The organism is Massilia pseudoviolaceinigra, from assembly GCF_030846505.1.
GTDB classification, from domain to species: domain Bacteria; phylum Pseudomonadota; class Gammaproteobacteria; order Burkholderiales; family Burkholderiaceae_D; genus Telluria_A; species Telluria_A violaceinigra.
Window position 1 is genome coordinate 1 of the sequence record NZ_JAVCWL010000046.1, and the last position, 52729, is coordinate 52729.

Here is a 52729-nt window from a genome sequence, read left to right on the forward strand (position 1 = left end):
AGTGTGTGCTTGATAAAGAATCCGTCGGTTGAATAAGGACGCACGGGCGTGACGTCGCCTCCGGTCCGGAGCATCAGCAACTGATCGCCCTCACGCCAGAAAGTGCGTTGCTCCGAGGCGTTGACGGTGTATACGCCGACGTACGCGTCGAGCACACCCACATCCAGGTGGATCTCCTCGAAATCCACAAGCGGCTCACCGAGCGCAATCGCACCGATTTTATGAGCGATATATTACGGATCCACGATGCCGAAGTCCGCGTTGCTGAGAACGGCCACGAACAGCCGATCTTCCGGCAGGCGCAGCGCGAGCTCTGAAAGCCATTGATGCCGCCGCTGTGGGCCAGCAGCCGGCGTTGCTGTAGCGCGCCGATTTCCCATCCATAGCCGTACGCGCACGTGTTACCGTCCACCAGCCGGTAGGGCGTGAATGCGCGGGTCCAGTTCGCTGGGCTGATGAGCGTGCCGCTGGCGATCGCACGCTCCCAGCGCGCCAGGTCGTCCACGTTCGAGACCAGTGCCCCGGCCGCGTTGACCTGGCTGGCGTAAAGCTATTTCGACACTGACCGTCACTGAGCTGCAAATGAACCTGCATTTATAGGCGCCGACCTGCATTCCAGAGCCGCCAACCGGTAATAACTGCAACTGACACATTGGCGACGCTGGGATGGCTGTAGGGGTCTATGAGTCAAACATGCGCGTATGGACAAGATATGATTCGGCGAGTTCTGACATCCAATCAGCCTTTGATCCCAGGACGCTACATTTCCCACTGCAGTTTGAACGTCAGGGTCTTGTCGAGCACATCCGGATTGCGGGTGCGGTCGGCCGACCAGGCAAGTGACATGGAGCGGCCATGTTGCCACAGGTGACGGTATAACAACGAACGGTGCAGCTGGCGGTCTGCGTAGGCATCGATCCCCGCGCTGGCGTCGAGCCGGCGTGCGTAAGCCATGTTCTGCGCCAGGAGGCGCAGCGAGTCGCGCGGGCTGAAGTGAAGCATGGCCAGCCACCGCCATCCAGTGTCGGCAAAAGCGGCACGGCCGTCGCCAGCGTCAACCCAAGTGCGGCTGAGGCGATGATCAAGCTCAGTGGCCCAGCCAAAGGGCAAGGCGAAGCGAAGCTTGAGTATGCCCAGCAGTTCGCCGCCGTGGCCGACTCGGTCAGCCTCCACGTCGAGCCTGCGTCCCAGCACCATTTCGCCGCCCACTTGCGAGATCCAGGCGACCGGTTTGGTTTCGAAACCAGCGTGCAGAGCGGGGATATCGTGCACCTTACCGTCGCGCTTTCCGCGCAGGCGATCAAACCCGTACTCCGCCCACAGCCGGGTCTGGCGCGGCCCAAACATCCACACACCCGGATGGATCGCACTCGATATCGTCTCGCCACCGCGCTGGCCATTGACCGCGTGGGAAAGTGTGACGACCTTGTGCAGCCGCACATAGGCTTCCGATTCATACATTTTGATGCCGATGTCGTGTTCGCCCAGGCGCTTGGCCAGGTTGAGTTTGGCCTCGGCAATGCCGGCCTGCGGCACGAAGCCGTTATCGTTAACGAATCCCGGCGAGATGGCTTGCAATTCTAAATCGTTGATCCAGTCGTCGGAATTGTGCTTGAACTGGGTCCACAGATAACTGCCGCGCCGCGCAGGCGCCAATGTGGCGCCTGCGTCGCTAAAGCCGGCCGTGGTCCGCGAGTGCATGGCAACCCAGGCGGCCTGGTTACCACTGCCAAGGTCACGCTGGCCGTCCATCCCCGCCACCACATTGCTGCCGGCAGCGCCATAGTCGCGCATCGAGGCAAAAGCGCCGACCACGCCGCTGTCTTGGTGCCAGCGCATGCGCGTGAAACTGGCCAGTGTCTCGTGGCGCTGAACATGAGCGGCAGTTTCATAGGTGCCCCCTCGCAGAACGACGCCGCCTTCGCGGTCGCGCAGGCTCATCGCCGTGGCATCCGCGCCGGCCGAGCGCCAAGTCGCGCGCAGGCCCCAGGCCGGATCGGCCACCGTCCGCGAATAGAATGGCGCCAGCGGCAGCCCGAGCACATCGGCGCTCTCAAGGAAGAAGCCGCGCTTTTCCGGCAGACTCAATGCAATGCGGCTGGCACCGCTGACCGGTTCATCGATCTCGACCTGCGAAAAATCGGGATTGAGCGTGGCGTTGAGCACCCAGTCGGCGCGTGGCCGGGCGTTCACTTCCACACCCAGGCTGGGTCCCTTGCCGCTGCGCACAGTCAGCTCTGGGCGCACGTCCACAAAGCGGCGGTCACGCACCGCTGCAACAGTCCGGTCCATCCCCGCGATCGGCGCCATGTCGGCCATGTAGTTGCTGCCTCCAGTTTTCAAGGGCACGCTCAGCAGCAATCTGCTCCCGTCGTGCGGCACGCTGCGTTCGATCATTACGCGCCAGGGCTTGCCGTCACGGTAAGGAAAGCGCAGGCTCGACAGCGGCCAGCGTACTTCCATGCTGTAGCCGTCGGGCAGGACCTTGACTGCGGCATCGATCGGGTAATCGGGCCCCAAGTCGTCGTCGGCATTACGGCGGCTGATGCCGTCGGTGAGCACGCCGGCGATGTTGACCCGTACAAACTGCGCTGACTGTCCTTGTCCCGTTGGGTCGATCCAAATACCGATGAAGTCTTGATCGGTGCCCACCTTGTCGCGCCGCCCCAGTGAACCTTGCATACGCGCAGCCTGGTTGTCCCAGGCGCGGATGCCAAAAACGAGAGCGTGTTCATCAACCAGCAGCTTTACGCTGGTGCGCAGGTGGTCGGGCGCCTTGACGCCGTTGCTCGGTTCATACTCAAGAAAGTGCTCAAGGGCCGGCGCGTCAGTCCACTGCCATTCGCCAAGCGCGCCGTCGATAATGACGGCTGGCGTTGCGCCGTTGGGTGTCGCGGTGAGTGATTGCGCGTGGAGCGTCCCGCCGAAAAGCGCGGCGGCCGCGAAGGTAACAAAGGGTACGAACATGCTGGCGACTTATAGGGCGGAGCCACATTCTACATAAAACCTTGCAAAAGATGCAAGTGAACTTCGTTGGCGCGTAGAATGAATGTTATAGCCGGTATTTTGAGGCGGATAGGGAAAACGGAAAAAATCGGGCGCTAAGCTCAATTTGTTCGATCATATCCCAGCAAACCTACCCGCACGCCCAGTTGCACATACCCTGAGTCCATACTGTGAACAGCTTGCCGGGCTCGGCTCCGTACTTGGGGTTGATGTGGCCCGTGCTCTCGGCTCGGCCGCCCGCGCGCAAGCGCTGGCCGTCCGACGACGACGTTGTGCCGTCACCCCAGTGCGCGGCGAAGGCGTGCTTGAACTGGGCGTTGACCAGTTCAGCCAGGCCGGCCGAATAGGTTTCGTCCCGGATGTCCCAGGCCTGCAACCACGAGAGCTTCGCCTAAGTGGCGCCGGGACTCGATTCCGCCATCTTGGTCAGGCCGAGGTTGATGGCGTCGACCAGGATAGCGGACATGAGGAAAGTCCGGTCCTTGGCCTGCTCCCCGCTCTTGAGATGGACAAAGTGGCGCGTGAAACCGGTCCAGTCGTCCACGTCCATCAGCAGTTCGGTGATCTTGATCCGAGGAAGCATGCCGCCGGCGAAGTCAATCAGCGCCTGGGCCTCATCCGGCACCACGGCGTCCTGGGGGGCTGATCCTCAGTCCTGTCTCAGTAATGATCGCATCGGGCAGTTCGTTCGTCAGCGCGAGCCGGTTGACGATGGCCAGCTGCTGTTCGAGCAAGTGGAGGCGGTCGTGCAGGTACTGGTCGCAGTCCTAGTGACGGCGATCGGCAACTCGCGCGCCGTTTTCATGGCCCCGAATTTTTCCGTGGGTAGCAGGTATTCCTCGACGTCGCGGAATTGGCGCGAACCCTGCACCCGGATGTCGCCGGCTCTGGTGCACATCTGCGGCTGGGCTAAATGACGAGCTTTGTTCCGCATGCGTAACCGTCAGAGCAAGAGCGACCTGTTCAAGGGCCGACACTTCGAGCAAGAAATCATCGTCCTGTGCGTGCGCTGGTACCTGCGCTACAAACTTTCCTATCGCGACCTGGTCGAGATGATGGCTGAGCGAGGCCTGTCGGTTGCCCACTCGACCATTCTGCGCTGGGTACGACGTTACACGCCTGAATTTGACAAGCGCTGGGGCCGCTTTTCTACTCAAGCAGACACATCCTGGCGCGTTGACGAGACCTACGTCAAAATTCCCGGTCAGTGGGCTTATCTCTACAGGGCGGTCGACTCGGCAGGCAAGACGGTTGATCTCCGGCTTAGCCCTCGGCGCAACGTGGCCTCGGCAAAGGCATTCTTTCGTAAGGCCGTACGCTCTCAGGCTCGCTCGCCGTTATCGATCACACTCGACGGTTATGCTGCTTCCCATCGAGCCGTTCGTGAACTTCAACAGCAAGGAAGGCTTGCCGAGTCGACGAAACTTCGCTCGTCGAAATACCTTAACAATCTGATCGAGCGTAAGCGATCCACGAACCCCAGTTGAGCAGTCGGCTAGCGCGACGCTACGTTCAGGGACACGTGCCCGATGCGGTTGACGATATTCATGGCGGCTAGCATGACGTACTTGTCGCTCTCCTCGGGCCGCACCTTCGCTAGCCACTGCCTCATCTCGCTTGTCACATAGGCGAGCAGATGCGGTTCTGGGTGGCCGTGGGAGTACTGGGCCAGCGACTGACCGGCGAGTGTTGGTCCCAGGCCGTCAGCGAAGTTGACTGTCGCGCTAAAGCGCGCGGCTTGCTTATCCAGTTCGTCCTCGGTGATGCGCGGCCATTCGATGCCGGACTCTCGCATCGCCAAGAAGCAGACGAACAGGCGCTCGAGCAAGAATGCCATTTTTTCGAACGAGACGCCGAATCTCGTCAAGACGAGGAAGGAGTTTCTGCCTCGTCTTTCAGCAGCAGGAGCGACGCATCAGTCTGCTCGCCTCGCCAGGTGCCGCGCAGCCCCCAGTGCGGGTCGCCGATAGTGCGTGAGTAGAACGCAGGCAGGGTCAGGCCCAGCACATCGGCACTTTCCAGAAAGTAGCGCCGTTTTTCCGGAAGGGCTTGTGCCAGTGCCAGATTGCCGCTGGCTTGCGGGGCATCGACCTCGATCTGGGCAAAATCGGGGTTCAGCGTCGCATTGAAGATCCAGTCCGCCCGTGGCGGCCACCATCCTTCGGCACCAAGGTTGCCTTCGCGGCTCTGACTACCAAGTTGGTTTATGCTACGGCCAGTCCATTCGACGATGGCCTGGTACTCGCTCTGGCGGCGGTGCTTGTTCACCACTTCGGTCATTCCTTCGAGTGGTAAGCTAGCGTTGAGAAAATTGAATGCGTTGTCGTCGGCCTCGCCGCTGACCAGCAACAAGTCGTCAGCACCGGGAATGCCACGTGCCAGTGCAATCTGCCACGGCATGCTGCTGTCGAAGGAGTAGCGCAGGGCGGCAAGTGGCCAGCGGATTTCCATGCTGTAGCCGTCATCGAGCAGGGTGACGCCAATCTGTACCGGATAGTCCGGCCCTAGGTCTTCCTCGTCTTCCGCGCCGAAATAGATGCCATCGCGGACCACGCCAGCTAGGCTGGACTTCACGAACCTAGCCGATTCGCGGCGACCGTTCGGATCCACCCAGATGCCTATCATGTCTTGATCGCGCCGGACTGCATCTCGTCGCGACAACATGACCCGGGGAGGCTCCTTGTCCCAGGCTCGGATTCCGATTACCAGCGCGTGGCCATCGACAATCACCTGGGCTTCGGTCCGCAGATGGTCCGGCACCGCACCGCCGGCTTCGGGAGAGAGTGGCGAAAAGCGGCTGTGACGAGCGGCCATATGCCAAGCCGGCTCGTCGAGCCGACCGTCGACGGCGATGGGCTGATCAACCGCGGCAAGCGTGTATGCCTTGAACGCCACAGCGTGCGACGAAGCAGGAAGAAGGGCCGACAGAACAAGCCAGTATGGCTTGCGTAGGCTACTGCCTGCATGCATGAGTGAACGAACTGACAGAAATGGCTTCATAGCATAGTAGGAATAACAGACGCCTGCATTCTACCTGCCTCAATTTTTAAAACAGGAGCAGGAAGGCAGGTCCCGCCAGGCCAGGCAGCTTGCTTCGCTCACTGCCCCCGCCTTGTCGGATCAGTAGGCGTAAAAGCCCCTGCCGACCTTGCGCCCTAGATGGCCGGCGTCGACCATGTTCCGCATCAGCGGGCAGACGCGGTATTTTGAGTCCTGAAACAGCTGGTACAGTACGTCGAGGGAGTTGACCACGGTGTCAATACCGATCAGATCGGCGGTTTCGAGCGGGCCCATCTTGTGGCCGAAGCATTCCTTGAAAATCGTGTCGACGTCGGCAGGCTTGGCGATACTATCCTGGATGGTAAAAGCCGCTTCGTTCATGAACAAATGGGAAATGCGGTTGGAAACGAAGCCGGGGCCATCCTTTACCACCACCGACTTCTTGCCTAGTACCGTCAGCATCTCCAGACAGCGGTCGCGGGTCTGGTCGGAGGTATTGAGGCCGACGATCACCTCCACCGTATGTTTCATGTGAACGGGGTTCATGAAATGCACACCAATCACCTGCGCCGGCCGGCTATGGAAAGAGCCAAGCTTGGTAATGGGAATACAGGAGGTGTTGGCCGCCAGCACGGCGTCGGCCGCAACGAACTCGGCCATGCGCTGGTAGAGCGCCTGCTTGAGTTCGACATTCTCGGGGATGTTTTCGACCACGAAGTCGCAATCTCCGATCGACTCCAGATCGGTCGTCCAGACGATGCGGCGCAATATGTCTTGCGGCTGTTTACCCTTGGCCAGCGGGCTGAACAGGGGTGCGTAGCTAGCGGTTTCCTCGATGCGGGCCCTGCTTTGTGCACAGGATGGCTCATCCTTCTCGACCACGACTACATCTTGGTCGTGCAGAGCGCAGTCAAAGGCCAGACTTGAACCGATATTGCCGCCGCCAACTACGGCGATTTTTAGTTGTGACATGACGTTTCCTTATTCTTGGGGACAGCCGCGGCTGATTCGGCCGGATGTGGCCGTGAAGAGTTACTCGGCGGACTCAGACAGGACCGCATCCCACTTTCCAAACAGGGTCAGCCCTGCCCCCTTGGCGAGCGCGACGGATGCCGCATTGTCGAGTTGGCAGCGGTATTGCGGTTCATAGCCCTGTGCGTAGGCATGACGGCTAATCGCGCGGATGACGCGGCGCGCATGACCCTTGCTCCGGAACGGTGGCAGCGTCAGGACGCCGACATCGGCAATCTTCTGGTCATCCCAAGGATACATGCTCGCGGCACAAACCAGCCGATCCTGCTCGAACGAACCAAACACGACCCAGTGATCGAGCTCGACATAGGCATTGTCAAGATCCTGCTCCGACGCATTGGACTGGAACTCGGCAAACATCGCGTCGTCAGTCGCGCTGAGTTGCCGCAGGTCGTCCGGCAGAGGTTCCTGCAGCAGAGCCTGCCGCTCCGCCTCAGTGAAGTGGAAAACATAGTCGGCACCATGTAACCGAACATTGGTGTCTTGCAGCTTCTGGCGTAACATCGCCTCGGTCAAGTCCTGCTGGTGGTACAGTCCCAGCTTGTCTGCCAGCGCAGGGGTTAGCACCACCATCGCCTTGCCGTCCGTAGTTTCCAGCAGCATCAACTGCCGGCCGGCTTCCATATCTGGATTGGCCGCCACGATCAGCGTGTCGCTGCGGTAAAGGATGTCGCCAGCGAGGAAAGACTCCTGCCAGAACGATTCGATGGTTTTAGAAAATTGAGACATGTGTTTCTACTCGACTTGGTTGAGAAAACTTGGTTGAGAAAATGGACTGTAAAAAAGTGATGGCCGGTAAAATTTTAGGCCATCTATCCGGAAAAGACTGGCTCCTGCCGGGCAAGTTTGTGCGCCCGTTCCTCGAGCCAAGGGATGAATTCTGGGCTAGAGAACAGGTAAAAATGCCCGCCCGGAAAGAGCCTCTGCGTGACTAACGCGGCAAACACTCGCTCCCAGTCCGCCAGCCGCGAAACGGGAACCCGGCTGTCGCCGTCGCCGCCCACCACATGTGCGGCAAGCGGCAGGATGGGCTTGGGCAGGCGGCAAAGCGCCGCCAATAAGGCTAGGTCATTGCGCATGACGCCGATCACATACTGTCTGAGTTCGGCATCGGCCAGCACCTCGGCTGGCGTGCCTTCGTACTGTTGGAGCAGGTGCAGGATCTCAGCATTTGACATCGGCATGCTAGGCGCGCCGCCCTTAGCGTCAGGGCCGACAAACGACCGGGCCGACAGGATGAGGCCCAGCACCATCTGCGGCGATTCGCGTTGCAACCGGTCTGCGAGCTGGTAAGCCAGCTCGGCACCCAAACTATGGCCAAACAGCAGCAAGGGCTTGTCACGGCCCAGTCCAAGGTGACGGATAGCTGCCACAATGCCGGACAGCGTCAGCTCCGGGTCTGCCTGCAGCGGTTCTAGAAGGCGCGATCCGCGGCCCGCCAGCTCCAGACAAAAGGGCTCGATCGACGCCGACAGCTGGTTGCCGATCTGCAGATAGGGATAACTGGAACCGCCGGCATGGTGCAGAAAGAGTAGCTGGACGGCTGCGCCCGGCCTTCTCTGCGCAAGGGACAAAATTGGATCAGGCAAGGTGCACCTCCCTGTTGGCATCGGCCACAACCGAGTTCGGATCGGCACGGTAGATCTCGGCAAATTCCGAGACGGCGGAAATCGGCGCGCTGGCAATCCAGCCCGAACCACGCTCCGCCTTGTAGCGGAAATAGTCCTGAAACTCCAGATTGGTCACGAAATTGAAGGTCAGGGAAATGCTGGGTGACAAGGTGTGGACCTCATGAGCCAACCCACGTGGAATCAGGAGGATTTCCCCTGGCGCCAGATCGAACCGCCATATGCGGTCTGCCGAGTCCGCGCCACTGCCCGCGAAGTCCTCTGCATCGCTGCCTTCAGCCGCGCTTCTTGCCGCGCCTTCGAGCGAAGGCGAGAAGATCCACCCGGCCTTCTTGCCCGCAATCTGGCAAAGGACGGCATTGCTGCGCATGCCGTCGGCATGCAGACGGGTGCAGGCTCCCGGCGCGGAGAAATACAGCCCCCAGTCCTGGCACATTCGTTCGTTCGGACGCAGGCTGCCTAGTTGTACCCAAGGGATCCGGTAACCGCCTGCCGGCAGGAAGTACGGTCGGCCCCAGTGCTCGCGGATGCGCTGGAACGCCACAAAGCTGAATGACTGTGTTTTCACGTGATGGCCAAAGCCCCAGGTGAAAAGCAAATGCTTGAAATACGAGTCGTAGGTATAGCGCAAGTAATCCAGGTCTTTGTTCAACTGCCCCAGCTCCACCGGAGACCGCGCGGCGATCTCGGCCAAGTAGCTGTCCAGCCGGGCCTGCGCGCCCGGCCGAAACCCCGCGTCCTGCAGCTGCACGGTCATGCCGCCGAATTCGCGTCGGAAGTAGTCGAAACTCCAGAGCTGGCGTGCTGGCCAGTCGCGTAGGCCATCGGTAACGATCACGGGTCGTTGCTGCATCAGATAGCGCTCGAGAAAATCAGCACTCGACATATCCTTCACACGCTCGACAACGCCGTAATCGGCTGCCCGCAGGCGCGCCAGCGCCTCGGCCTTGCCTATCCGCGGGGCCGGCTTCCTTTTGCGCCGGTAGATGCTCACTTCCTCGAACGCCCATAGCCCAACATCTCCAAGGGCGTTCCAAGCCTTGCTCAAGAAACTCATGGCGTATTCTTTCTCATTAAAAATCGAATTCCTTATCCACATCTTCCAGGGCCATGACAGGCGGCGCCTGTGTGGTCTGCGGGTTCAAGCTCGGCAGCAGATGACCAAGCTCGATGTCGGGGTCGGCCAGCACTGCTTCGATCAGGATGAAGAAGTAATCGAATGTGGAGGCGATGACCGCCTTGCTGAACAGGTTTTCGCGGTACTGGATCAAGCAATCGAAGCTATCGCTCGTTTCGGATACTTCCATCAACAGATCGAACTTGGCGGTATCGGCAGCCAGCTCGAGTCGAGAGAAACCGTCGTCACGAGCGGCCTCGGCTGCGCCGTTCAGGCTGAACGGCAGGTAGCCGAATACCACGTCGAACAGCGGATGCCGTCCATGCCGGTTCTGGCAGTACGGGTCGCTGCGCAGCGTGTCCAGCAGATCGTTCAGCGCACAGCGCTGGTAAGGCATGCTCTCCTCCCACTGGGCCTGCAGGTCGAGCAAATAATCCGCCGTTGGGAAGTCGGGGTCCGGCTCCACCTTCATCGCCAGCATGTTGACCAGATAGCCCACCAGCGATAGCTCCTCGGGCTGGCTGCGACCGGTGACTGGAACGCCGAAGAGCACGGCATCGGTCCGGCCGATCTTGGTTATCAGCGCGCCAAATGCGCCGAGGAAGAAAATAAAGGGAGAAATGCCCTGCGAATCGCACAGACGCCGAATCGCCTCGCTCATGGCAGCCGGAACGGGTCGGACCACGGTAACGCCCCGATGGCTGCCAGCCTCGATGCTGCTGGCCGCGCCTTCCGTGATTGGCAGCTCCAGTGGCTTGGGCAGCGGCAGCAAGTTGGCCAACCAGTAGGCTTTGTCCTTGCGCGCCTGCTTCGCGCTTTCGGACACCTGCTGCCGGTGCCGGTAGGCGGCAAAGTTGTACTCCAACGGCGGCAGCTGAGCGCCTTCGAGCAGACGTTGAAAATCGTGCGCCAGGATGCTAAGCGACACGGCGTCGCAAACGATGTGGTGGACGACGATCAGCACTTGGTGGGGTTGCCCGGCCCCGGCCGACTCCAGCAGCATGGCGCGGATTGGCAGCGCCGTGCGCAGGTCGAACGGCATGGCAGCGAATTGCTCCAGGTGGGCAAGGTTTTCCGCCTGCGTCGATGCGGCAAACGCCACGCTAAGATCGATCTCGGCATCGGGCTGAGGCAACATCATGAGCTTCGCATCCTGGTGTTCGAACAGGCACTTCAGGACCAGATGCCGGTCAGCGACCTGCCGGATGGCGGCGGCAATGGCAGCCGCACTGTATCTGGTGGGACACTGGAAAGCCACCGGCATGTTATAGCTGGCATCCCGGAACGTGGTCTGGTGGATGTACAAGCGTTCCTGATCCGAACTGGCGACGATGGGCACGGCGGGATCGATATCGGGCAAAACCGAGCGCGAAGGCGCCTGTTCGGCCTGCAGGCATTGGCGCTCCACCTCACGAATAGTCGGTTGCGCGAAAAACTCCTGGATGGCGATGCGCTTGCCTAGTTTCTTGTAGATTTTCTCCGCCATGACGATGGTTTTCAGGCTGTCGCCGCCAAGCTCCATGTAATGGTCATCCACGCCGATGCCGTCCACACCCAGGATCGCACTCCAGATAGCGGCAAGCTCGCGTTGCATTGGGGTGCTAGGTTCCCGATAGGCAGCGCCCACGGCCGACGGTCGGGATTTCAGCTTGATGGCGGCTGCCGTTTGACTGCGTGCGCAAGCCGGCGCACGCCGGCCACCCCAGGCATACAGCCGGCCCGCGAATCCGCCCGCCGAGAAAATCTTTTGGCTCTCGCCATCGTATTCGCGCAGGCTCTTCTCGAACAAGGCGGGAAATGCAACACCGGTGAAGGCAACCTCGTTGGCCCCCCAGGCGTGGGAATCGCCCTGCGGCCGCTCTTCGAAATGCACGGTTTCCCAGTTCACCACCACCCAGCGCGTCCCGCCCGGACGCCGGTTCCTGCATTGGCCCCAACCATCCAAGAACAGGTTGGCCGCCGCGTACGGCGCATGGGCAATGCCACCGAAGAAGGTGGACATCGACGAGGTGACAAAGCAATACTCGACTGGAACTTCATCAAACACTTGGGCCAGGATCTGGGCAGCCAGTGCCTTGGGGCGGAGTTGGGCCTGATAATGACCGGCTTCGAGGCTGGCCAGTGGCGAGAACGAATCGCCATCGGTCACCCCGGCAGCGTGAATCACGGCGAAGATATCGCCCAGCCGCTCGCGGATCGCCGCGAACAGCGTCACCCCATCTGCTGCCGAAGTCAGCCCAAATGGGAAAACCTCGACTGCCGCGGCCCCCGCCGCCAGCAAGGTGTCGCGCAGTTCCTGCATTGCGGGCGAATCGGCCGGCTGGCGACTGACGAGCGCCAGCCGTGCCTGGAAGCGCCGTGCCAAGACCAGGGCCATTGCCTTGGCCATGCGGCCGCCGGCGCCGGTAATGACGAAGGTCTTGCCTACAAACCGGTCGGCGTCGAGCACTTCATTCTCCGCCGCATCAGGGCTGCGGAAGTCTTCGACGAACAGGCCTTCCTCGGTCAGTTTGAGCGGTCCCGGTAGTGGTGCGCGCAGCAGACCGGCAAGAGCTGCTTGCGTCATTGTCGAACCGGCGTCGTCGATACCAAGGAAGGCGCAGCGGATGCCGGGGATCTCCTGTGGGGCAACCAGGGCCAGCGCCTTGAGTGCCGCCACGGTGAAGACTGCACCGGCCTGGCTGCTTGCCTCTCCGGTCATGCGGCTTTGCGGCGCCAGGAGGTAGAGATGGGTCGACGCGAAACCGGAAAAATCGATCATCGCCAAGGTCTTGCCCAGCTCGGCCAGGAGGTGCAGCGAATCGTCTGCCAGCAGGAACGCCTCGGCCGGAAAGGCCAGCGCCACGACCAGCGGCCGGTCCGGCTGCGCATCGGCAGTGAGCATGCTCAAGGCGGAACGCAGCGCGGTCGGGCACCGCAGGTCCAGACTCCTCGTCTCGACTTGGCGCCCGGCCAGGCCATCGGCCAGCGTGGACAGGGATGAATCGGCCAGCAGCACGGCACGGACAGCCGATGCTGTGGCGGCAGCCGGAACCCGAACCGGCCGCCAGAACGGCAATAACAGCCCTGCCTCGTTCTTCGACCGGTTGCGCTCTTCCGGCGCTGCGAGAAGATTGGCGATCTGCACCCACGTCTTGTCGGAAATATGGCTGGCGCCATGCGCCTCCCGCTCGAACGGGTATGCCGGCACGTCCATCAGCGGCGGCCCGACATACTCTTCGAGCGCGCTGGCAGGCAGGTCGCGCTGCTTGCCACCCAGCCAGCCGGCAACGGCTTCCAGCTTGTCCGGCGAGCTCGATTCCAATGCCGGGCGCAAAAACGCCAACGCATTGCCCTCTTCGTCCTGTGCCAGATAGCGTTTGATTTCCTGCAGCAAGGCCGATCGCGAATCGGCCGCCAACAGCAGGCGGCAGGGAAGGCTACGCCGTCTGGCCAGCGTATGCGCCAAGGCTTGCAGGTCCAGCACGTCTTGCGTCACCAGCCACTGCGCCATCGTTTCTAACAGTCGGGTTAGCGCCGCCGGGTTGCGGGCGGAGAACGGGAACAGCCGCAGTGCCGGAGCGGCGCTGGTTGCTGCCGGCGCCTGTTCGTTGGCCGGCAGGTATTGCTGCAACACGACATGGGCATTGGTGCCACCGATGCCGAAGCTGCTGACGCCGCCTTGGCGTGGCTTGCCGGCGCGGCCAGTCCAGGGCTGGGCGCAAGTGTTGATGTAAAACGGCGATCGTTCGAATTCCAGCTGTGGATTGGGTCGCTGGAAATGAAGGGTCGGTGGAATCACGCCGTACCGCAGTGCCATCACCATCTTGATGAAGCCGGCCACCCCGGCAGCGGCATCCAGGTGGCCAATATTGCCCTTGACCGCGCCGAGCGCGCAGCGGTTAGGCCTTACGGCATCGGCAACGCCGTTGGCATTGAAGACTTCGTGCAGCGCCATGAACTCGATGCTGTCGCCTAGCGCAGTAGCGGTGCCGTGACATTCGATGACATCGAGGTCGGCCGCCTCGACTTCCGCCAGTCCCAGTGCGCTGCGAATCACATCGGCCTGGCCTTTCACGCTGGGTGCGGTGTAGCCGACCTTGCGGGCGCCGTCGTTGTTGATGGCCGAGCTCTTGAGAATGGCCCAGATCGAGTCGCCATCGGCAATCGCATCGCCGGCACGCCGCAACACCACGGCGCCCAGGCCGCTGCCGAACACGCTTCCGCTGGCTTCGGCGTCGAACGCACGGGTCTTGCCGTCGCGTGAGAACAGCATGCCGTCCTGGTAGGTATGACCGTTCTGCTGAGGCAGCAGCAGGCTGACTCCACCGGCAACGGCGAATTCGCATTCACCGTTCAAGAGGCTTTGCACCGCTTGGTGAATGCTCACGAGACTGGTCGAGCATGCTGTCTGCATCGTGAAGCTCGGCCCCTGTAATCCCAGCTTCCACGAGATCAGCGTGCTCATTGCATCCTTGTTCGACAGCTGGGATGCCAGAAAGCCACCCACATTGTCGACCTGCTCGGACAGCATGGCCTGCATTGTCCACTGCACCGTGCTGCGTGCTCCCAGGAAGAGCCCGATGTTGCGCCCCCGTCGGTCGGGATCCACTCCCGCGTTCTCGAGCGCATGCCATACGCACTCCAGCATCAGGCGGGTCTGTGGGTCCATCACCGCGGCTTCGGCCTGGCTGTAACCGAAGAACTCGGCGTCGAAATACTCGGCTCCCTGCAACACGCCGTTAACCGGTACGAAATTCTTGTTGCGGATCTTGTCGGGATCGTGGCCGGCCGCCAATAGTTCCTCTTCCGAAAAACGCGACACACTGTCCACGCCCGTCAGCAAATTGCGCCAGAATGCCTGACAGTTTTCGGCGCCAGGAAAGCGGCCAGCGAGGCCGATCACGGCGATGTCGAGATCTTCTCTGATTACTGCGCTCATAGTTGTGTTTCCCCTTGTTCAAGCAATTGGGTGGCGGCTCCTTGTCCCCACCCTGGTTCTATTTCTTAACCCGTTGTCGGGCGAATCAGCACATCGGGTTCGAGCAGGCGCAGGAAACCGACATGGCTGCCCGGTAACTGGCGCACGATGCCCTGCTCCCACAGTTCGTGCGGCAGGGCGGCGACGTCCTGCGCATCAGCGGACAGCAGAAGCGCCAACTCGGGTTCCAGCGATGCCAATGTCCGCGTCCTGGCCAGAAAACTGCGGCCGGACAGGAAGGCGTGCTGCAGCCGGTAATGGCGCCACTCACCGTACAGCGCCGGGAAACGCTCGCGCAGGTCGGCTTCATCGGCAACCTCCATCGCGGCAGCCAAACCGGCCTCTCGATTGAAATCGCGGAAGAAATCCATGAATTCGCGAAACAGCCCTGCTCCATCGAATACGCGGGTCTGCAAATTTGGATCGAGAAAAATGAGCCGGTCCACTCCTTTGGACAGCGAAGGATGCCGCTCCAGCAAGGCCGCCAGCATCTCTGCGCCAAGCGAATAGCCGCCAAGCCATAGAGGACGGTCGTCATCGGCAGTGAGCATGCGCTGCAAGGCCTCCAGCAGCGCCGCTTCCAGCTCCGGCACTGACAGCCCGGCCGCAGCTTCCGGCGCCACTGTCAGCGCCGATGTCGTTACCCTGCCCGACCAGCGCTCGGCCAGGGCTTGCAGCTCCTGCAAGCTCCCCATCGCCGGCGGTAGCAAGACCAGCTTCGGCGTGGCGGGCTGGTCAACACTCAGGAAGCGCTCCTCGAGCACTGGGCCAGGAGGGGTTCCGGACATGCCAAGGCGCGCCTCGATCAGAGTCCACTGTCCGCCGACGGTGGAGTTGCGGAACACATCGACCGGACTGAACGCAACGTCGAAGCGGATTTCAATGTGTCTGGCCAGCCGGACAGCGCTCAACGAGGAGCCGGAGACCAGGAAAAAGTCGGAATCTTCCGTCAGTGGTCCTTGATAATCCAGGCACTGCCGCCAACAGGCAATCAAGGTCCGCAGGTCCTCACCCAGCGATTCTTCCTCTACGGCCGGGCCGGCGCGTTCGCGCCAAGCGTGAAACAGCGCCACGACCCCTGGCCGGTCCAGCTTTCCGGTATCGGTACGCGGCAGCCGTTCCACCGGGAAGACCGCCGACGGCAGGTGTGAGCGGGTGTAATAGCGGGCCAGGTGCTGTTGCAACCCGGCCAGATTGCCTGCCTCGCCTTCTAGCGCCAATACAAGACAAGCTTCCGCCGTTCCGGCCCAGGCCACGGCAGCAGCGGCCGCCATCACGCCCGGATACTGCCCGGCCTTGCCTTCCAGCTCTCCCAGGCCGATAAAGTTGCCGCGTACCTTGCAGCTGTCGTCCATTCGGCCTTTGAGGTAGAACAGGCCGTCCCTGCCGGCCATTGCCATGTCGCCGGTGCGGAAAAATGGCCCGTTCTCGTCCTGACCAAACCTGGCAGCCGTCTGTCCGGGGTCATCCAGATAGTTGTGTTGGGCAAAGTCGCCGTAGATCAGCAGCTCGCCCCATTGCCCGGGACGGAGCCGGCGGCCTTCGGGGCTGACCACGGAGAAGGCCACATGCGCGAACGGCGAGCCGATCGGCAGGACCGTTCCGGCTGCGGCCTGGCTGCAGTCGACCATCGATGCCGCAATGCAGGTTTCGGTCGGGCCGTAGCTGTTCCAGATCTGCATGTGCTGGCGCAGTTGGCCGATGTCGCCGGGGGCCAGGAAGTCGCCGCCGCTGATGCAGACCTTGGGCAGGGGCTCCAGGTTCGGCATGCGGTTCCACGCTGCCAGCAGCGCCGGCGCCGCCGAGATGACGGCGGGACGGCGGCTCGTCAAGAACGCCCGGGCCTTGCGCTCGTCCAGCAGACTATAGCGATCGACCACCAGGCTGGTACCCTTTAGGGCCCAGGCCAGCAGGACTTCTTCAAGATAACCATCGAAGCTGGGCGAGAACTGCTGGGTGACCCGCAGCCCGGTTTGCAACTGCAGCCGCTCGGTCAGCGAGTTCACGTACTCGGCCACTGTTTTTGCGGCAACGCAAATGCCCTTGGGCTTGCCGGTAGTGCCTGAACTGTACAAGATCCAGGCGATCGGGTTGTCGTCGGAACGCTTGACGCTGGCGAAAGCCTGCCAGTCCAGTGGGTCGGGCGTGATGGTCTCGCGGCACGTATCGATCACGAGATCCGGTCCGGCATGGCGCAGCACTTCATCCACCCGGGCTTCGGGAGTGCCGCTTTCCAGGGCCAGATAGGTGGTCCTAGTCAAGAAGCAAGCCGCCAGGAAGGCCTGCATTTGCCGTCCCGTTGGCCCCATGATCAGGGCGCGACGGATGGCGTGGGTGTTCAGGCGTCGGGCATATGCCGCCGTCAGGGCGGCAAATTCATGCCAAGTCACTTCACCTGCGTCGTCGATCACGGCCGGCTGGTTGCCGAGGGTGAGGAAGTTCTGGCGCAAGATGGCGTCGATCTGGCTATAGGATGCCTGCCGCTGCGCTGGTTGCCATGCTTGACCCGCGCCCAGCCAGGTGTCGACACGCCAGTTTGCCGGAGGCTGGGCCAGCACATGCTGCAGCAGAGCGCGGTAACTGGCGGCGATCGCGTCGATCTGCGCCGCGGAGAAGGCGGCGCACTGGTATTCCAGAGCCAACCCACAAGCGTGCTTGCCCTGGCTGACCGCCAGGCTCAGCGGTCCCTGGGCCTCGACTCCACCCATAGGCTGGCCGGCTGTTTCTACATTGCGTGACTCCAGATAGGAGTAGGCGATATTGAGCAATGGATTGTTGCCGAAGCGCCGCGGATCGCGCTCCAGCAGGAGAAACACTTCCTCGACCGGGAAGAACAGCTTGTCCATCACCGCCCATTGGTCATCGGCCAGTTGTCGGACATACTCGTCGAAGGTTTGTCCATTCTGGCCCAGGCGGAAGGCGCAGGGCACAAGAGAAACAAACATGCCAATCGTATCGAGCCCCTGCCGGGCGCCGTAGGCGTTGGCGACCGAGACGGAGAATGCATCGCTGCTCCCTTCGCGCGCCACGACCAGGCCCCACAGCGCCAGGAAGAAGACCGCCGGAGACAGGTTCAGCATGGCACACAGCCGTGTAGCGCCGGCAAGTTCGTCGGACGTGAGCTGCCAATCGATACTGGCCATGGTGCCACCGGCTTCCACGGCGCCATGTCCGAAAGGATCGAACTCCAATCCTTCCAGATACGCCATCCAGAACGCCTGGGCCGAGGTCCACAGCGGCAGCCGGCGGGCTTCGGCCAAGGCAGCGGCATAGTGGCGGTAGCCGCGCTCGACGGGCGGCAAAGGCTCCTGGCGTAACAGCCGTTCGAACTCATCCCGCAGGGTAACCGTTGCCGGTTCGTCGACCAGGATGTGGTGGATCTGCAGTCGCAGGCAGCGGTCGGCCGGATCGCCCTCAAAATAGGCCCTGAGCAATGGGCCTTGCTCCAGCATGAAGGCGCGTGTCCGCAGCCGCTGCCAGTCATCACGGGCCAGCAGCACCTGCCCGACCGGCACGGATGGCAGCACTTCTGCATACGGGTCGCCGTCGTGATCAACCCGATAACGGGTGCGTAAAATGTCGTGGCGTGACAGCAGCGCTTCCAATGCCCGCGTCACCGATTCGTCCGTCACCCCGGGCGGCAACGGAATGTCCATCTCCAGCAGATACGCCAGCGATTCCGGGTATAGCCGGTACTGCGCATACAAGCGCGCCTCCTGCGCCGACAACGGGCCTCGGGCTGGCGAGCTTGCAGGCAGGGTTGTCAACAGGCTCTGAAAGCTGAGAATGTGGGCGCTGGCTGGATCAGCCAGTCTGGAATCGACCAGTTGCGCCAGGCCCGCGATGCTGTCATGGCGGAAAAATTCCAGTAAAGACACTTCCGCCCCCAATGCCTGCCGCAGGTCGGCCAGCATGCGCGCCGCGCGCAACGAGTGCCCGCCTAGCGCAAAGAAGCTTCTGTCCACCGATACGGTTGCAGCATCGAGTTCCAGGTGACGTGCCCAGCAAGCCGCCAGCCAATGTTGGGTGGCGCCTTGCGGCGGCACGACCTCACTGGCGACTGTGTCATCGAGCAGGGTCTTGAACTGGCGGCGATCGAGCTTGCCGTTGCGCGTCAGCGGCAGTGCAGCCACCAGCGCGATCCGGCCGGGCACCATATAGGTTGGCATCCGGCTGACCAAGGCATCCCGCACGGCCTGTTCGGTCAGGCTGGCGTCATCGGCGGCGACGAGCGCGCCGAGAATGGCATGGCCGCGCTGGTCGGTCAGACCGATCACCGCGGCCTGGGCGATGCCGGGCAGCTCCCGCAGGCACTTCTCGATAGTGTCGAGCTCGACTCGAAAGCCGTTCACTTTCAGCTGCCGGTCGCGTCGCCCCTGGATTTCCAGCTCGCTGTCGACATTCCAGGAGCAGATATCGCCGCTGCGATAAAAGCGGCCTTGCAAACTGCCGTTGTCGAGTTCGATGAACGCCTTCGCAGTAAGGTCTGGTCGGTTGAAATAACCCAGACCCACCCCTACTCCGCCGATCAGCAGTTCTCCAGCCACACCGATGGGGCAAAGCTCGACCGTGCCAGAAAATACCACTGCGCACTGATAGCCGCCGAAGGGCTTGCCGATGCTAATGCGCTGCCCGTTGTGGTAAATCGGCGCCCACGTGGTGAGCACGCCGGTCTCGCTGGGGCCATACACATGGAACAGTTCATAGTTGTGCTTCTGAAAGCTGCGTAAACTTTCGCCACCGAAAAACAGCTGCTTCAAGCTGGGAATGTCGCCTTGCGCCATGATGTCCTCGGCCAGCACCGTGGTGACAAACAACTGGTCGATCTGGTGTTCGCTCAAGAAATGGACACACTTGCGCGCATCGATGCGGGCTTCTTCCGGCACCAGGACCAGTGTAATGTCGAGCATCATAGCCTCGACACACTCCAGCACAAAGTAATCGAAAGCATGGTTCGCCATCGAGGCGACGCGTGATCTGGCGGAACCGTACAGTGCACGCTTTTCCTGTGCCAGGTTGAGCAGGGCACGATGACTGGCGATGCAACCCTTGGGCTTGCCTTCACTGCCCGATGTCATTACCACGCACAAGGTGTCATCGGGCTTGGACGCTTCGCCGCTTTCCAGCCAGGCTGCCGGCGCCGTCGGTACCTCGCTTGGCAGGCATGTGTCATACCTCGGCAACACGATTACCTGGCAATCGCGGGCCTGAAAGAAGCCAGCCATGTCACGGCAGTCCGCTTCCAGCAAGACCACCCTGGTCTGGTGCAAGGCCATCACACTGTCGAGTTGGGATTCGGGCTGGTTGTGCGGTTGCAGGCAGAATGGTTTGCCTATGCGCATGCAAGCAAGGGCCGCTAGCGTGGTTTCCACGCCCTTGAGGCCCACGATCAGCACGCAATGGCCCATGTCGGCCCATTGTGGCCAGGCAGAATCGTTGAGCAGGCGGTTAGTGTAGTGTGCGAGGTCGGCAAAGGTGACAGCGTGGTCACCACACTCCAGGAACGGCCTTGCGGGTCTGTCGCGCAACGACGCGGCAATGGCTTGCGCCACATTCTGGAACGGCAGAGGCCCGGCCGGCACTGGAGCGGACAAGGCTGCGATCCGCTGCTGCTCGAGCTCGGGTAACCACGGCATCGAACGCAGGGCAGCGCCGGGCTCGAACACCATGCTTTGCAGCAATAGCATGAACCGCTCGGCCAGCAGAGCAGCCAGTCCGTCATCGACCGGCTTGCCGGGAAAGTGCAGCCGCAGGCTGGTGCCTTCCGGCCCGGCCTCAATACCAATACCCAACAGATAGTCCGTCGGCGCGACTGTATCGAACGGGTCACCGGTTTCGGAGTAGGCGACCAGCACCTTGGATAACGGCGACAGTTCTCCCTGCGCCGCCTCGGGCGGCAGGTCGGCCGTCAGCTCGGCCACCTGCTTCCAGCCTGCCAGCTCGGCGCCGAACAAGCGCTTGACCGGCTGGGCCAAGTCGGTCTCGGCAAAGCGCCAAAGAGCGGGCAGCAAATGCTGCCCCGCTGGCGTGCCTTCGTTCCCTGGCACATTCAGCGCCCAGGCCAGCACGCCCTCCGTCTCCCGGCAGTGCAAATAGGCCAAATACTTAAGGCAAGCCGAGAACAGTGCCTGCCGGTGCATGGCCGATGCCGCCGCCAACGTAAAGATCCGCGTGTTGAGCGCTGGCGGCAGCGCGAACACCAGGCTTGCCGGCTGTTCCAGTCCAGCCGGCTGGCGGCTGACGGTGAAGAAGGGGCAGCCGCGATACTCGGCTGCCGACTGCTGGCGAACGTAGTCTTTCAGCGCCTGTTTTCTTGCATTCAGAGCAATAGGGTCATTCATGAACATTTCTGCGTTTTCCTGCCTAGGATTGTGGGAGCTCTGCCGTCAATGCGCCTTCGAGTAGCGACCTGAACAGCGCCTCCCAATCGGCCGTGCTGTCCACGGCGCGATAGGCAAGCGCTTCGAGCCGTACATCGAAGCCGGTTGCATGCTCGGCGATCTCGCAAGTGAGGTTCCAGTGCGCTTGGCCGCCGGCGATAAGCGGGGTCTCGAGTTGCAGGCACGGCTGGCCGGCGATACGGCCGGTAAAGCCCTCGCGCTTGAAATAGCCGAAGAACGCCGGCGCGAACAGCGCCTGCCTCGTCAATTCCGGCCAGCGGGTGGCCAGCATGTCGGCCTCGAAAAGGTAATGCCGGCACGCGGCACGCACTGCCGCGCTGACTTCGCACAGACTGGCGCCACTCAGCATTGCGGCGGGCAACCCAACCCGTACGGGCAGGACGGTCATCAGCGGCGCGATCACCGCCTGCTGTGCCAGCTGATCGCGGCCATGGAAGACCATCGAGACGAGCTGATCGGGTTGCCGTTCCAGCTGGGCTTTGAGACCGAGAAATACCGCCATAAAGAACTCGGGCAGGCTGATTCTGAGCTGCGCAGCCAGTGCCTCGATCTGCGACTTTTGCGCGGCGCCGACGGCAAATTGCCAACTGCGGGTTTGAACCGCAGCGGTGTCCGGTTGCGGCGCCGGGAGCCAGCCCCGCAACCGGTGATGCCAGTACTCGGCGTGATCATTGCGCAGGGCAGCAAACTCGGCGCCGTGGAATGCTTCGGAATAGACAGCGAGGCTGGTGTTTGGCGGGGCGTCGTCGCTGCCGGCTGCCAGTTCGTCCATGAGGCGCGCCAAACCCACCCCATCAATAACAGCGTGGGAGAAATCCAGCAGCAGCACGGGTTTCGGCCCGTCCGTCACCCAGCGGCCACGCACGTTCATGCCGTCTTCAAGCGAAAACGGCCGCATAAAGTCGCGCAGATCGTCTTCGAGCGAACCCAGTGTCTGCCGCTTCTCCAGCCGGAACATGAAACGGGGCGACGGCTGCAGGTACAGGTCGTCGTTTTCGAGCACGAAGCGTGCGCTCAGAGCCTCATGGCGAGCACATAGCGTCTGCAGCAGGTTGCGCAGGACCTTCAGGTCTGGTTCGGCATCGAAGGCCAGCGCGATGAAGCTGTTGTTGCTCAGGTCGGATGGGTTGAGCCGAACTGCCTTATAGATAGCCTTCTGTGCCGGTAGCGCACGAATCCGGCCGCCAGCCGGCAGGGCTGCGGCCGAATCGGCGGACGCCAAGCCCTGTGCGAGCTCAGCATCGATGAGCGCCGCCTGCGATGCGAGGTCGAGATGAGCAACGATCGCGCTCAGCGGCAAGCTGAGACCGAATTCCTCTCGGATGCGCGCCATCAGCGTCACCGCCAGCAGGGAATGGCCGCCGGCTTCGTAGAAGTGGGTCTGGGGGCCAAGTGCGGCCTGATTGAGCAGGACCGACCAAATACGGGCCAGACGGGTTTGCGTGCCATCGGCCAGCAGCTGGCCGGCGGGGATAGGCATGCTGACATCGGCCGGCGACGGCAGAGCCTTGCGATCGAGCTTGCCGTTGGCGGTCAGTGGGAGGGCATCGAGCCATACCAAGCTCGCCGACGCCATGAAATCCGGCAGCCGTCCCCGCAGGTGCGCACGCAGGGACTGAGCGCACGCTTCGTCGCTAACGGTGGCGGTCCCGACGAGATAGGCCACCAGCCGGGCATCTTCAGGGACGTCCTGGCGCACCATCACCACACACTCCTTCACGGCCGGGTGGGACGACAGCGCCGCCTCGATCTCGCCCAGCTCGATCCGGAAGCCGCGCAGCTTCACCTGGAAGTCATTACGGCCTACATACTCAATTTCGCCAGCGGGAAGATAGCGGGCAATATCTCCGGTGCGGTACATCCTGCTGCCTTGCGCGTGAAAAGAATCCTCGATAAATTTCTCCGCTGTCAGGCCGGGCTGGCCTAAATAGCCGCGCGCCACGCCGACGCCGGCGATATGCAGCTCGCCCGCGACGCCAACCGGGCAGGGTTGGCCGTAGGTATCGAGTATGTGGATACGAATATTGTCGATCGGCCGCCCGATCGGAATAACTCCGCGAGCGGTTTCTTCGCGACAATCCCAGGCGGTGACGTCGATCGCCGCCTCTGTCGGCCCGTACAGATTGTGCAATTCGAGCGTGGGAAAGCGCTCGCGGAAGCGGCGTACGCTGGCAGCCGGCAACGCCTCGCCACTGCAGAACACCCGGCGCAAACAGTCAACGGCTTGCGGCGCGGCGTGGTCGAGAAAGGCGGACAGCATCGACGGCACGAAGTGCATCGTCGTGATGCCGCACGTCTGGATCAGCCCGCTCAGGTAGAGCGGGTCCTTATGGCCTTCAGGCTTGGCCACCACGAGTCGGGCGCCATACATCAGCGGCCAGAAGAACTCCCAGACCGACACATCAAAGCTGAACGGCGTCTTCTGCAGCACGGCGTCGTCTGCCGTCAGCCGATAGGCTTTCTGCATCCACACCAAGCGGTTGACAACGCCGCGATGCTCGTTCATTACCCCTTTCGGGCGGCCGGTCGAGCCTGAGGTATAGATCACATAGGCAAGGCTGGAAGCGGTCACGCCGGTTTCCGACACTGGCAGATCGTCCTCGTCGACATCCGGCCAGTGCGACCGGCTGGCTTCAAGATCGACCACGGTGGCGCCGGTTTCGGCAGCATAGCCGGCCAGCAGAGCGGCAACAGTCGCTGGGATCGCCGCATGCGACAAGACGGCGGCCGGCGCCGAGTCTTGCAGCATGTAGCACAGCCGCTCGTCGGGATAATGCGGGTCCAGCGGCACATAGGCGCCTCCGGCCTTCAATACCGCCAGCAGGGCCACGACCTTCTCCAGGCTGCGTTCGGCGCAGACGCCGACGACGGCATCCGGCTTGACGCCGAAGCTGGTCACCAGATGGCGAGCCAGCCGGTTGGCCTGGCGGTTGAGTTCGGCGTAAGTCAAGCAATTGCCGCCGAATTCGACGGCGACAGCATTCGGCGTACGCCTTACCTGGGCTTCAATCAGTTCATGGAGACAAGCCTGGTCGGGAAAGGCGGCATCGGTCCGGTTCCACTGGTGCAGGATGCGCTCCCTTTCAGCCATCGGCATCGCCATGAGACGACCGGCGCGGCTGTTCGGCGCGGTGTCGAGGGCGCGTACGATGGCCTCCAGCGCCGTCTCGAAATAATCGCAAATCCGTTCGGGATCCTGGCCCTGCTCGACCTGCGCATTGAAAGCGAAGCCGTCGCCGAGGTCGTCGACATTGACGGCAACCGGATAAGTGGTACGTTCGATGATGCCGGAGTAGCCGATTCCAGCCACGGCCGACGGCTTGTCGGCCTTGAACGGCTCGGCCGAAGGCATGGGGTTGATGTGACTGTGGCGGTAGTTGAGCAGCGTCGTGAACAGCGGCGTCGTGCCAGGCAGGTGCGCCGATTTCTGCGCCAAGGCCAGCGGTGCCTGCTCGTGCTTGAGCAGCTGCATCAGGGCGTCTTGGGTATGCCACAAGCATTCGAGCACCGATTGCTGCTCCATGCGCAGGCGGATCGGCAAGGTATTGATGAACAGACCGAACGCTTCCTGGGCGGCTTCGTCCAGTTGCATGCGGCCCCCCAGCACGGTACCGAACACCACGTCGTCGCGCCCGCCGAGGCAAGCGACGACCTTGGCCCAAGCCAGATGGAAAATGGCGGCGACGCTGACACCATGTCCTCGCGCCTGCTGTCGTATCCGGCTGCCGAGATCCACCGCCAGCGAACGCCATGCATCGACCACGACGGTGTTCCCGGTCAGCGGCCGTGCCATGCCCAGCGGGGCCGGGACCGGCTCATAATCGACCAGCATGGCATCGAAGAATGCCTTGTGCCCCGCCAAGTCCTGGCCGCGTTCGAGGCTGGCCAGAATCTGCAATGGCGACACGGGCAAGAGCGGCGCCGGTTCGCGCCCAAGCAGCCTGTCCTCGATCTCGCGCTGCATGCGCTCGAGGGAAACGTGATCCACAGTCAGATGATGCAACTGGTGTAGCAATACCCATTGGCCGGTCGCACTGTCCTGGCAATACGTGCAACGCTGCAGAGGCACCACTGCAAGGTCGAAGCCTTGCCGATCGGGACGGCAGCGCCGCTTGAGCTCGGCCAGCGACTCATGGCCGGTCAATGCTTCGACCGCCAGTTCGGCTTCGCGCCAGAGCACCTGCAGCGGTTGTGTCAGCCCCTGGTGCAGAATACCGACACGCAACGCGTCGTGACGGGCAATCGTGGCCCGCAGCGCATCGAGATAGGCATGCAGCAAATCTTCCCGCTCGAAGCGGATGACTTGCCATAGCACATGGGGATCGCCTTCTGGATGGGCAAGCATATGGTAGAGCATGCCCTGTTGAATCGCCCCCCCCAGCGGTCCGACCTCCTTGATATTGGCTAGCCCTCCCGGTACTGCCGCCGCCAAGACCGCACGCTGCGCCGAGTCGAGTGCCGCCAAGGATGTCTCGGGATCGCCGCTTTGCATGGAGGGTGCCCCGGCCACCTGCGGCAGCCGTTCAAGCTGAGGCAATTGCAAGGCCAGTTGGGACAAGATCGGATATTGATACAAGGTATGCACATCGACCTCGATCCCGCGCCGCCGCAAGGCCAGCATGACATTGACGATCTGCAGCGAATGTCCGCCCAAATTGAAGAAGTGAGCGTTTCGGCCGATGCCGGTCATGCCGAGCTGCGCGGCCCAAACGTCGACCAGCATCTGTTCCTGCGGCGTTTGTGGCAGTGCAAAGTCCTGTCCCTGCCAGACTTGGCAGTCAACCGCGGGGAACGCCAGGCGATCGATCTTGCCGTTGGCCGTTAAGGGGAAGTGATCGACGAGAACGACGGCGGCCGGCCACATGTAATCAGGAGCCTTTTCCTGCATGTAGCGCCGGATGCTGTCCAGCACGCTACCTTCCGTCTGGCGATGCAACACCTGCTCGAACGCGATGACAAAGGCAACCAGGCGCTTGTTCTCGGCGCCCTCGCCCTGTGCCACCACGACCGCATCGCGTACAGCCGGGTGTTGCTTCAGCAGAGCTTCGACCTCTCCCGGCTCCACCCGGTATCCCCTGATCTTGACTTGAAAGTCGATCCGCCCGATGTACTCCAACGCACTACCTGGCCCCAGACGCACGCGGTCGCCGGTGCGATACACGCGGCCATCGGGGACCAGTGGGTGCGCGATGAACTTTTGCACGGTGAGTTCCGGACGGTTCCAGTAACCTCGCGCTACACCGGCGCCAGCGATGCACAGCTCGCCCTCGCTACCCTCGGCCACCGGGCGAAGCTGCTCGTCGAGCACGAGCAGCTTCGTCTCGGCTATCGGATCGCCAAGGAATACAGGCTGATCCGCGCGCACTTGCGCAACCGTCGACCAGATGGTCGTCTCGGTAGGGCCGTACATGTTCCAGGCCTGGGTGTCGGTCTCGACGAAGTGTTGCTTCAACGATGTCGGCATGGCCTCGCCGCCGCACAATGCACGCAAACGTTCGGCATTGCGCCAGCCAACCAGGAACAGCATGGTCCATAATGCCGGCGTCGCCTGCATTACCGTCGGCCTCACTTGTTCGATACAGCGCATCAGCTGTTCGGCATCACGTACGGTCGCTCGGGCGACCAGATGGCAGCGTGCGCCCTGCGCTAACGGCAGCCACAACTCCAGGCCAGCGATGTCGAAGCTGATCGTAGTCACCGCCAGCAGCACGTCATTCGAATCGAAGCCGGGCCGGCGCGCCATGGAATGGAGGAAGTTCGCCAGGGCTCGATGCGGAACCATCACGCCCTTGGGCCGTCCCGTGCTGCCAGAGGTGTAGATCACGTAAGCGAGGTCTTCCCCGCCGATCGCCACCGGTTCCACTGGTTCGTGCAACGCCCCTATCGGGCCGTCGATCAGCATCACCGAGGCGGCCTGTTCCGGGTCACTCGGCATACCCAGAAGCGACTGCGCCTGTTTGCGCAACGCTGTCTGCGTTAGAAGAACGCGCGCGCCACTGTCCTGCACCACGTATGCGAGCCTGTCCGCAGGATGCGAGGGATCCAGCGGCACATAGGCCGCGCCCGCCTTCAGCACGCCGAGCAAGCCCACCACCATATCGAGCGAGCGCTCGGCCAGCATGACCACGAGGTCATTTTTCTTCACACCCAGCGTACGCAGCTGCGATGCCAGCCGGGTGCTGCGCGCATTCAGCTCGCCGTAGGTAAGCACTTGATCGCCGAAAGAAACGGCGACCCGGCCAGGGGCCTTTTCGGCCTGGAGCTCGATCTGCTCATGCACCCAGCGCCCCGCCACCGGCACCGCGTCCCGCGTCGTCCGGTCAGGGCACGTATGGGCCAAACGGTTCTCCAGCAAAGAGTCAATACGCATGGCTTTCCACTTTTCCTATTTTTGATTCAATCAGTTGTCCGTTTTTCATGGTGATCAGGGCATCGGCCTCGGCGAAATACTCGTCGTCATGGGTCACCACGAAAATGATGCGGCCCTGGGCTCGCAGCAGGGGAAGCCATTCGCGATAGAAGACTGCCTTGGCGCGCGGGTCCTGATCAGCAGCCCACTCGTCGAGTACCACCAGCGGGCTTGGATCAGCCAGCAGCATGGCGAGAGACAGGCGCTTGCGCTGGCCGGTAGACAGCCTGATGTTGTCGAAGGTGCCGTCGGCATTGAGCGCGGTCTTGTCGGCCAGTCCCAGTGCGGCGATGTTGTGATTGATCGCCGCCCGCAACTGCAGCAAGGCCGGGTCGTACACCCGCCGGAATAGCCAGTTGTCACTGAAGATGGTCCTGGTCAGTTCCTGCAGCTGGCACGACGACACCACGGCGCCATCGATCTTCAGCGTTCCCTGTTCAGGGGCATACAGGCCAGCAAGGATCATGGCCAGTGTGCTCTTGCCTGAACCGTTGCCGCCGGTCAGAAAGTACGCCTTGCCGCATTCCGCTTTCAGGGAAACCGGGCCGATGCCAAAGCACTCCCCCTCGTTACCCGCGCTCGGGTAGCGAAAACGCACAGCCGACAGTTCCAGCGTCCTTATCTTGGCTGGCATCCGCCCCAGCGGGGAGCTCGCTGCGGGATGGATCGACTGGCTGAACTCGGCCATGCTGCGGCGCAAGCTTTGCAGCCGGACAAGTTCCGGCACTGCCGCCATCACCGCATTCAGCGGACCGATCAGGTAGAGCAGGATGATCAGGTACTCCTTGGCGATGACGCTGTCAAAGCCCGCGATCATGAAGGGGAACAGCAGAGCCACGGCGACCAACAGCGTGGTTAGCAGCGACTCGCCGACAAAGAAAGCGCCAAGGAAGCCGCGGTCATACCGGATCCGGAACTGCTTGAAGCGCTCGGACACCGCTAGCGCATGCTGGTAGAAGGCACGTCTTACCACTTCGCGCCGCAGCCCTTTGTAGCCCTTCTGCAGGTCTTCGACGGTATCCATGAACTCGCTACGGCTCTGCAGCGCCTGGGGCATGATGCGGTCGGCCCGTTCGGAAACGTAGTAATAAAGGGCGATCATGGGCAGCGTGCAGGCCAGCAGCAGCGCCGTTGCCGCCATCGACTTGAACGCCATCAGATAGGCGAACAGGAAGATGATGGTCAACAGGTTGGTGAAGAACGGCACAAAGGCCAGCACGCTCTTGGCCAGTTCCTGCGAGTCCTCGCCAATCACGGCCTGGATCTTGCCTGGCGAGAGCCGCTCCAAGCTACGGTAATCGGCTGCCAGCAGACGGCGGATAATCTCCATCCGCCAACCTTGGACGAAGGCATGGCCAAAATGCATGATCTGTTGCTCGGCAGCCTTGCGCGAAACGATATAGAAGTAGATGCAGCACAGCAGCAGCCCGGCGTTAGGCAGGAGGCCGGCAGGGCGGCCGTCGATGGCCTGAAGGATGCACAGGATCAGCGCGGAATTGAGAAGCCCGGACAGCACCGTCAACCCGACGACCTTAGCGACCATGAGAGACGAAAAAGTTTTTCTGCCGAAACTGTCGCTGTGGCGCGCTGCCAAGAAGAAAAACAAACTGATGGCATTGGCGAGGAAAAACAACCCGGCGGCCGCCATTGGCAGGCTCGGAGGTCCCCATACCAGCAGGTTGGGCCAATTGAGCCCGAATGCGAGCGTCGGCGCAGTTACCAGCATCAGGATCAGCGCTAGATTGCGGATTAGCAACCGGCCGGTAAAGGCAAGCCAGCTTTCTTTCTCGGCCGATTGCACCAGGCCTTCCTGGATGATCGTCGCTTCCAACCGGCTGGCGAGTTCGCCACCCTCTTTGCTGCCGGTCGGCGCCGACCACCTGCCGCGCAGTAGCCATAGCGGCAACAGCAGCAAGCCGCCCAGCCAGTACAGCGCGGCCAGCCCACTGGCAACGAGATCCCCGCTGTCAGCCACCTGCCGGTGTGGCAGTGGCCGGGGGGTGGTATTGCGCAGATGCTCGAATACAGCCCGGCCAAGATCGGCGACCTGCGGGCTGTTGCTATTACCGAGCAGCGAAACGCCTACCCCGCTCTGGGGATCGAACGCCACATAGGCGGAACCGTTCGGATTCTGGCCTGGATGACTCCAGCTTGTGGTCTTGCCTGTTTCCACGTCCCAGCCATAGGCATATCCGACAGCACTGCGCCGTTTGGCCACCTCCCGCGCGGCATACAGCGCCGCCAGGCGCTCATCGCTTCCGGCCGCCGGCGTCGGCCGGAGCAGGAACTGCAACCATCGGGCCATGTCTTCCGGCGTGCTGATCACATACCCGGCCGGTGTGTTTTGACGGTAGCGCGGAGCCGCATAGGACCGGGCGCTGGCAAAACCGATCTTGTAGCCAGGGACGCGTTCCAGCGCTTCGGGTGCCGGATCGCCGTCGACAAAGGTGTGCCGCATGCCCAGCGGCTGAAAGATCCTTTCCCGCAGCAAGACAGCGAACGGCTTGCCGGTTGCCCGCTCCGCCACCAGGCCCAACAGGCTGTAGTTCAAGGTCGCGTACTCTTCCCGGCTGCCGACCGCATGCGCGAGCGGCACATCCTTGAGTAACAAGGGCAAGCGTGCCAGCGCATCGTCCCCGCTGTCGGGGCGTAGGAGATCGAGCGTGTCCGCAGACAAGCCGCTGGTATGGGACAGCAAGTTGCTAAGGCGTACCGCCGCATAGCCGGTCTTGGGATTTTCCGCCAGCTCCGGCACCCAGCGGGTGATCGCGTCATCCCGGCTCAGGCGGCCTTCGCGTTCCAGCATCGCGATCAGCAGGCCGGTGACGGCTTTTGAACACGAAGCCAGCTCAAACGCACCGGGCTCCGCCTTGCCCAAGCGCAGGGTATGTACCTCGTTGCCGACCACCACACTCAAGCCGCCGGTGGGTACTTGCGATGCGTCCCAGCGCTGGCGTAGCTCGCCAATCATCTGGTTCAGATTGGGCCGGGGGTTGGCCGCCGGGGCGGCGTAAACGCTCAGGTTGAGGCAGAGGCTGATGACAACTGCGACAAAGCGCGACAATCCGACCTTATTCATTGATTTCGCTTTCCTATCTTGCACTGGTACCCCGCAGCTTGCGACGGGTCTGCAATGCGCGCCGTTTATCATCGAGCATGGGTTGGACGCCCGGGGCTGCCGTGCCGGCTGCCGGCTGCGGCGCCAACTCCCGGCTCAACTCCCGCAGGGAAGCGGCCTTGAACAGCAATGCCACCGGAACATCGCGGCCCATGCGGTGCTCCAGCCGCTTGGCGAACTGAATGAGATCGAGCGAGGTCGCTCCCAAAGCGAAGAAACTGGCATCAATATCCAAACCCTCGACACCGAGAAAACCCTCGAGCATCGCCCGCATTGCCTGCAGCAAGGTCTCAGCGTCGGCGTCCTGCAGCGAATCGGCACCCGGAGTTGCGCCGGTTTCCGCGCCAGCCAGCCGGGCGCCGGCACTGAACAGCATTTGTTGGGTACTGGCCTGCTTCTCGAGCACCACCCCGATCGGCAGCTTCGAAACAGCGACAAAGGGTGCTGGCGATTGCCTTGCGAGCGCCGCCATCGCCATCGCGATCCGCGCCCCCTCGGCATCGGACAGGCCCTCTGCGCGCAACTTGGCGGCAAAGCCGCGTGCCTCGCCACGTTCTTCCATGGCGATCACGATCTTGCCGACATGCCGCCCCTGCGCCATGAAGCGGAATGCCTCGCCAATCTCGCTGGCCGGGTAAGTCCGGGTCGGCAGGGGCCTGAGCGCCTCCTGCGCCAGCAGGTCGACCACTTCCGCCCAAGCCTGGCGGTAGGCCGGATGGTCGGCCCCCGCTTGCACGGCGTGGAAACTGCCGCCTTCGGCAAAGATCGACAGCCCCAGCTTCCAGTTCTGCAAAATGTCGCGCAGGCCCAGCTCCAGAAACCGGCCTTGCGGCGCCAGCAGCGACACGCTCTCCTCCAGCAGTTCGCCGGCCAGTGCGTTGAGAACCACGTCGAAAGGCCGATCGCCGAGCTCGCGGCGGAATGCCTCGCCGAACTCACGGCTCCGGGAATTGGCGGCTCCCTTGGCTCCCATACCGAGCAGCAACTGGCGCTTTTCCTCGGTGCCGGCCGTCACCCACACCTCGGCGCCCAGGTGAAGCGCGATCTGCAGCGCCGCCATCCCTACGCCACCCGCAGCCGAATGGATCAGGATGCGCTCGCCCCGCTTGAGATTGGCGGCGTGGCGCAGGGCGATCCAGGCGGTAGTGAAGGCCACCGGCACCCCGGCTGCCTGCCGGAATCCCAGGGTCGGCGGCATTTTTGCCACCACGCGCTGCGCCATGATCACATGTTCGGCAAGGCAGCTGTGGCCGGCGCACATCACCCGGTCGCCGATCTTAATCTCCGTCACTTCGCTGCCAACACGGGTTACGACGCCAGCCGCTTCCTGGCCGAAAGTCATGCTCGGGTCGACCGGCGCCGGCAGGACGCCCAACGCAATGAGCACATCCTTGAAATTGAGCCCGGCAGCCTTAACTTCGATTTCGACTTCTTGCGGACCTGGGACCTTGCGCGGCTCCATCCGGGTGACAAAGGCAAAGTTGGCCCGCTGCGTGGCCTCATCGGCAAGGCGCATCACGCTGTGACGTCTGACTTCGCCGTCCTGCAGTGCCGCCGACGCATCGACCAGCAGCAGGTCATCGATTGCCACCAACAACTCACCTGCTTCCGAACAGATTCGAACCTGCAGCAACTTACTGCCGCCAAGGTCGGTGATGTGCACGTGGCTGCGGACGTGGTCGGTCATCGGCGCGAAGCCAGTGAACGCGCCGATCGACACGGGAGCGAGCTGGATGTCTTCCTCCAGCGGTGAGCCGATCAGGCTGGCGGTGTCGAGCAGAGCGACATGCAGTCCGTTGGCCGTTGCCTCGCCGTGGTAGGCGTCAGGCAACTGCAATTGGCTGACGATCGTATCCGGCGCCAACCGGTCGACGGCGACCACGTTGCGCCAGCGGGGGCCGAAGGTCAACGCTGCCTTGGGGCTAACGCCGATGCCGTCGACCGCACGGAACAGGCTGCTGCCTGCGGCCGACACACCCGGCGATGCAGGTGCCAGATCGGCCGGGCGGATCTTGCCGGTGGCATGCCGGCGCCAGCTCTCGCGGGAGAATTCGCCTGTGCCTGAAAACAGTTCAAACGCGCTCAAGTCGGCGGCAAACGCCACTACCGCGTCGGGCACGGCCCCGTCAACGGCGACCAGCGGCTGCTCGATCGCGATATTCTTCAGTGAGAAGGCGCCGGCATCCCCGCGGGACGCCCGCAGCGCCTTGTGTACCAGCGCCACCATGCCCATTGCCGGCATCACGGTGGTCGAGTCATCCATCCGGTGTTCGTCCAGCCACCAGTCCCCCTTTGCATCGAGACTGCTGCGCCAGATAACGCCATCAGAGGACAGCGCACCCGGCTGGCCGAGCGCCTGGTCCAGCTGCTGCGCCGAGCGTGTGGCCATGCCGGATTCGGCCCAGTCATCCCAGGCAATGGCCAGTGCCCGCCTTCCCTGGCTGCGAACTAGCGCGGCATAGGCTTCCAGGCAGGCGTTTGCGGCAACATAGGCGACCTGGCCAACCTTCTCCTTGGGCAGCAGGTTGCCAAGGCTGGAGAACAGTAGCAAAGTCGGATTTCCGAGCTTGTCCAGATTGCGGCACAGGAAGCGCGTGCCGGCGACCTTGGGAGCGAGCGTGCCGATTGACTCGGCTTCGCTGCGCATTTGCATCATGGCGCCCTCGCCCCGGCCAGCGGTGTGGAACACATAATCGATCCGGCCGCCGCACTGCGCCAACTGGAAAACGGGCCCAAACGCCTTTGACAGCGCTGCTTCGTCGCCAAGATCAGCCACCAGCACGTTGACCCGGCTACCTTCACCCTCCAGCGCGATCACATGCCGCAGGAAAGCGGCGTCAGGACCATTGCCGGCGATGCGCGCCGGCCAGTCCGCTCGTGGCGGCAGTGGCCTGCGTACCTGCAGCAGCAGATGACAACGGTAGACGTGTGCAAGATGGCGCGCAATAGCCGTCCCCATGCCGCCGTTGGCGCCGGTCACCAAGACCCAGCTGTTGCGGTCAATCTGCGGCAACGTGCGCTCGAGCGGCTGCTTTTGTACTTGCGCGCTCACACGCTGGCGCCAGTAAGCCCCTTGCCGGAAAGCGCAGAACTGGCCGCCACGCCAGCCATGTTCGAGCCAGGGTTGCAACGCGCCGGCGATGTCGGCGACTGTGGCGCTGTCCAGATCGACGCATAGTGTGGCAATGTCGGTGTATTCCTCGGGCGCGATCAGTAAGGGCCCCTGCAGCAGGCTCTTCTCGGCATTCAAGGGCTCGTTGCCCTGTATTGCCGCCATTTGCGTGGCGGGGAACAGCAGGCGCAATCTAGGCGCCGGCTGCTGGGCTGAACTCCAGCGCGCCAAAGTGACCGGCAACCAGAACGCCCAGAACTGAGCCTGGCGCGCATCGAGCTCATCGAGCAGACTGGTAACGATGACATCCATCGCGGCGGACGCCTGCAACCCCTGCTGCGAGAGCCAGTCCTGCAATTGGGCGTCGATACGATCGAAGTCGCCCTCCCAGTTCGCGCACGCGATGAAGCGGCAATCCGCTTCGCGCCCGAGCGCGGCGGCCAGTGCGCGTTCCCGGTCGCTTATCTCTCGACAGAGTATCCAAGTCGCCGGTGCGGATTCGAGCCGCATGTCTTCGTCAACCGGCGCATCGATTTGCTCCCACTCCTTGCTGTACAGATGGGATCCGAAGAACAGTGACGCCACCGTCTGGCCGGCGCCGCTCTGGCCGTTGTTCAAGGGCAGACAGGCGCGACGGTTGAAGGCATGCCCTGGCAAATGGGTTCGAGGCAGGTCGGGGCTCACCCCTGCAGTTGCTTGCAGCAACGGCCATTCCAGCTTGCCGCCGTGCTCCCAGACGGTGGCCAGGCATTGCAGGATCGCGTCCACTTCCTGCCCGACGCCGCCATGGCCCAAGGTCGGGACCAGCCGGTTGGCCTCCAACCCCAGCCACTTGCGTGCATGCTGCAGCAGGTCGGCGCCGGCCCCGGCCTGCAGGTAAAGCGCGGTCGGATGGTCGGCTTCGGCTTGCTGCAGGGCCGGCCCGAGCAAGACCGGGGACAGCATCTGCCCGACCCAGTAATCCGGATCGCTCATTTCATCGGACGAGAGCTTGCGGCCCAGGGCGGTTGAGTAGATCGCGCACTGCGCGGCGCGCAGTTCATAGCCGCGCAACAGCTCGCCAAACGCACGCGCGGCGGGCTCGATCAGCGGGGTATGGAACGCGTGGGAGACGGCAACACGTTTAAAGGCAAATCCTTCCCGGTTCAGCCAAGCTTCGACCTCGGCCGCGTGTTCTTCCGCCGATGCCAGCGTCCAGGTACCGGGGCTGAGTTCCGAAACGCGCCACAACATCGGTGGAAAGTTGCCATCGAAACCCTTCTTGCGGCTGGCTGCGAAGACCGCGCCTCTGGGCATGGCTTCCATCAGCCGGGCGCGCGCCACCACCAGCTCCATGCCAGTTTCGGGACTGAATATCCCGGCGAGCGCGGCCGCCGCGAACTCGCCAAGGCTGAAGCCGCATACGCCCGCCGGCTGCCCGACCAGGCGAGATAGCCAGATGCCAAGCGCCGTGTTCAAGGCATACAGGATCGGCTGCAGATGGAGGGTGGACAGCTGCTCGGGGCGCCGTACGCAGTCGGTCAGATAGCCCGGCGCCAACGCCAGCAGTTGTTCGGCCTGTGCCAGCAGGCGTTGATACAGCTCGCCGAATTCCGGATAGCTGGCAGCCAGTTGCAAACCCATCTCTGGCGATTGCGAACCCTGGCCGGGAAATAGCCAGACCTGGCTGTCGCGAACTGGCCGGGCGCCGTCCAGCAGCGCCCACGCATCGAGTTGCCGCTTCCAGTTGGCGCTGGAGGCCGCGACAAAGGCGGCGCGGCAGCGGTATTCATCGCGGTTCTGCGCCAGCTGAGCGGCAGCGGTGGCCAAATCGGCCATGCCGGACGGATCGACATCCAGGTGCGCCGACCAGGTTTCCACCAGACTGGCAAGTGCCGCTGGGGTGGCCGCGGAAAGCGGCAGGACCTGCGGAGCCGTCTGGCTGGCAGAGGACGCGGCCGGCTCATGGTCCGGCGCCTGCTCCAGCAGGACATGGACATTCGTGCCACCGATGCCGAAGGAACTGACGGCGGCACGCCGAACCGGCTGCCGTGAAGGCCACTCTTCGGCCTGGGTCGGCACCCAAAACGGCGTCTTGTCCAGAGCAAGATGCGGGTTGGGTCGGGAAAAATGAAGTGAAGGTGGAATCTTGCCAAAACGCACGCTCAGCGTGGCCTTGATCAGTCCGGCGATGCCGGCGGCGGCGTCGAGGTGCCCCATGTTCGACTTGACGCTGCCAATGGCACAGCGGAAGCCGTCCAATTCCTCGGGCGACAGCAACTCGGTGGCGACCTTGTTCAGCGCCTCGATTTCGATTGGATCGCCAAGTACGGTGGCGGTGCCGTGGGCTTCGATCAGGCCCAGCGACGAAAACGGCACCCCGGCCAACTGGTACACCCGCGAAATCACCTCGGCTTGCCCTAACACGCTCGGGGCCTCGAAGCTCACCTTGCGGTCCGCGTCGTTGTTCATGCCCGACTCGACGATCACGGCATGGATAGGGTCGCCGTCAGCCAGTGCGTCGTCGAGCAGCTTGAGCAATACTACTCCGGCCCCGTTACCGTTCACAGTGCCATGCCCTTGATCGGAGAAGGTCTTGCAATGGCCGTCCGGCGACAGAATCATACCGTCCTGGTACAGATAGCCGCCCGCCACCGGGTCGGTGATGCAGGCGCCTCCGGCCAGCGCCATCCGGCACTCGCCTGCCAGCAGGGACTTGCACGCCAGATGCACGGCTGCCAGCGACGTCGAGCAGGCCGTCTGCACATGGATGGCCGGCCCGTTCAGCTTCATGCGGTAGGCGATCTGAGTGGCGAACACGGCCGGGTCATTGTAGTTGCCGACATCGAACATCTCGGCAATATCGCTGCTCGCGCCCGTAAATTGCTGCAGCCGCTCCAGGTTAAGCGTGGAGCCAAGAAACACGCCAGCGTTCAGCATTTCTTGGCCGGGTTTAATGCCCGCATCGAGCAAGGCGTTGTAGCAAACTTCATGCAGCACTCTTAGTTGCGGGTCCATCTTCTGGGCCTCGCGCTGTGAGTAGCCAAAAAATCCGTAATCGAAGCGATCGGCATCTTCGAGCGCCGCCTTGGCCGGCACATAGTTGGGCCGGTCCACCATGTCGGCCGGCACACCAGCGGCCAGCAGGGCATCCCGCGAGAAAAAAGACACTAACTCGCGGCCTTGCAGCAGGTTGCACCAGAAAATGCGCCAGTCCGGGCTTTGAGGAAAACGGCACGCGATGCCGATGATGGCAATTTCACTGCCGGTATATTCACGATTCATGATACTAAGCTCTCTGTGCTTTCTGCCGCCTGTTCGCCAGCCGGTCCTTGCCGGTTCTAGCTGAGGCCAGATGTTGTTCTTGGGAAATTTGGATGTGCGGCGCCGTACCGGCGCTGGCGCCTATGCCGTCAGCGTGCCGGACCCAGTTGGCGAAGGCGGCGATGGTCGAATGCTCGAATAGCACGGCCACGCCGATCTCCCGGCCAAATGCCTGCTGCAGCTGCGACTGCAGCGCGATGATCTTGATCGAGTTGCCGCCTGCATCGAAGAAGTTGACATTGGTCGCCACCATCGCGCCGTCCAGCACTTCGCTCCAGATGGCATGTATCTTGGCTTGAACCGCGTCTGCCGCCACCGGCTGGCTTGCCGGCGATTGGGTCGGTTGTGCGGCCAGCTCCAGCAGCCGCTTGCGGTCTATCTTGCCGGTGACAGTGCGGGTGAAACCGTCGACGACCACGATTCGTGCCGGCATCCATGCCTCGGGCAAATGCCGGCGAATGTGTTCTCGCAGCCTTGGCATCAACTGGTCGGACGCGGCCGAGCTATCGACGAACAGTTGCCACTGGCGCTTGCCAGCGCCAGTCACGGTCGGCAGCAGGCAGCCGGTTTTGACCTCGGCCAGCAACTCCATCACCCGCTCCAATTCCCTCGGCTCGATGCGGACACCGTTTACCTTGGCCTGGTCGTCCAGCCGCCCCAAGTACCGGAAGCCCAGGTCGGACGAGAAGATCACGGCATCGCCCGTGCGGTAGAAGAGACGGCCGTTACGCTCTACGAAACACCGGGCCGACTCGGCCGCATTGGTGGCGTAGCCGTGCGCCACCGGCAGGCCGCCGACCCGCAGTTCACCGCGAACGCCGGCAGGCAGGGGCTGACCGAACACGTCGGCGCAGTAAGCCACTGAATTCTGGACCGGCCAACCGATGGCGATCTCGTGTTCGACCGACTGAACGGCACACAGGCAGTCCACCGTGGTTTCGCTGGGGCCATAGTGGTTGCGGACTGCATAGCCCTGCTGCAGGAGTTCGTCGCGCAATCGCAGCGGCAGCTCCTCGCCGCCGAATATCCACATGCGCATGGCGGGCAGGAATGGGGCGCCCCGGATCAGCTCTGCAATGGCGCCGGGAATGAAATTGACCATGGACACCGCCTCGCGCTGCATCAGTTCGATGAACGACTGCCGTTCCTGCAAGACATGCGACGGCGGATAGATCAAGGTAGCGCCGGCGGCCAAGCTGCCGAACAGGTCTTCCACGCTGGGGTCGAAATTGAGGTCGGTCAGCCCTAGCACCCGGTCGGCCGGAGTCAGGCCGGTTTCGTTGACGAACCAGTCAAGCAGGTTTGCCACCGACGCGTTGCGGATCGAGATGCCCTTTGGCGTACCCGTGGTGCCCGAGGTAAAGATGAAATAGAACTCGTCCGCCGGACGGCGACTACGCCACAAGACCGGCTCTGGCGTCGCCGGGGCCGGCGCAGTGCCGACCGCGGCATCGAGCAGCAGGTAGCGGTTTGCGTCCGCGCCAAGTTCATCGCGCAGCGATGCACCGTCGAGCACGATACCGCACCTTGCCAACGCCAGCAGCGTCTGCTTGCGTTGCGGCGGATCCTTCGGGTTGAGATAGACATAGCTGCCACCGTTAAACAGGATGGCCAGGATTGCCTGGGTCGACAGCAAGCCCTTCTCCAGATGCACGGCCACCCGGTCGCCGGCCACGAAGCCGGCTTGCCGCAACCTGGCCTGGATTGCGCAAATGCCGATGGCGAGTTCGCCGTTGACGATGCGTCGTTCGCCGTCGATGAGGAAAACCGCTTCCGGCGAGTCGATCAAGCGCCGATGCATGCCGGCCAACACGGCGTTGATGTCGGGCACTTGCAAGTTTGTCCTCCCTTCGACCGGCGCTGCCGGATCCGCAGAGGCTAGTTTCAGGCTGATGTCGCCGATAGTGGCCGCGACCGGCATTGCCAAAAGGTCTGCCGCCAATCCTTCGAAGGCATGAAATGCCGCCTCGATGGCCTCTGGCCGGCCCTGATACTGCTCGCCGGCCCCCAGCTCGACGCGCCAGCTGTCGATAGCGGACACCGTCAGCGTCAAGCCGAAGTGGGTGGTCTCCTCGCTGTGCAGCGACAACAGGTGGGCTCCGCTGGCGGGGTCTTGCAAGCCGGAGTCGATCGGGTAGTTGTCGAATACGACGAGCGAATCGTACAGCTCGCCACGTTGACCGGCCGCTTCACGCACGGTCAGCGGTGGGGTTTTTTCATGGTGCTGGGTCTGCTGCAGGGTCTGGAACACGGCGCGCAACGCGGCCTGCACGCTCCAACTGCCGTCCAGCTCGACGATCATTGGTACGGTATTGGTGAACAGGCCGAGCGGCTGCCGGTCGGCATCGTGCGCCAGCGCGGCCTCGCGCCCGGAAAAGGCGCAGCCGAAAGTCACACTCTGCTGGAAGGTGAGTTTGGCCAGTGTCAGCGCCCAGCACAAGTAGAAGAAGCTGGCCGGCGTCACCCCGGCCTGGTGGCACAGGGCCTCGACCCCGCGCTTGCGTTCCACATTCCAGCAACTGCCGGCCCTGGCCGGCTGCGGTCGCTGGTTTGCATCGATGTCGGCGGCGCGGCGGAACAGGGGTTCAGCCAGCAACAGGGTGCCCGATGCCGCTCCGGTATCGGACATGCGCTGGAAAGTCGCTTCCCAGTGGTCGCGGCTTTTCTGCAGCGATTGCGGGTCCAACCCTTGCCATAACTGCTGCGGGTACTGCCGTGCTTCGAGTCCGGCAATCTGTTGTCCACGCAATCCCTGTACCCAATGCGAGATCAGTAGCGAGCTGCTCCAGCCATCCATCAGGATGTGATGGAATGAAAAAGCAATATCGAGCAAGCCGGCATCGGCATCATGAAAGCAGACAATGCGGAAAACTTCACGATCGAGCGCAAATGGCGCAGCTTTCGATTGCGCCAGCCAGTCCAGGCAGCGCGGCCCGACCGACGGCATGTCGGCATCCAAAGTCGTGGCGACATAGTCGAGCGCGATACGCGGCACGGCATGGATCAGTTGGTGGGGCGTGCGCAGCCGCCGCCAAGCAAAAACCGAGCGCAAGGCCGGCTGCGCCATCTGGATGCGATGCCAAGTATCGTGGATCCGGTCCAGAGACGCCTGCGCCCGCATGCGAAACGCCACGCCGATGTGATACGCGCTATTGCCATCCTTCAGGGCGTGAAACAGCAGCCCGCTCGCCTGGGGTGTTGCCTGCAGCAGTTCTTCGATGTAATTCGGTTGTGCCATGCTCACCGCCCCGCCGCCTGGTACAGGCTCTGCAGCCTGAGCTGCGCCGTTGACAGGGACTGGCCTCCCTCGACTTCAATGATGTCGAGCCATTGCCGGGTGCGCTGGTAGAGAAAGTCACGCTCGGATGGTGCGACCGGCGCCGCTGGAATCCGCTGCCGGATCTCGTTGCGAATCTCACGCAGTTGCTGAAGGGCCGCGCCCCGGTCAATGCCTGGCAGCGGCTCGCTGTAAAGATGGAAGCAACAGCGGCGCCAAAGTCGTTCCAGCCGCTGTTCCGGTGTGTTCAGAGACTCGACGCAACCCAACAATTCCTGCGGCTCGTACAGTGGCTGCAGCGGCAGGCTGGTCCGCTGCACCAGGTAGCCCAGGACCGACTTGGGCGAGATTTCGAGGTAATGCGTCACGCCCTGCCCCGCTAGATACTGCATGCTGCGCAGCCATTGCACCGGCGAAATCAAATGCTGGAGAATAGAGGTCTTCAATTCGGCCGCCGGCAACTTAACGGCGCTAACGTTACAGACGAGGCGGGAAAGTAGCCGGCTATCGTCGGGCTGGGGCAGGAAGTGCAATGCCTCCACAAGCTGTGCCTGGGCCGTCGCCATCAAGGGCGAATGGAAGGGACCGCCGATCTTCAGAGGATAAACCAGTCCGCCCAGGGCTTCGATGCGGGGGGCGAAACGGCGAATCTCGGACATTTCGCCCGATACCGTGACCTGATCGAAGGCGTCGATGGCGGACACATATACCTTCACTCCTTCGTCTTGCCGGGCCTGCTCTACCTGCCGTGCCACGAGTTCTGCAGGTACATGCAATACCCAGCACATTTCGCCTTGTTCGTAAGTACGGGCACAGGCTTCGACTGCTTCCGAACGCAGGTTGACCACCTTGGTGGTTGTCGCCAGATCCAGATAACCGGCGGCGCACAGCGCCGGAAACTGGCCAAGACTGTGCCCCATCACGAAGTCGGGCACCAGTCCACAGTAATCGCGCAGTATCCGAGCAATAGCCACCGTGGTCGCCGTCAAGGCCAGCTGGGCAATGCGCACCTGATTCAGGGCGTGGCGGCCCGCGCCGTAGATGACGTCATCGAGATCGACTCCGGACAGATCCGACACCTCTTCCAGGCAGGCCCGGTATTCGGGGTAAGTCCGGAACGCGGCAAACATGTCCGGCTGCTGGGCTCCCACGCCGGGAAACAGGAAAGCGGTTTTCGCAGAATCGATGTAGGCGCTCATACTGTAGCTCCATTGAGGATGAGATCGAGCTCAAACTGCGAGAGCTGACAAAGTGGGAAATCCGAAGGCAGCAGCGCCTGGCGTGCGAGCGGGTCGTCCATGCCTTGGCGCAAGGCGTTACCTAGAGACAGCAGCCTGACGTCCAGCCGGGACAGGTAGCGGCGAACCATATCGTCCCTGGCGCCTGCCACCGTTAGCAGCACGGTGACCCGCTCTTTGCCTTCCCAATGGCTATCGCCCACTTGCAGATCGAAGCTGGCGACGCCGGCGTCGGCTGGATGGCGATAACCGCCAGACAGGGCCGGATCCAGGCTGAAGTGGTGCCAGGCGGTCCGGCCGCCAAGGCCGAGTCCGATGTCATTGATGCAAAGCAGCGGCGCCACCCCGCCGTTCTCCAGGCCCAGGCGGCTGCCCCAGTCATGCCTTGTGGCGTTGCGAGCGGTCTTTAGCAGACGCAAAAAATCCACTCCGGCCCCGGGAACCACGGGCACCAGCTCGAAGCCGGTAAACCAGCCGACGGCCTGATCCAACATGCCTCGCCAGCCGGCCGGCACCCCGGCTTCAGCAAACGGACGACCGGGGTTTTCAAACAATACGAGCGGCTGCGGCGGCAACATTCCGTCCTCGCGCGCCAGGTCCAGCATGGCAGCTGCGATCAACTCGGCACGGTCAGCCTTGAGGCGTTGCGTCAGCCATTGCAGGTCCGCCGCGCTCGCCGTCAGGGCCAGGCTGGCCGTCGCCCCGGTGGGCAGCGGCTCGGCCGCGGCTGGCGGCACGGATGCCGGCACCACCCCAAGCTCATGCAGCCATTTCCCCCATAGAAAAACGCCGTGCTCGGCACGGGCCGCCGCCAGCGGCGTCTGGCCAAGCGCCTGGTCCAGTTCATCGAGCAGGTAGATCCAGGAATGCACATCGCATAACAGGTGATGGCAGACCCAGAGCAGATGGCGGCTATCGGCGCCGGCCACGGTCACGATCTCGTGAACGCTGGGCCGCTCGCCCAGGCTGACTTCGGCCTGCAGGTTTTGCAACCGGCTTTCGAGCCGCCCGTCTTGCGGCAGCGCGTGCACACGCGAGGCTTGCGCGGTCGCGGGCGCCAAGCGCCAGGCGCCGCTGACAGGATCGACTCGCAGCGAGAATACGCCATGCCTGGCCTTGACGGCTTCGACGGCGGCGTGGATGCGCTCGGCCGACAGGGATGCCGGCAAGGTCAGTACGATACCTTGCTGCAACCGGTCGCCGTGTTCGAATCTTTGCTGATGGAACCAGCGCGCGGCCGGCAGATGGCTGATCCAGCCGGCGTCGACGGCCTGCTCTGCTGCCTCGCTCGCGCCAGTCCTGGTCTGGGCGGCGGCGCACGCGGCTTCCAGCACGGCGCCCAACGCACGGCTGGTGAGCAGTTCGGCCGCGCCAATCCTGACACCGTGCCGGGCCAGCAATCCGGCCAACCGGATTGCCTTGATCGAATCGCCTCCCTGCTCCAGAAAAGAGCCATGCCAGTTCACCACCTGGGGCCAGATCGGCCGCAGAAAGGCCTCATCGAGCCATTCGGGCATCTGGTAGGTCCCGTGGCGGGTCGAGACCGAACCTGCGCCGCTGCCGAGTGCGTCGGTAGCTGCCATCTGCGATGCCACGGCGGCGGCCAGCGCCGCCGAATCGACCTTGCCGTTGGCGTTGACGGGCCAAGGCTTCACTGGGCAATAGCGGCTCGGCCGCCAAGCCTCGGGCAACTCGGCGCTCAAGTGGGCCTGGAAGTGAGGGTGGTGCTCCGGTAACGGCTCGCTGCTGCACAGGACAATGGCATCCTCGCCTGCCACCGTCAGTTTCAGCGCCTTCAATTCCCAGCGCTGGGACACGCCGCCGCAGCGAGCCAGCGCGCCTTCGACCGCCTTCTCGATTTCGGCTGGATGAATCCGGTGGCCTCGCAGCTTGAATTCGTCGTCAACGCGGCCAAGACAGTGGAACTGGCCCTGTTCGTCCTGCACGCCCAAGTCGCCGGTGCGATACCAGCGCCCGCGCCCATCAGGTCCCGCCACGAATTTGGCCGCTGTCTGGGCCGCATTGCCGACATAACCGTCCGCCAGCACCGGGCCGCCAATCCATATCTCTCCCTTGAACCCCAAGGGGACCAGTTCTCCCCAACTATCACGGATCGACATGTAGGCGGCGCCCAGCGCCTCGCCGATCGGCGTAATCGTTCCGGCTGGCGTACGCTCTTCGTTCGGCCGGTTGACGGTATAGATGCAACACCCGACCGTGGTTTCGGTCGGTCCGTATTCATTGATCACCCGGCTACCCGGCGGGAAGAAGGACAGCGCTTTGTTCACCAGCGCGGCAGAGAGGTTTTCCCCACCGACCACGAAGGTCAGCGGGTTGCGCCTGGGCTGGCCATGCTCGGTCAGCAGCGACAGATGCGAGGGCGTGCACTTGACCGCCGTCAGCGCTTCATCGGTTAGCAGCGCCCGCAGCATTCCGGGCTCGTCTCGGAGGTCCTGATCCCAAACCTGGATGAAGCCACCCGACAACACTGGCACGAGAATGCTGGTCTGGGTCAGGTCGAAGCCGAAGGATGTAAACAGGGGCGTGCTGAAAGGGCCGTCCCCGGCATAGGCAGCCGTTGCCGCCAGCGCGTAGTGGGCGAGCGCGACCGGTGAAATCGCTACGCCCTTGGGTTCCCCGGTCGAGCCGGATGTGTAAAGAATATAGGCCGGCCGTCCCGTGTCCGCCACTGCGGGCGCGGGAGCTGCCTGGAGCTGGAACATCGCTCGATCGAGCGCTACTTGCAGAAGTGGCAGTCCGAACGACTCGGCTAGTTGCCGGTCAGTGGAGGAGAAAATGCACAACCCAGCGCCGGAATTGCGAACGATTGTCTGCAGCCGGGCGGCGGGCGTGGTCGGACACACCGGCACGACGATCACGTTGTCGATCAAGCAGGCCAGATAGGCCAGCGTGGTTTCGGGCAATCGCCGGCCCAGAATCAGGACCGGCGCATTGGGGCCGGCCTGTCTACTGTAGCGCCGCAGTTGCTCGCCAAAATGGCCAATCCAGTTCCAGCCCTCACGATAGGTCACACTACTGGCCGATTGAGCGTACTTGAACATGCAGTGATCGGCATAGCGTTCGAAGGCGGCTTGCAGATGGACGCCAATCGGCTCAACCAAGCTGGCGGCCTGCGCCTCTGCCATACCGTTCGGCTCTTCCAGTATCTCGGCCGCCACCGCCATGGCATGATTGACTACCGCTGCAAGAAAGGCTTCGCACTGTGCAGCCGACCACTGCTGCCGAAAATCGGCTTCGAGACGGAAACGCCCGCCATCGAAGCGGTCGTGGATGTGGATAGTGGCGAACAAAGCCTCGACAGCCTGCAGATGGTCGATATCCACCTCGGCGCCAGAAACGGTTTCCCGAAAAACGCCGGTCTGGTAGGACACCCCGAATGCGGGCACCGCCTTTCTCCAGGCTGGCGAAGCGAATTCGCTCCAGCGGGCGCCGGGCGCAAAGCGCGAATGCACAACAGCCTTTTGCAATGCTTGCTTGAGTGTTCGATAACACTCTGTCGCCGACTCGCCGGCAGCGCGCGACACGGGCACCAGCACGGGGGCGACCCCCATCGCCACGGCCTGCTTCTCGTCGTCGCTCCACCGGTTGAGCATGGGCGCTTGCAGCAGGGCGCCATCGCTGTCTTCCACCACCATCTGGGCGTACGCGACCGCGGCAAAGAAGAGCCGGAATACCGAGCCGCCAACCTGTTTAAAGCGGTGCAAGGTATCGTTTTGGACATCGCTCAACGCGAACCGGATGCGCATCGAGCGGGCGGATCGCGCACGGTAGTCGCCAATAGGGGCCCTGGCGCGCAGCGATGGCCCGGCGGCCTGCGCCACGTCGCCGAACAACTGGCGCCAGTATTGGGCGTCACGCCGGAAACGATCCGAGCCTTCGTAGTCGCGCTCGCCACAAGCAAGAAGGGTGAATGCTGGCGAGGCCGCACAACGGCCCGATTCCAGCGCGCTGGACAGGTGCTCCATCACCAACGCCAGCGCTGCGCCATCTGCCGCCGCGTGATGGGCCTTCACAAACCAGCCGGCCTGTTCGCCGTTAAAACGCACGACAAAGATGCGTATCGGGGCCAGTTCCAGATCTTCTTCCAGCAACAGCTGGCGCTCGGCCCAGCCAGAAAACGCCTGCTCCGGATCGGCGTGACAGCTGAAGTCCACATGTTCAATCTGGCTGTGCGGCCGGTCTTGACGGATGCCATGCCATGCGCCTACGGCGTCGACGATAAAGCCGATGCGGAAAACATCGTGACTGTCGCGCACGACCGCAACTGCCTGCGCAAGCTGCTCCAGCGTTACTGCGCCACGCAGGCGGGCAACGCCACCAAGATAGAAGTGATGACCCGACAGCTGGAACGCTTCCATCGTGAAGACGGCCTGCTGGGACCGCGACAGCTCAAACCTCTGCTTATCCATCGGTCACGCCACCATCTCGGAAAAGAACTGCGCCCGCATGGTCGCGGCGATGGTCTTGCGGTCGAGCTTGCCTGAGCTGCTTCTTGGTAGCTGCCCGGTTTGCCAGTAGCGCGCCGGCAGCATATAGACCGGCATTTGGGCTGCCAGGTACTGCCGCAGCGCCTGCGGATCGAGTGGCGCGCTACCCACGATGGCCGCAACCAGCCACTGCTCGGCCGCGTCGTCCTCGACCACACAGGCTACCGCTTCGGTAACGGCCGGGTGGCTAAGTAGATGATGCTCGATCTCGCCCAGCTCAATGCGCAGCCCGCGCAGCTTCACTTGCGTATCCTTGCGGCCTTGGCAGAAGAACCCGCGCCCCTCCTGGTACCAGCCCAGATCACCCGTCAAATAGATGCGCTCGCCAAGTTGGGGATGAACGATGAATGCCTCGCCAGTGAGGTCGGGCCGGTTGTAGTAGCCTTCGGCTAGACAGATCCCGCCGATGGCGATCTCGCCGATCGCGCCCTCGTCTTTCAGCGTGCGGGTCTCGGGATCGACGATATACAGATCGCAACCGGTCAGCGGTTGACCGATAGGAATAGCTGCTGGCGCTGGCTCGAGGCAGTCGTAGTAGCTGACGTCGATGGCCGCTTCAGTCGGGCCGTATAGATTCGTCAGTAGGCACCGCATGCCGAATTGCTGCTGGAACTGCTGCACCAGGCTGGCCGACAGGGACTCGCCGCTGACATAAACCTTGCGCAAGGCTGCCAGGGAGGATGACGGGATACTGTGCAGTTCCTGCAATACCGGTTTGAGCAGGCTGGGCACGAAGTGAACTAGGGTGATTCCTTCACTCTCCAGAGCAGCCGCAACGGCTTTCGGAAAGGACTCAAACCGCGGCTGCAGGAGGTAGTGGCTACCGCCGTTGAGCGTCGGCAGAAAAAGCTCCCACAGCGACACATCGAATGTCAGCGCCGTTCTCTGCAAGATGATGTCAACCGCGGTCATTGCACTATGGGCCTGGTGCCAGGCTAGCCGGTTGATGAAGGCGCCGTGGTTGACCAACACACCCTTAGGAGCTCCCGTGCTGCCAGAAGTAAAAATCAGATAGGCTGGATCGGCTGCTACAACCGGGGGCAGCGACTCAGCCGTGGCGCCATCGGAATGCAAACGCTCGATCTCGTGGAGCTGTTCCTGCAAAATCAATTCAAGGCCCATCCCCGCCTTCAGCAGCGTGCCTGTCTGTGCTTCGCTACAGAAAGCAAGACGGCAGCGTGCCGTTGTCAGCATTGAAGCCAGGCGAGCCACCGGCGTTTTCGCATCGACCGGAAAATAGACACCTCCAGCCAGCAACACGGCATAAGCGGCAACGAGGAACTCCGGGCTGCGCTCCATGCAAATAGCGACACATTCTCCAGGGCTGATATCACGCTCATGCACCAGGTACTGGGCAAGATGTCGGGCTTTGGTATATAGCGCCTGCCACGACAGGATATTCCCCTTGCCCCAACGTATCGCAGGATTTGGGTTGTCTTTAGCCGTGCGTTCGAAATATTCGGTAATGATGGGTGAGCTGATTCTCATGACGTTACAGTCCTCTTCGTTCAAGCTTTATTGTTCCCCGCAGTGGCGCCGCATTTGGCATTGCGAGAAAACGGCAGGCAAGCCTCCGCCCTGGCACGACATCGCGCCAAGTCGACGCCCCTCGAAAGGACCGTGTCCTACCGGCGATTACCTACGTACGCAGCAGTCTGGGAGCGTATTTAGCGTCTCAGGCGTCGCCACGTCCGGCATGGCGATGACATCCACGCCCAGCACTAACAGCGCGACCGGGCGGGAGGTGCGCTCCAAGATGTGGGGAATGATTGGAAAAAACACTGTTGAAATGATGATTCCGGTGCTGCATTAGTAGCGCTCACATACGGCTCGACCGATCAGCATTTTCTGCAGTTCGTTGCTGCCTTCTACCACTTGCAGAATCTTTGCATCCCGATACAACCGGCTGACACCATTCGCCTCGTCGCAGCCATGTCCGCCGTGGATCTGCACGGCCTTTGCTGCCGCATCCCCAGCATGCTGGGAAGCAAACAACTTAGCCTGGAGGATCTGTTCTAGAGCATCTTCTTCCTTGCTTTCCTTAGCCATAGTTGCTGACAGACAAACCAGCTGCGATGCCAGCAAATTCCCGGACATCTCGGCAAGATAGGCACGAACTATTCCCTGATCTGCCAGCAAGGTGCCAAAAGTCGAACGGGAATTTGCTCTGCGGGCTGATGCTGCAAGGGCCGCCTGCTGGATGCCGAGCGCAGCCCAGGCTACGCTAATGCGACCATAGTCCAGTGCGCCGGTCGACACCAGGCTTTGTCCAAATCCGGGCTTAGCGACGATGTTCGCCTTGGGGATACGACAATCGGCAAAGTCGAGCACCCCAAGGTAGGCGCTCTTAAAGCCAAGCATATTCTTCTTGGGCGTGATGGTGAAACCCGGTATATCCCTTGGGATCAGCACGGCGGTATCCAGACCTTGCAACTTGCCGAACACCAAAAACAAGTCAGCAATCTGCGCGAAAGTGATCCATGTTTTTTGCCCCGTGACACTTAGTTCATCGCCATGTTCTTCAAACCTGGTCGACAGGTTCTTCGAGTCTCCTCCAGCAGACACTTCGGTCTGCGCAAAGGCACCGATGATGTCTCCACATACCAGTGGAGCCAGAAAACGCTGCTTCTGATCGGGAGTGCCCCAGTCCTCAATGGTTTTCAACACCATTGAATGAACATTGAGCAGGCCGGTCAATGATCCACTGCCGGCGCCGATCGCCAAATTCAAAAGGCCGAAGGTCGTGGCATCAAAACCTAGGCCGCCACTCTCTTGGTTTGCCAGCCCACCTAGCCAGCCACTATGGGCCAGCTTGCGTACAATCGGAAGCGGCGTGGCCTCCTGCAGGTCCCATTCATCGGCATATGGAGTGACCTCGGTGGTGGCAAATTGCTCAAACGCCTGGAAGCGCTCGTTTTGTAAGGGGGACAGAAAACGATTAAGCACTTACAGCGACCTTCCTATCCAGAAAGTCACATACGGCCTGAATGCTATTGAAGTTGGCCCGATCCAGATCGTCGAGCCCGACCTTGATCTTGAAGTTCTTCTCAAGAAAGGCGATCAGCTGGATAGTCGCCAGAGAATTGACCAGACCGGTCTCAAAAATATCAACTGTCTCATTTAGATTTTGCTGGCCAGCAGCCTTGCATAGATATTCAGACACCAATGTCTTACGAGCAAACACGTCCATAGTTGCTTAATACTTTCTATTGTGGTCTTTAAAGTGATCTGTTGCATAGCGCAAGGTTGGATCGAACTGTCCTTGTGCAGAACGGACTCCAAGCACACGCCACCATCTTAGGCATGCCCAATTTCACGAAGGGATTCGAAATTGCGCAGCGCATATACTCCGCTAGCCTGCACCGATAATAGTCACTCCAGCCGCTTGAGCGATCACTGGCTTGTCACGGCGCCGCCAACGACGTAGCATCCCGCTGTAGGGTGCGGCATATCCGACAACTTTCGCAATCTCTATGTATTCGATCATAATTCGCCGGTGCAAAAGCCTGAGGAAAGCATAGGACTCTCGCAAGCCTGTACTTAATTTAGAATTAAGATTGAATTTAAAGCTAGTATATCATAATGCAAACGTGGCAGCAAGTTCCCTCAATCCTCAATCGAGGAAAATTTGTGAAAAATTCGAAGTAAAAGTGTGAACAAATTTTGCTTGCAAAGGTGGCATTGTTGGCGCCGACCGAATATTGACCCACTGCACATGGCGGTTCAACAGCGGCGACCGGAGGCAGAATTGATCGTTCATTCAGACCGCGGCAGCCAGTACGCCAGCGCCCAGTACCAAGCGAAATTGGCCAGCCACGGTTTCGTCTGCAGCATGAGCCGCAAAGGGAACTGCTGGGACAACGCCGTGGCCGAACGCTTCTTTCTGAACCTCAAGATGGAGCGCGTGTGGCAGCGGTCGTACGCCAACCACGCCGAGGCCAAGATCGATATCGCCGCCTACATCGTTGGCCTCTATAACAGCGAACGTCTGCACACAGTTCTGGGCAATCTGCCGCCCTCCGTCTACGAACGGAACATGGCAGCAGTAAAACCTATCGTAGTGTCCGAATTTACTTGACCACCACACTTTGCCATCAAGCTGCCGGTACTTCATACGCCATAGCTTGGAGCCGCCGGGCATGACTTCAAGGTACAGCCCGCCGCCGTCGAACAGCTTCAGTGACTTCTCCCCCGGCTTGGCGTTTCGGATAGCCAGGTCAGTCAAAGGGGAAATTTGCTTAGCCATGATCGGGGGGGCATGAATTTTTGGGGGCATGGGCGTTTGGGGGCACGGAATCTGCCCCCAAACATGCCCCCAAATGGAGAAGACATAGTTGGACAAAGCTGGAGCTTAAAAACAAAAAACCCGGAGCCTCAGGATAGAGACTACGGGTTTTTTGACAGTCCAGGATGAGCTTGGACAGGATTCTGGCGACGGTGGGAGTCAAACAGCCCTGCGTAACCCGCATGAGTACTGGGTTTCACGAAATCTAAAGCTGAGCATGGATCCAAACATGGATCCAAAAAAACCAGACGGTCGCGCCGTAGACTAGAACCCTGCCATTCTCTGGCCAAGTCGTTCGGCCGGTCAACCCGAACCCCGACTATGGCGGAGCGAGCGACATCCTGTCCAGAGATCTACCAACGCTAGTCTACCAAATTCGTCTACAGAAACATTCACTGACGAGCTTGCACTCAATGCTCGATCAGTCCACTGGACGATTCCACCTTACGAAGCAGCTATGAACATCGCCAACGCATGCGCAGTTGACCGGTTACGCCCCATTGCGGTCATCCAGGGCCTGCGCCTTCGCCAACGGTCGGCCCACTTATGGCTCTGCAACCAGCATAATCTGGGGCTCGGCACGGAGGATGGCGCCCAAATCAGAGTTGAGCTTATCGACCTGAGCAGATGTATCCAAATTTTGAAAGATCCGGCGCCAAAATGGAATTTCTGCCACCGCGAAGCAATGCCAGATAACATCATCCATATCTGGCGGTGGGCGCCGCTGATCCTCCAAGTGGTATATGTTACCGCACCCACCCACAGTGAAAACGGGCTGCGCGAACACATCAGGCAACGCCCCCAGTCCTCTGCAATGACAGGTTCTACATTATAGCCGCGCTGCTCAAGTTGCTCCTCGAGCCACACTGCGAGTTGGCGGCCGTAAATGCGAGGATTGATTTCATCATCTTCGCCGGGCTCAATTTCGAACCTTGTTGACTTGAACCAAAAACCATCCATCTTGACCCACCTTACAGCTCAGTGATTACTCAGCGCTCCCGCTGACGAATGGCAGCTCCTGGCCGACTGCGGCCAATCTCGTGATGCGAATTAGCACAATTATAATCGCTGCGATTTGAAAACGGCCGGGAATCCTCGACGCGTCCCGCGACACGCTGGGGACGCCTAGCCCAATGAAGACTGCGCATGGGCTTTGACATTGTGCTGCTCACGGCAATGTTCAGCCCGCGTCAAGTTTAGATGAGGCATGCATCGACGCGGCCTCAGCATGCCCTCCTTTCCCTTGCTCGCTGAGCCATCGCGATTGACTGTGGCAATGGTATCGGTAGCGACACCGATCGGAATCAACCGGCCGCGTTAGCCAGGATGCCAATGGATACACCGCCAGCGCTACTCGTTAACTTGCGCGGGGTGCCCCCCGTTTGCATGGCCGGAGACTTCGCGGACGTCACCTGAATTATCAGTGATGCTGTCAACAGTCAACAACTGACGCCTTTAGTTCCACCATTTAACCGTAACGTAACGCATAACGTATCGTAACAATCATAACGTAACGCTTTTTTCATAACGGTCCCGAGCATGAGTTAAAGGCCACGGCTGCGTTTTGGCATGCCTGACCAGGGCCAATAGCGCCTGAGCGCCGATATGTTGAACCATAACGTAATGAACATAACGGAGGTCGAATGCGACGCGAAGCCAAGATCACCTATGAACAAGTGGCAGCAGCAGCTGTCGCGATTTGTGCCGCTAACATCAGGCCATCGTCACGCGGGATACGTGAACGACTTGGGAACACGGGCAGTATGGGCACGGTCAACCGACTGCTCCAGGAATGGAAGGCGACGCAAGAGCGTCACTTGGTGCAGCCTCTGACACTGCCGCCAGTTCTGAAACGGGCCTCAGGAGCTTCGAGACGGCAAAAAAGGCAGGGAACACCTGCTCGCCTGAAGGTCCTGTTAGCGTGAATAGCCACTTGGCCTTCAGGGCATGGTGCAAGCCTTGCGTTGTCATCTTCAGGAGAGCGACCAGCTTCGCAGTCGGAACATGCAGTCCGTCGGCGACTGTTACGCGCGCCCCTTCATTGCGCCGGCGTCATGCGCACGTGCGTGGCCTTTTGGCGCAGCGCCGCGTATTCGCTGGCCGATACGCGCACGCCTATGGTCGCGCTGTGGGGCGGCCGCCGGCAGATTTGCGCGTAGGTTTATCGAGCGGCATGGCGCGGACGCGGACATTGTTGGGGTTTGGGTTTTAACGAGCGGAGCGAGGATGCCCCGCAGGGCAAGCAGTTTTCGCGAAGCGAAAACATGGCTTGCTCCTAACCGGCTGAGCAGCGTGTTCCACTGCAAATAGTTTGCACCGACGCACTATAAGCAGT

General features: G+C 61.9%; 22 protein-coding genes and 5 pseudogenes. 6 read left to right on the forward strand and 21 right to left on the reverse strand.

Going from position 1 to position 52729, the window contains the following annotated elements:
• The first annotated feature begins 167 nt into the window (after window positions 1-167).
• Complete coding sequence (locus tag RBA40_RS30460; RefSeq protein WP_306652381.1) at window positions 168-317, forward strand: hypothetical protein; 150 nt, start codon at window positions 168-170, stop codon at window positions 315-317.
• Between the two features lie 26 nt (window positions 318-343).
• Here RBA40_RS30460 and RBA40_RS33640 read toward each other — a convergent pair.
• Window positions 344-475, reverse strand: a pseudogene (locus RBA40_RS33640) (hypothetical protein); the annotation flags it as partial.
• Between RBA40_RS33640 and RBA40_RS30465 the strand changes: the two are divergent.
• A complete protein-coding gene (locus RBA40_RS30465) occupies window positions 426-548 on the forward strand; it encodes a hypothetical protein (protein WP_306652383.1) in 123 nt (40 codons plus the stop codon). The pseudogene RBA40_RS33640 and the gene RBA40_RS30465 overlap by 50 nt on opposite strands.
• Before the next feature lie 211 nt (window positions 549-759).
• Here the strand turns inward: RBA40_RS30465 and RBA40_RS30470 are convergent, their stop codons facing one another.
• Both RBA40_RS30470 and RBA40_RS30475 read right to left on the reverse strand, forming a co-directional pair.
• On the reverse strand, window positions 760-2967 hold the full coding sequence (locus RBA40_RS30470) for a DOMON domain-containing protein (RefSeq protein WP_306652385.1): 2208 nt from the start codon (window positions 2965-2967) through the stop codon (window positions 760-762).
• Window positions 2968-3178: 211 nt separating this feature from the next.
• Window positions 3179-3895 (reverse strand): annotated as a pseudogene (locus tag RBA40_RS30475) (Tn3 family transposase); the annotation flags it as partial.
• Between the two features lie 43 nt (window positions 3896-3938).
• On the opposite strand from RBA40_RS30475, the pseudogene RBA40_RS30480 reads away from it, so the two are divergent.
• A pseudogene (locus RBA40_RS30480) lies at window positions 3939-4469 on the forward strand (IS6 family transposase); the annotation flags it as partial.
• 32 nt (window positions 4470-4501) lie between these two features.
• On the opposite strand, the gene RBA40_RS30485 reads toward RBA40_RS30480, so the two are convergent.
• The 17 genes from RBA40_RS30485 to RBA40_RS30565 form a co-directional block, all read right to left on the reverse strand.
• Window positions 4502-4843, reverse strand: coding sequence for a hypothetical protein (locus RBA40_RS30485; protein WP_306652387.1), 342 nt, complete (start codon window positions 4841-4843; stop codon window positions 4502-4504).
• Window positions 4844-4869: 26 nt separating this feature from the next.
• The gene (locus tag RBA40_RS30490; protein ID WP_306652388.1) at window positions 4870-6006 is read right to left on the reverse strand and encodes a DOMON domain-containing protein; all 1137 of its coding nucleotides are present in this window, start codon (window positions 6004-6006) and stop codon (window positions 4870-4872) included.
• A gap of 120 nt (window positions 6007-6126) precedes the next feature.
• Entirely contained in the window at window positions 6127-6978 is an 852-nt protein-coding gene (locus tag RBA40_RS30495; protein WP_306652390.1) for a 3-hydroxyacyl-CoA dehydrogenase family protein, read from the reverse strand.
• A 60-nt stretch (window positions 6979-7038) separates the two neighbouring features.
• Window positions 7039-7767 (reverse strand): GNAT family N-acetyltransferase, encoded by a 729-nt coding sequence (locus tag RBA40_RS30500; RefSeq protein ID WP_306652392.1) that lies wholly within the window; start codon window positions 7765-7767, stop codon window positions 7039-7041.
• Window positions 7768-7850: 83 nt separating this feature from the next.
• Window positions 7851-8627 carry a thioesterase II family protein gene (locus RBA40_RS30505; RefSeq protein ID WP_306652394.1) on the reverse strand — a complete coding sequence of 259 codons (777 nt, stop codon included), beginning with the start codon at window positions 8625-8627 and terminating at the stop codon, window positions 7851-7853.
• On the reverse strand, window positions 8620-9723 hold the full coding sequence (locus RBA40_RS30510) for a cupin-like domain-containing protein (RefSeq protein ID WP_306652396.1): 1104 nt from the start codon (window positions 9721-9723) through the stop codon (window positions 8620-8622). Before RBA40_RS30510 ends, RBA40_RS30505 begins: the two co-directional genes overlap by 8 nt.
• Before the next feature lie 16 nt (window positions 9724-9739).
• Entirely contained in the window at window positions 9740-14704 is a 4965-nt protein-coding gene (locus RBA40_RS30515) for a beta-ketoacyl synthase N-terminal-like domain-containing protein (RefSeq protein ID WP_306652398.1), read from the reverse strand.
• A gap of 65 nt (window positions 14705-14769) precedes the next feature.
• Window positions 14770-21090 carry an AMP-binding protein gene (locus tag RBA40_RS30520; RefSeq protein ID WP_306652399.1) on the reverse strand — a complete coding sequence of 2107 codons (6321 nt, stop codon included), beginning with the start codon at window positions 21088-21090 and terminating at the stop codon, window positions 14770-14772.
• 16 nt (window positions 21091-21106) lie between these two features.
• Entirely contained in the window at window positions 21107-27514 is a 6408-nt protein-coding gene (locus RBA40_RS30525; RefSeq protein WP_306652401.1) for a non-ribosomal peptide synthetase, read from the reverse strand.
• Window positions 27504-30632, reverse strand: a complete 3129-nt coding sequence (locus tag RBA40_RS30530; RefSeq protein WP_306652403.1) for a serine hydrolase — start codon at window positions 30630-30632, stop codon at window positions 27504-27506. Before RBA40_RS30530 ends, RBA40_RS30525 begins: the two co-directional genes overlap by 11 nt.
• Before the next feature lie 13 nt (window positions 30633-30645).
• Window positions 30646-37047, reverse strand: coding sequence for a type I polyketide synthase (locus RBA40_RS30535; protein WP_306652405.1), 6402 nt, complete (start codon window positions 37045-37047; stop codon window positions 30646-30648).
• 4 nt (window positions 37048-37051) lie between these two features.
• Window positions 37052-40324, reverse strand: a complete 3273-nt coding sequence (locus tag RBA40_RS30540; RefSeq protein ID WP_306652406.1) for an AMP-binding protein — start codon at window positions 40322-40324, stop codon at window positions 37052-37054.
• Between the two features lie 2 nt (window positions 40325-40326).
• Window positions 40327-41562 carry an ACP S-malonyltransferase gene (locus RBA40_RS30545; protein ID WP_306652407.1) on the reverse strand — a complete coding sequence of 412 codons (1236 nt, stop codon included), beginning with the start codon at window positions 41560-41562 and terminating at the stop codon, window positions 40327-40329.
• Window positions 41559-46031, reverse strand: coding sequence for an AMP-binding protein (locus RBA40_RS30550; protein ID WP_306652408.1), 4473 nt, complete (start codon window positions 46029-46031; stop codon window positions 41559-41561). Before RBA40_RS30550 ends, RBA40_RS30545 begins: the two co-directional genes overlap by 4 nt.
• A gap of 3 nt (window positions 46032-46034) precedes the next feature.
• A complete protein-coding gene (locus RBA40_RS30555; RefSeq protein ID WP_099877089.1) occupies window positions 46035-47597 on the reverse strand; it encodes an amino acid adenylation domain-containing protein in 1563 nt (520 codons plus the stop codon).
• Between the two features lie 321 nt (window positions 47598-47918).
• The gene (locus RBA40_RS30560) at window positions 47919-49055 is read right to left on the reverse strand and encodes an acyl-CoA dehydrogenase family protein (RefSeq protein WP_306652411.1); all 1137 of its coding nucleotides are present in this window, start codon (window positions 49053-49055) and stop codon (window positions 47919-47921) included.
• Window positions 49048-49299, reverse strand: a complete 252-nt coding sequence (locus tag RBA40_RS30565) for a phosphopantetheine-binding protein (RefSeq protein ID WP_306652412.1) — start codon at window positions 49297-49299, stop codon at window positions 49048-49050. Before RBA40_RS30565 ends, RBA40_RS30560 begins: the two co-directional genes overlap by 8 nt.
• A 513-nt stretch (window positions 49300-49812) precedes the next feature.
• On the opposite strand from RBA40_RS30565, the pseudogene RBA40_RS30570 reads away from it, so the two are divergent.
• Window positions 49813-50187, forward strand: a pseudogene (locus RBA40_RS30570) (integrase core domain-containing protein); the annotation flags it as partial.
• A gap of 9 nt (window positions 50188-50196) precedes the next feature.
• Here RBA40_RS30570 and RBA40_RS30575 read toward each other — a convergent pair.
• A pseudogene (locus RBA40_RS30575) lies at window positions 50197-50355 on the reverse strand (Arm DNA-binding domain-containing protein); the annotation flags it as partial.
• Between the two features lie 496 nt (window positions 50356-50851).
• Between RBA40_RS30575 and RBA40_RS30580 the strand changes: the two are divergent.
• Window positions 50852-51229, forward strand: coding sequence for a hypothetical protein (locus RBA40_RS30580; protein ID WP_306652414.1), 378 nt, complete (start codon window positions 50852-50854; stop codon window positions 51227-51229).
• Window positions 51230-52037: 808 nt separating this feature from the next.
• Window positions 52038-52319 carry a DNA-binding protein gene (locus RBA40_RS33645; RefSeq protein ID WP_374710567.1) on the forward strand — a complete coding sequence of 94 codons (282 nt, stop codon included), beginning with the start codon at window positions 52038-52040 and terminating at the stop codon, window positions 52317-52319.
• Window positions 52320-52729 lie beyond the last annotated feature (410 nt).

Coding starts and splice junctions, on each gene's coding strand:
- RBA40_RS30470 (WP_306652385.1), bottom strand. CDS start 2,967: ATGTTCGTACCCTTTGTTACCTTCGCGGCCGCCGCGCTTTTCGGCGGG.
- RBA40_RS30485 (WP_306652387.1), bottom strand. CDS start 4,843: ATGGCATTCTTGCTCGAGCGCCTGTTCGTCTGCTTCTTGGCGATGCGA.
- RBA40_RS30490 (WP_306652388.1), bottom strand. CDS start 6,006: ATGAAGCCATTTCTGTCAGTTCGTTCACTCATGCATGCAGGCAGTAGC.
- RBA40_RS30495 (WP_306652390.1), bottom strand. CDS start 6,978: ATGTCACAACTAAAAATCGCCGTAGTTGGCGGCGGCAATATCGGTTCA.
- RBA40_RS30500 (WP_306652392.1), bottom strand. CDS start 7,767: ATGTCTCAATTTTCTAAAACCATCGAATCGTTCTGGCAGGAGTCTTTC.
- RBA40_RS30510 (WP_306652396.1), bottom strand. CDS start 9,723: ATGAGTTTCTTGAGCAAGGCTTGGAACGCCCTTGGAGATGTTGGGCTA.
- RBA40_RS30515 (WP_306652398.1), bottom strand. CDS start 14,704: ATGAGCGCAGTAATCAGAGAAGATCTCGACATCGCCGTGATCGGCCTC.
- RBA40_RS30520 (WP_306652399.1), bottom strand. CDS start 21,090: ATGTTCATGAATGACCCTATTGCTCTGAATGCAAGAAAACAGGCGCTG.
- RBA40_RS30525 (WP_306652401.1), bottom strand. CDS start 27,514: ATGCGTATTGACTCTTTGCTGGAGAACCGTTTGGCCCATACGTGCCCT.
- RBA40_RS30530 (WP_306652403.1), bottom strand. CDS start 30,632: ATGAATAAGGTCGGATTGTCGCGCTTTGTCGCAGTTGTCATCAGCCTC.
- RBA40_RS30535 (WP_306652405.1), bottom strand. CDS start 37,047: ATGAATCGTGAATATACCGGCAGTGAAATTGCCATCATCGGCATCGCG.
- RBA40_RS30540 (WP_306652406.1), bottom strand. CDS start 40,324: ATGGCACAACCGAATTACATCGAAGAACTGCTGCAGGCAACACCCCAG.
- RBA40_RS30545 (WP_306652407.1), bottom strand. CDS start 41,562: ATGAGCGCCTACATCGATTCTGCGAAAACCGCTTTCCTGTTTCCCGGC.
- RBA40_RS30550 (WP_306652408.1), bottom strand. CDS start 46,031: ATGGATAAGCAGAGGTTTGAGCTGTCGCGGTCCCAGCAGGCCGTCTTC.
- RBA40_RS30555 (WP_099877089.1), bottom strand. CDS start 47,597: ATGAGAATCAGCTCACCCATCATTACCGAATATTTCGAACGCACGGCT.
- RBA40_RS30565 (WP_306652412.1), bottom strand. CDS start 49,299: ATGGACGTGTTTGCTCGTAAGACATTGGTGTCTGAATATCTATGCAAG.
- RBA40_RS30580 (WP_306652414.1), top strand. CDS start 50,852: ATGAACATCGCCAACGCATGCGCAGTTGACCGGTTACGCCCCATTGCG.
- RBA40_RS33645 (WP_374710567.1), top strand. CDS start 52,038: ATGCGACGCGAAGCCAAGATCACCTATGAACAAGTGGCAGCAGCAGCT.